Here is a 57,671-nt window from a genome sequence, read left to right as displayed (position 1 = left end):
ACAAGGCTGGTGACGGCGGCCGGCAGGGGCGCATGCATGGTCAGCGCCCGATAGGACAGCGGCACCCACAGCTGCGCCCGGTCATAGCCGGGGATCAGGTCCATCGCCCAGCCCGTCGCAATATCCATCAGCGCCGGGTGCAGGATGAACCCAAGGTCCAGATCGGCGAGGGCGGCATCGGGCAGGCGCAGCTGCGCGAGGCCCTGGCCGTCGCCCATCCAGGTCGCCTGCAGGACGCGCCACCGCGGACCAAAGGCCATCTGACCCTCCTGCGCGGATTCCAAGGCATGGCCCACGGGCGCACGGTCGACCCGCATGCCCGCCGTCAGCGCCAGAAGGTCCAGCGGCGCGCGTGCAGGTTCGGCGGCGGTGATACCGCCCTCGGCCACGGCGACGGGCCCCTGGCCGAAATCGGCCTCGACCAGGAAGCCGGTGGTCTCCTGTCCCTGGGTCAGCGTCACGCGGAAATCGCGGGTGCCACCATCCTCGACCGTCAGCGGGTCCAGGAAGGTCAGGTCGCGCAAGGCCCAGGGCGCATGCCGACCTGCCGCCCGCAGCGCCTGCGCCGCCAGTTCGATCGTCCCCGTGCCGGGAAGCAGCGCCACGCCGTCGCGGGTCCGGTGTTCGGCGATGATCCAGTCAGAGGCCGACAGCCTGCCGCCGAAGCGGTCGACCGCGCCCTGGCGCGCATGCGTGGACAGCAGGGGCTGATCGACGGGCAGCGGCGCGGGGTCGTCGCGGCGCCCCGTCAGCGCGTCGGCGGCCATGCCGATATCGGCCCAGACCCCCCAGTTCAGCGACACCACCTGCCCAAAGGCCGCGATCCCGGCTCCGGCGACGGCGTTCAGATATTCGTTGGCGGCGACATAGTCGACCTGTCCCGCCGCCGCGATCTCGGTCGAGGTCGACGAGAACAGCACGGTGCGCTGGACCGGATGCGCCGCCAGCACCATCGCCAGGTTGCGCGTGCCGTGGACCTTGGGGGCCAGCACGTCCTCGATCCCGGCGGTGGACTTGGCCAGCATCGGCGCATCGTCGACGACGCCCGCGGCATGGATCAGGTCGGTGATCGGACCCAGCCTGCCGCGCAGCGCGGCCACGGCGCGCGACAACGCCTCGGCATCGGTGACGTCCGCGGCTTCGATCGCGATGGTCGCCCCGGCCGCGCGCAGGTCGCGCAGCGCCGCCATCTGGCGGGCCTGACGGTGGTCGGGATCGGCGGCGATGCGGGCGTCCCATTCCTCCTCGGGCGGCAGGGGCCGCCGCGTCAGCAGTGCCACCGCCGCGCCCTGCGCGCTGATGTGGCGCGCCAGGGTCAGGGCGATGCCGCCCAGGCCGCCGGTGATCAGCACCGTCCGCCCCGGACCGAATGTCGGCGCGGCGTCCGGTGCAGGCAGCGTGGCGGGCACCAGATGGCGCGCCAAACGGCGACCGTCGCGCCATGCGGCGCGGGTCGGGGGCGCAGGGTCCAGCAGATCCTCGACCAGGCGTTGGGCCAACGCGGTCTGGTCGCCGCGCGTCTGCACGTCGATGCTGCGCGCCGACAGCCACGGGAATTCGCGCATGCCCACGGCCAGGGGTCCAAGGATGGTGGCCTTTTCGGGGGCCTCGATCTTTTCGGCCCCCACCCGCACGGCGTCAGAGGTGATAGCGACAAAGTCGATCTCCTGCCCGCCGCCCTCGTTCGCCAGAGCCCGGATCAGGTGCAACGCGGTGTTGAAGCCCTGTTCCAGATGGCGATGGAAGGCGCTGAAGCCTGCCCGCGCGCCTTGCCGCCCGGCATCGGGCACCAGCCAGAAGCTGACGATCCGCTGCGGCAGCCGGTTCTGCGCCACCAGCGCGGCGATCAGCAGCTCGAAATCCGATGCGCCATTCTCTGGCGCGACGATGAAGTCGGATTCCCCCGTCTGCGCGAAACAGTCACCCGGGCGCAGCCAGATCACCTCGTGCCCGGCATCGCGCAGCTGCGTGCCCACGCGGGTCGCCAATCCGGTCTCGTCTGCCAGGATAAGCCAACGTTCCGCCGCGGCCTGCGGACGGCCATCGGTGCCCAGTTCGATGTCTGGGGCCGACAGCCGCCAGGACGGGCGCCATGCCCAGCCCTGTGATTCCGGGATGGCCAGCGGTGCGTCGTCGGTGGTGGCATAGGAGGCGTCGGACGATGCCGGTTCGATGAAGTAACGCTTGCTTTGGAACACATAGCCCGGCAGCGGCACCCGGCGGCGACCCTCGCCCCAGATCGGCGACCAGTCCAGCGCCAGCCCGGTGGCCGAAAGCCGCGCGAACGCGTTCAGGAAGAAGGCGTCATCCTCGATCGCGTGGTCCGGATGGCGCAGGGTGCTGATCACCCGGTCGGGTGCTGCGCCATTGGCCTGCGCCAGGGCAGACATGGCGCGGCCGGGGCCGACCTCGACGAACAGGCGCGCGGGATCCTCGCGCAGCGTGGCGATGCAGCCCGCGAAATCGACATGGTGGCGCAGGTGATCGACCCAATAGCGCGGGTCGGTGGCCTGAGCGTCCGTCATCCAGGTGCCGGTGCGGTTCGACAGGATCGGGATGCGCGGCGCGGACAGCGGGATGCTGCGCAGGAAGGCCTCGAATTCCGGCAGGATCGGTTCCAGCATCCGCGAATGGGCGGCGATGTCGATCGCCACGCGCTGACAGTCGATGCCGCGCGCGACCAGCGTCGCCTGCAGCGCGTCGATCCGGTCGCGGGGGCCGGACACCACCGACAGGCCGGGGGCGTTGTCGCAGGCCAGATCCAGGTCGTCGCCCGCCTCGGCCATCAGCTCTACCGCGGGCAGCGGCACGCTGAGCATGCCCCCCGGCGCGATGCGGTCGAACAGCCGCCCGCGCAGTTCCACCAGCGCGATGCAATCCTCGAACCCGATCACCCCCGACAGGCAGGCGGCAGTGTTCTCGCCCATCGAATGACCGGCCAGCGCCTGCGGGACGACACCCCAGCTGATCCACAGCTGCGCCAGCGCGTATTCGACGATCATGATCAGCGGCAGCTGGACCGAGGGGCGGTTCAACGCCTCGGTCGCCGCCTGTTCTTGGCCCGGCTCGGGCAGCCACAGCGCGCGGGGGTCGCGGTCGGTCAGGCGTTCCAGCACGGCAAGGCCGCGGTCCATCCAGTCGCGGAAGACCGGCTCGGTCTCGTAGAGGCCGCGCGCCATGTGGATCGATTGCGCGCCGCCGCCGGGGAACAGGAAGGCGGGCTTGGGCGCCGCCGTCATCCGGTCGTGGTTGAAGACCCGGCGGGTGTTGCCGGTCTCCAGCAGCTCGGCCGCCTCGGTCACATCGGCGGCGACCAGCACGCGGCGCTTGTCGAACAGCTTGCGTCCCTGCTGCAGGGTGAACCCCACATCGGCCAGGTTGGCGTCGGGATGGGCGCGCAGCCACGCGGCCAGCGCGGCCGCGTTGGCGTCCAGCGCGGCGCGGGTGCGACCCGACACGATCAGCGGCTGGACTGGCCAGTCGGAGGGCTCCGAGGGCGGGGCAGGGGGCGCCTCCTCGACCACGACATGCGCGTTTGTGCCGCCCACGCCAAGCGAGTTTACCGCCGCCCGGCCCGGGCGGTCCGGGTGCGCGGGCCAAGGCTCGCGCGTGGCGACGACGTGGAAGGGGGTCGAATCAAAATCGATCACCGGGTTCGGCGCCTCGTATCCCAGGCTGGGCGGGATTTCGCGGTGATGCAGCGACAGGGCGACCTTGATCAGACCGGCAGTGCCGGCGGCGGTGTCGGTATGGCCGATATTCGTCTTGACCGACCCGATGCCGGTCCGACCGCCCCCCTGGCCCAGGGCAAAGGCCTCGGCCAGGGCCGCAACCTCGATCGGGTCGCCCAGGCTGGTGCCCGTTCCGTGGCATTCGACGTAGTCGATGGTCGAGGAGTCGACGCCCGCGATCAGATGCGCCTCGGCCATGGCGGCCGCCTGCCCCTCGACCGAGGGGGCCAGATAGCCGGCCTTGGCCGAACCGTCGTTGTTGATCGCGCTGCCCCGGATCACCGCCCAGATGTGGTCGCCGTCAGCGATCGCGTCCGACAGGCGGCGCAGCAGCACGACCGCCGCGCCGCTGCCGAAGACGGTGCCCTGGCTGCGGTGATCGAAGGCGCGGCAATGGCCGTCCGGCGACAGGATTTCGTTCGGTTTGTAGATATATCCCCGACCCTGCGGCAGCTCGATCGTGACGCCGCCGGCAAGCGCCGCGTCGCAATCGCCCGCCAGCAGCGCCTGGCATGCCGAATGGACCGCCACCAGCGAGGTGGAACAGGCCGTCTGCACGGATACGCTTGGCCCGCGCAGGTCGAAGATGTGGCTGACCCGGGTGGACAGGAAATCCTTGTCGTTGCCGGTATGGCGCAGCAGGAACATGCCCGTTTCCTCGACCAGGTCGCGGTTCGAGCAGATGTTGACGGAAAAGTAGCTGCCCATCCCGCAGCCCGCCCAGACCCCGACCATGCCCAGGCTGTCGGGCCGGTGCCCGGCATGGTCCAGCGCATGCCAGCAGGTCTCCAGGAACTTGCGGTGCTGGGGGTCCATCACCGCCGCATCCTTGGGGCTGAGGCCGAAGAACTCGGCATCGAAATGATCGAACCCGTCAAGCCGGGCGGCAAAGGGGACGTAATCGGGATGGCTGATCCGTGATTCCGTCTCTCCGGCGGCGCGCAGCTCCTCCGGCGTCAGATGGATGATCGATTCGACCCCGTCGCGCAGGTTCTGCCAGTACTGCCGGGGGTCGGACGCGCCGGGAAGATCGACACCAAAGCCCACGATGGCGATGTCACGCATGTTGATCGGCGTATCGGTCAAGCCCGTCTTCCTTGTTCTTCCGGATTACAACCCTGCGCTGAGCGCGGTCCGCAATCCACCACTGAAACCTTACAATGGGATGATTATCAAAGCTGACGGAATGTTGCATGGGAATTTACGCTAATTCCTGTGGATTCACGTCATCGTTCCCCTTAAGCGTGACGTTCAAGCTGGGAGAAGACATGGGCAACAGTCTGTCGCTGATCATGTTGGCAGCGTGGCCGGCCGTGGCGGCGATGCTGTTCTCGCGGCTGACGCCCCGACAGGCACTCATCTGGGTGCCGCTGCTGGGATACCTGCTGCTGCCGCCGGTGGTGGGGATCGACCTGCCGATTCTGCCGACCCTGGACAAGCATGCGATCCCGTCCCTGTGCGCGATGCTGGGCGCAGTGATGCTGCGCGACCGCTTTCCGATGCCCTGGATCCGGCTGGAGGGCTGGGTCGTCATCCTGACCGTCCTGGCGATGGTCACCCCGACCCTGACGGTGGCCACCAATCCCGAACCGTTGATCGAGGGGATCACCTATCGTCCCGGCCTGGGTCTGTTCGACGCGCTCAACGGCACGATCAACACCGTGCTGACATTGCTGCCCTTCCTGCTGGGGTATCTGGTCTTGTCGTCAACCGACGGCATCCGGGCTTGGATGGTGGCGCTGACGCTGGCGACCTTGGCCTATTCCCTGCCGATGCTGCTGGAGATTCGGGTCAGCCCGCAGCTGAACGTCTGGATCTACGGCTTTTTCGCGCATGATTTCAGCCAGACGATCCGCTATGGCGGCTTCCGCCCGATGGTCTTCCTGGAACACGGCCTTTGGGTCGCGATCCTGGTCGTGACCGCTGTCATCTGCGCCGCGGTGGCGCTGCGCGACGGGGATGCGCAGGCGCGGACCCGCAACATGGCCGTCCTGGTCTATCTGCTGGTCGTCTTGGTGCTGTGCAAAAGCGCGGCATCGATCATCTACGGAATGCTTCTGGTGCCGCTGGTGCTGATGACGCCGCCGCGCCTGCAGGTTAGCATCGCCGCGGCGCTGGCCGCGGTGGTGATGGCCTATCCGCTGGCGCTGTGGCTGGGTGTGATGCCCACCGACGCGATTCGCGACTTTGCCTTGTCGATGGATGCCGAACGGGGCCGGTCCCTGGAGTTCCGTTTCATGAACGAACAGGTGCTGCTGGATCGCGCCTCGCAGAAGCCGCTGGCGGGCTGGGGCGGATGGGGCCGCAACCTCGAGATCGATCCGATCTCGGGAGAGTACACCAGCGTCAGCGACGGATACTGGGTGGTGGTGATGACCATCAGCGGCATTCTGGGCTATCTGTCGATCTTCGGCCTGCTGTGCGGTTCGGTGATCCGCCTGTGGCTGGCCACGCGGTCCGGTCCGGTCGACCGCTGGACCGCCGGCCTGGCCCTGATCATGGCGGCAAGCCTGGTGGACCTGATCCCCAATGCGACCGTCACTCCCCTGACCTGGATGAGCGCGGGTGCCCTGGCCGGGCTGGCGGCCCGCGGCATGCCCGTCGGAGCCAGGCAGGCCGCACCGGCCCCCGCCGCGCGCCGGGCGATGAAGACGGTGATTGGATGACCGGGCGCGCGCACTTCCAGGCCGCCGCGATGCGGGTAGTGGAACCGCATGGCGCGTCTGCGGCATCCGGCCCCCGGCCATTCAAACCCCTGACAATCGAGGGCACGTGGACGAACTCCTGAACAGATCTTGGGACGTGATTATCGTCGGCGCCGGCCTGGGCGGTGGCCTCTGCGGTCGTGCCCTGGCCGAGGCGGGCCTTTCGGTGCTGTTCGTGGAAAAGGGGTCCACCGGCCCCCGCTTGGCCGAGAACGGCCAGGAATGCGGCTATGACGACCCGTTCGCGCGGCAGATGTTCGGCTGCTGGCCGGTGCCGGTGGAATCGACGGTGGACGGTGCCACGTCGGTTGGCTGGGGCGCGCAGGGTGTGGGCGTCGGCGGCACCTCGGTCTTCTATGCCGCCGCCATGGAACAGCCCGAACGCCACGACATGGAATCCGTCCCCGGCCTGCCGCATCCGACGGGCGGCTGGCCGGTGGGCTATGATGAATTCGCGCCTTGGTACGACCGTGCGCGCGACGTGATGGCCGTCAACGGCAGCCAGGACCCGTTGGGCGAACCGGCAGCGCCCCTGGCGGCCCCGCGCCCGCTGGCCGCGCGGGACGAAGCCTTGGGCCAGGCGCTGGAGAGGGCAGGGCTGCATCCCTATCGCGCGCACCTTGGCATCCGCCAGCTGGAGGGGTGTCGCGAGTGCATCGGCCGCAAGTGCCCCCGCGACTGCAAGATGGACGGTCGGTCGGCGGGCGTCCTGCCCGCCCTTGCCACGGGGCGCGCCGCGGTGCTGGATGGCACTGATGCCCTGTCGCTGCAAGGTGATGCCAGGACGGTCACACATCTTCGCGTGCGCCGCGACGGAGTCGAGCATCTGCTGTCAGCGCGGGCCTTCGTGCTTGCTGGAGGCAGCCTGTCGTCGCCGCGCCTGCTGTTGGCCTCCAGCACCGATTACTGGCCCGACGGCTGCGGCAATACCAGCGGCCTGGTGGGTCGGGGCCTGATGTTCCACATCAACGAACGCATAGCCATCTGGCCCCCGCGTAACGCGCCCGTCAGCGCGCCCGGACCGCTCAAGACCTTTTCGCTGCGTGACCTGTACCGGGACGGGCCCGATCGGATGGGGCTGTTCCAGTCCCTGGGACTGCCCGCCGATTACGGAAACATCCTCTACGTGCTGCGCCAGCGCTATCAGGCCTCGCCCTTCAGACACTTGCGCATCGGTCATGAGTTGCTGCGCCTGCCCGCGCTGACCGCGGCCAAGCTTCTGGGAGATGCCCGCGTCTTCGCCGGGATCATCGAGGACCTGCCGGACGAGGACAACCGCGTCCGGCACGACCCCGCGCGGCCCGACACGATCATCTACGAATACCGCATGTCCGAAGAGCTTCTGGCCCGCCGCCTGCGGTTCCGCAAACTGCTCAAGCGGCGCCTGCGCGGGCTCCGGTCCCTGTGGCTCAGCCATGCGCCCGAACTGAACATCGCGCATCCCTGCGGTACCCTTCGCTTTTCGGACGATCCACGCCAAGGCGTCCTGGACCGCGACTGCAAGGCGCATGACCTGGACAACCTGTTCGTCGCCGATGCCAGCTTCATGCCCAGTTCGACCGGGGTGAACCCGGGCATGACCATCGTGGCGAACGCCTTGCGGGTGGCCGATGCGATGGCCCGGCGGCTGAAGGCCGCGCCATGACCGGGGTCGCCGTCATCACCGGCAGCAGCACGAATCTTGGTCAGGCGATTGCGCGCCGCCTGGCGGCGCATGGGATGACGGTGCGGGGCGTCTCCCGCCACCCGCGCCCGGCCGAGGGACTGTTTCAGACGCTGCAGGGCGACGTCACCGACGCCCAGGCCATGCGCGACCTGGCGCAGAGGATCGAGGGCGAACTTGGTCCGGTCACCATTCTGATCCATGCCGCGGCGATCCATCGCCGCCAGGACTTCCTGTCCGCCCGGGCCGAGGATGTGTGCCATCAGGTGCAGGTGAACCTGTGCGGGCGCATCAACGTGACGGCCGCGTTCCTGCCCGGCATGGTCGCACAGGGGCGCGGCCGCATCATCAACGTCGCCCGTCCGGTGCCGCGTCCCCCGTTGCCCGGCAACCTGGGATTCGCCGCCGCGCAGGCCGGAGCAGACATCCTGACCCGGACCCTGTCGGTCGAGGTCGGCGGCCGTCTGCCCGGCATCGTCGTGACCGAGTGGGTGCCTGACCTTGATCCCGAACATGGCCCCGATCGGGTTGCAGGACTGGGCGCGGCGTTGGCGTTGAACGATGATCCGGCCCTGCACGGCGCGACCGTCCTTGGGGATCGCCAGATCCTGCCGGGCCGATCGCTGCGGCGCCGTGTCCTGGACCTGCTGCTGCTGAAACCCGCCGCCAGACCAATCGTCCTGGCCCCGGAACCGACCAGCCTGAAAGAGACGACATGAAGCACATCCTGTATTCCGCCCTTGCCGCCCTTGGCCTGTCCGTGCCCGCGCCTGTTACAGCCGAACCCGTGCCCGAACGTGACAGCGCCCGCGTGTTCGTCTTCGGCAACAGCCTGATCCATCACCTGACCGACACGGACGAGACGACCGTCCCCCATTGGCTGGCCGTGATGGCCCGGCACGACGGGCGCGATCTGGCGCTGGACGGACGCTTCGGCTTTCCGCGCGAATTCGCGGCGGAACTGCCACCGGTTCCGAACTGGTCGTTCGATGCGGTCACCCCCGCCTGGAATCCGGATCAGCCCTTTGCCTCGGCGCGGTTCGACACGATCATCCTGAACCCGGAGAATTTCATTCAATACGGCCGTTCGGACAAGCGCTATCCGGGCGACAACCCCGACCGCCAGTCCCCTTATGGCGCAACGGTCACCGTCCTGGACTGGGTCGTGCAGAACACCGACGCGCCGCGCATCCTGATCTACGAAGGGTGGGCCGACCTTCACCCCTTTGCCGATGATTTTCCGCCTGAACCGGCCGAGATGCAGCGGTATTACCGCCACGCGCAGAACGGCTATGCCCGCTGGTACGACGACTATGTCGCACGGCTTGCGGGGGTGCGTCCTGATGCCGACATCAGCCTGCTGCCGGTCGGTCGCGTGATGGCACGCCTGCTGTCCGAGGCGCCGCTGTCGGCCATCGCGCCCGATGCGCTGTTTTCCGACCTGTCCCCCCACGGGACCGAGACGATCTATCTGCTGGCGGCGATGATCACCTATGCCGATCTCTATGGCGCGCGGCCGCCGTCGGGACTGGCGCTGCCCGACACGATCGATCCCGACTTTGCCGCCGCGTATGAGGATACGGCCGACAGGATCTGGGACATCATGCAGACCGGGCGGCCCTGACGACCATGCGCGCAATGATCGGATCGCTATTCACGGGGCAGGGACTTGCCCAACGGGCCTTCCGCGGCTCGGCCCTGACGATGATCAGCTTCGGGGGCATCCAGGCGATCCGCCTGGCCTCGAACCTGGTATTGACCCGTCTCCTGTTCCCCGAGGTGTTCGGCCTGATGACCCTGATCATGGTCATCATCCAGGGCCTGAACAACTTCTCGGACGTGGGCATCACCCCGGCCATCCTGCAAAGCCGTAGGGGCGACGACCGGACCTTCCTGGACACGGCCTTTACCATGCAGGCCATCCGTGGGGTGATCCTGTGGCTGGGCTGCTGCATCCTGGCGGTGCCAGCGGCGTCCTTCTACGGGGTGCCCGAACTGGTCTGGTTCCTGCCCGTCGCGGGAACCACCGCGATGATCTATGGTCTGCTGCCCACGAAGATCGAGACCGCGAACCGTCATCTGCAGATGGGTCGCCTGACCATCGTGGAACTGGCGACCGCGGCGGTGACCACGATCATCACCATCGGGCTGGCCGCCATGCTGGAATCGGCCTGGGCGCTGGTGATCGGGCTGATCCTGGGGTCGGTGGTCAAGGTGCTGATGGTCAGCTACTGGATGCCGGGCCCGGCAAACCGGTTCCGGTGGGACCCGGATTGTGTTGCCGAACTGGTGCGTTTCGGCAAATGGATCATGCCGTCGACCGTGGTGGGCTTCGTGATCTCTCAGGGCGACAAGGCGGTCCTGGCGCGCCTGCTGACGCTGACGCAGCTGGGCATCTACAACATCGCGTTCTTTCTGGCCAGCTTTCCGCTGATGCTGGGAACGACGGTGATATCCCGCGTGATGATCCCGCTTTATCGTACCGCGTTCGAGGATCCCAGTGCCGGGCACATGCGTCGCGTGCGCATCGTGCGCGCCGCGCTGACGGGCAGCTTCATGCTGCTGCTGGCGCTGCTGGCGACATTCGGGGAACATCTCGTCGTGCTGCTCTATGATCCGCGCTATGCCAGTGCGGGGCCGCTGGTGACACTGATCGCGCTGGCCAGCATTCCGTCGTTGATCGGTCTCAGCTATGACCAAGCAGCCCTGGCCGGAGGGGACTCCCGCGGGTTCTTCTGGGTCACGCTGGTGCGCGCGGTGCTGTTTCTCAGCCTGTTCACCCTTGGTGGCATCCAGGCGGGCATTCCGGGCGCCTTGGCGGGGCAGGCACTGGCGGCCATCCTGGCCTATCCGATGCTGGTGCGCATCGCCCGCAAGCACGGGGCATGGGATGGTCTGCACGACCTGACCTTCGGCGCGGTTGGGCTGGTCTTGGCCGCGGTTCTGCTGATCTAGGCGGGCTTTGCCGCCACGCGGTGCAGGTGATCCATGCGGCGCCTGAACTCGCTGTGGAAGTCATGGGCCTGCGCGAACGCCAACGCATGGGTCGAGGCCTTGGCGATTGCCGCCCGGTCCAGCCCCGCGATGATGTCGACGGCCTTCCCGGGCTGTCCCATCGGCATGACCCAACCGCCGCCGGATTGGCGCGCCAGTTCAGACCACATCCGGTTGTTCGTGCCCAGAACGGGCACACCGCAGCCCATCGCCTCCAGATAGCTGCACGAGGGGTCGGACTGCCTGTGCGGGGCCAGGAACAGATCTGCGTTCCGGCGCATCCACGGCACCAGACCGGTGGCGAAATCGACCGGCTGATGCAGATGAACCGCCCCGCCCAGATCATGCCGCGCCACGTCGTCCGCGATCGCCTGCCGCATGTCGCCGGCGCCAAAGATGTCCATGCGGAAATCCACGCCATGCTCGCGCAGCGCGATGGCGGTGGGGATCAGGTCCTGCGTGCCCTTCATCGCGATCAGCCGGCCGGCATGGACGATCCGCAGCGGCCCGTTCCACTCCGCGCGGGCCTGGATTTCTGAAGCCGTGGCCATGGTCTCCCGCTCCGACCGATTGTCCAGATAGAGGCATGTGTCGTCGTTCAGCCCCCCATAGGCCGCCATCGCTGGATAACCGTTGGCCTGCACCCCGTGCGCTGACCGCAGCGCACGGCGCAGCCGCAACTCCTGCGTCAGCAGCCACTGGACCGACCGGGCCAGACGTAACGGGCGGCGCGCCAGGTCCAGCCGCGCGACGGCCAGGCGGGTCTGCAGCGGGTATTCGATCGCATAGACCAGCCGCGCCCCAACCGCGCCGCACAGGCGGGCCAGATCCAGCTGCCGATGGTCGTCGGCCGTTCCCAGCACCACCTGCGCGCCGCGCAGATCCTCGGCTGAGATGGGCGCGTCCTTGGCGATCAGGCGCAGCTCTCCGGGCAGGTCCGCGGCCGTCACCGGGCTGGCAAAGGGCAGCGTCGCCGATCCCTGCCGAAGCACGACACGGGTCGGGCCGCCCCATTCGTGCGCAAACAGGTGCAGGCCCGCCACGAACTTGTCGTCCATCCACATCTGCCCGTCACGCATCATCACGTGGACCGAGGGCACCATGACCAGCATGCCGGTCATGACTGCCGGGGTCTTTCACGCAGGGCGCGCAGGGCATGTCCCGGCAGGATCAGCGCGCCGCGGACATAGCGCGGGCCCAACCGCTTGGGGCTCAGCGCGGCGCGCCACAGCCATTCCATGCGGGCTGCCCGGAACAACCGCGGGGCGCGGCGCTGCTTGCCCGTGACGAAATCGATGCCCGCCCCCACTGAGGCAAAGCCCACCTGCGGGCAGATCCTGCGCCCGCGCGCGGCCAGGATCTCCTGTCGCGGGGCACCAAGGGCCAGCAGGCACAGCGATGCGCCGCTGGCGTTCAGGCGGTCCAGCAGGGCGTCGGCCTCGGCACCGTGGGGATCGAAAGGAAAGCCCGGGGCAGCGACCAGGCTGACGGTCAGTCCGGCATGCGCGGCGATCAGGCGGCGCGCAGCATCCTGTCCGCCCTCCTCGGTGCCGGCCAGAATGGCCACGCCGCGGTCCAGGCGGGCAGCCAGCGCGCACAATGGCTGCACCAGGTCCGATCCTGGCACCAGCGACACCCGCTGTCCGCCAAGCCGCGCCAGCCAGACGACCGGGTTGCCGTCCGCCACGATCAGGTCGTGCTGCGCATAGGCCATGCGGAAATCGGCGTCGCTGCGCAGCTTTTCCAGATGATCGACATTCATCGTCGCCAAGGCAAAACCCTGACCGGCCGCCAGCCGGGTTTCGACGATCGACAGCAGCGCCTGGCGGTCCGGCACTGTCAGGGCGACGCGGTCGTCGCCGATTGCGAATTGCATCATGGCTCCTTCACGGGGGTAGCGGTCGGCACCGGCGGCAGAAGTCTGCGCAGATGGTCGGCAAGCACCTCGACATTGCCCGGCTCAAGGATCGACAGATGCGTTCCCGGCAGGTCGTGGAGGGTCCACCCGCCCGCCGCTATCTGCGCCCAACCCAACCCCTGACGTTTGCCCTCCGGGGAATCCCAGAAGCTGGCATCGGCGCGGAAGATCGCGATGGGCCGATCATAGGGCTGGGGGTTGTAATGGATCACGGCCTGCACGTTCGCCTCGATCAGCTGGGCCATGTCGACGGTCGGACCTTCGCCGTCGGTCGGCAGCAGGTCGCGCACCTCGGGCTGTTCGTGTGGTCGGCGGTTGTCCAGCGTTTCGACGATATGGCGCAGACCGTGGCGGCGCAGCTGGCCCAGATGCGCCCGCAGCTTGGCCCAGCCTCGGACCGAGGGCCGTCCGCCAGGGCCCGCGGCGTCCAGCACCACCAGCAGCGGCACCTCGCGCCCCGCGCGGCGCAATTGCTGCGCCAGTTCCAGCGCGAAATACGACGCCATCGACACCGCGACCAGGCAGACCGGCTGCCCCGGCAGGTGCCGATCCAGCTCCTCCAGATAGGTGCGGGCGACGGCTTCGACGCGGATGTCCAGTCCGCCTTCGGGAACGCCGACCGTCAGGCCCAGCACCGGATAGTCGGGACCAAGCGCGTCCGACAGGGGCCGGAACAGTGCCTGCTTGCGGCCCAGAACATGGACGCCGATGATCGGAACGTTATGTCCCAGGGGCTGGGTCGGGATCAGATAGCGAGGCCGATCCGGGGTCGTGCGGTGAAGGCGGACCAGCCCTTCGGGCGTGGGGGCCTGCATGACATCGGCCGTGTGCAGGCGCAGTCCGGTGCGGCTTCGCACAAGGCTGATCAGGCGCAACGCCAGAAGGGAATCGCCGCCAAGGTCGTAGAAGTCGTCATCCGGTCCGACATGGGCCAATTCCAGCACATTGGCCATGCAGGCGGCCACGGCCAGGACCTGCGGTTCGGCATGGCCGGGTCCGGCCACGGGCCCGGCGGCGGCGGGACGGGGCAGCAGGTCCCGCGCGATCTTGCCGTTCGCGGTGACCGGTAGATCATCGACCGCCATCAGCCGTGGCACCATATAGGCAGGCAGCTGGTCGCGCAGATCGCGCGCGATCTGGTCGATGTCGGTGCCATCCTCGATGACGACCCAGCCCAGCAGGCGTGCCGGCGGTCCCTTGTCCAAGTCCACGAAAAGCTGCAGGACGCCGGGGCGTGCCGCCAGGGCGCTTTCAATCTGGCCCAGTTCGATCCGCTGGCCGCGCAGCTTGACCTGTCGATCCTCGCGGCCCAGGAACATCAGCTGCCCGTCCGCCGACCAGCGGCCCAGATCGCCGCTGCGATACAGCCGGCCTTCGGCGTCTGCCGTGAACGCCCGTGCGGTCGAATCAGGATCGTCCAGATAGCCGCCGCTGACGGCCTGACCGCCGATCACGATCTCTCCCTCGCCACCCACAGGCGTGGGCGTACCGTCCGGCGCGCGCAGCACGACGCGGGCATGGCCAGCGGGACGACCGATCGGAACCTCGGACCCGGCGGACAGGGACGATCCCTGCCACAGGGTACTGGTCACCGTGGCTTCGGCCGGGCCATAGGCGTTGACGAACCGAACGCCAGGGGCCAGGCGCTGCCATTCGCGGAAGGCTGCGGGCGGCACGCGTTCGCTGCCCGTCACCAGCAGGCGCAGGCTGTCCGGAATGGGCCGGGGATGATCGCGCAGGTCCGCGACCATCTGTTGCCAATAGCTGGCGGGCAGGTTCAAAACCGTCAGCCCATGCCGCCGGACCAGATCGAGCAGCCCCTGGATCGAGCCGAGCGGCGTGGCGTCGCGCAACACGACATGCGCGCCGGACAGCAGGGTCGGCCAGATCTCCTCCAGCGCGACGTCGAAACTGGGCGTCGCGAATTGCAGGACCGTGTCCCGTTCGGTCAGCGCATAGGCGTCGACCATCGCATGGGCATGCGCGCTGAGTGCGGCGCTCAGCCCCCGAACCGCCTTGGGCGTTCCGGTGGAGCCGGAGGTGAAGGTGACATAGGCCAGGCTGTCCGCATCCAGGGGTGGTCGCGGCGGGGCGTGGGCTTGGCAGGCATCGTCGGCCATCACCACGTTCGGTGCCGCGGTCGACAGCGGCATGTCCTGCTGGACCACGATGGCCTTGGCACGGGCCTGGCGGATCAGGCCGGACAGGTAGTCGTGTGACTGATCCAGATCCAGCAGCAGAAAGCCGGCGCCAGCCTTGAGCGTGGCCAGCATCGCGGCGATCTGGCGCACGGATCGGGGCAGGGCGATGGCCACGACATCCTGCGGACCGATGCCGCATACGACAAGCCGCGCCGCAAGGGCATTGGCCTGCTGGTCCAAGGTGCGGAAATCGACGGAATGACCCGTCTGCGCCTCGGTCACGGCGGTCCGGTCGCCGTGACGAGCGACCGTCGCCTCGAAGGCCGATGCCAGGTCGGGCAGCACATCCGGGACGGGCCGGTCGGGGCGCCCCAGGGTGTGCAGGTGTCGCTGCTCCTCTGCGTCCAGCATCGTCAGGTCGGACAGCGGCGTGTCGGTGTCGGCTCGACCCATCGCCTGCAGCAGGTTGGCCATCTGGTGCAGGATGCGGGCCGCCACCTCGTCCGGCAACCGGGCGGCGTCATGCTCCAGCGACAGCCACAACGCACCTTCGTCATGGACCGACAGCGACATCAGCGCCGTGCCCTCCTCGATCAGGCGGACGCCGGTCCAGCCGCAGCCGTCCGCCGCAAGCCGCGCGGCAAGCGTGCCGCGCTGGTACATCAGGACGGTATCGTAAAGCGCCGCACGGCCCTGCCGACCGGACCACTGCCGGATCAGCGTCTGGCGCGCATGGGAATGCGGCCGCAACTGCAGCGTCTGCGCCCGCAGGCGCGCCAGCAGGTCGCCGAAGGTTCCGATGTCGTCCATCCGCACCTGGAACGGCACCGTCGTGACCAGACAGCCCGCGACCCGATCATTGCGCCCACGACCCGATTCCACCAGACCGAAGGCCGCGCCGGACCGCCCGGTCCAGCGCATCAGCAGCATCGACCAAGCCGCCTGCACCACCGTCAACGTGGTCACCTGCGCCGAATGGGCCAGACGGCGGATGGCGTCGCACGCGTCCATCGACAGGGTCAGGTCGGTCTGGTGCATCGGGCCATGCGTTTTCGACGGGGCCGCCGGAAAGGCCGACGCGACGGTTTCATCGGACAACGTGGCGGCAAAGGCGGCGCGGGCCTGCGGCTCGTCCAGCTGGCGCTCCCGGATCGCCTGGATGAAGCCGATGCCGGGTGCCATCAGCGGATCGCCTGACAGGATCCGCCACAGTTCGGTCAGAATCAACGCGATGCTGGTCCCGTCGATCAGGGCGTGGTGGATGGTCCAGACCATCCGGGCCTGCCCCCCACCCAGATCGGCCATCGTGACCCGCCATCCGGGCCGTTCGGTGGGGTCCACGCCGGCCGCGCGGTCATCGGCCAGAAAACGGTCCACCATCCCGTCCGACAAATCGGCACTGTCCATATGCACCGGCGCGTGGTCCAGCACGTCCAGGCGCAGGATGCCGGTATCGTCGGTGACCAGGACGGTCCGCAGCGTCTCGTGACGGTCTGCCAACTGCTGCCACGCGGCCAGCAGGGGGCCGGGCGCCAAAATGTCGGACGGCGCGTCCAGAACGATCTGTTCGATATGGGCGCGGTTCGGATCTGCCTGATCGCTGCCCGCCAGAAAGGCCGCCTGGCTGTCGGTGGCGGCGGGCAGATCGCGGACGATCTTTCGATCATCCGTGCTGACAGACGGTCCGTGCAGCATATTCCTAATCCGTTCCGACCAAATAAGATGAAACCAGCGATACCTGTCCAATCACGCTATCGCAAAGAAAGAGTTGCCGCATAGCCGATTGATCGTGATTTTACATAGATGAACCTGCACGCGACCTTACCGGTTCCGGCTGTCCGCGAACAGTGCGGCCAGCTTGCCGGCCTCTGTTGCGATGTCATGGCGCGTCAGTGCACGGGTGCGGGCGGCGGCGCCCATCCGTTCCAGTTGGTCTCGTGGGGTCCGGGCGGCGGTGTCCAGCGCCTTGGCGAGGTCGTCTTCGGACCCGGCCGGGATGAGCCAGCCGGTCTGGCCGTCGACCATCAGTTCGGGGATGCCAGCGATCAGGGTGGCGATGCAGGGGCGGCCCGCCGCCATCGCCTCCATCAGGGCCACGGGCAGGCCTTCGGCAAAGCTGGGCATGGCCATGACATGCGCCGCAGACAGCGCGTCGCGCACGCCGGCCTCGTCCTGCCAGCCGGCCAGAGTGACGCGCGTGTCCAGCCCGTACGCCCTGATCGCCCGCTGGATCTCGGCCCGCAGCGGGCCGTCACCCACCAGCGTCAGGTGCACCGGCGCGGTGCAGCGCGCCATCGCCTCGATCAGCAGGACCTGGCCCTTCTGCTCGGCGAAGCGGCCGATGCAGACCACGCGCAGCGGATCGTGCGCGTCCGGTCCCGGCGGCAGGGGAACCGGCCCCGCGAACAGGGAGGGGTCGATGCCGCAATGCACCACCTTGATGCGGTCCCAGGTATCGAAGGGCGCCCATCGCGCCAGCTGGCTGCGTCCGAAGGCGCTGACCGCCACCGCGAAACGCGCTTCGGCCACCTTGTCACGCAGCAGCAGCGTGTGCGGGCCATCGAACTCCTCGGGGCCGTGAAAGGTCACGCTGTAGCCCGGGCCGCCCAGCATCCTTACATAGCGGACCAAATCGGCCGAGTTTGTTCCGAAATGGGCATGCAGATGCGTCAGGCCCAGCTGCCGGCTGCGATCGGCCAGGATGGCAGCCTCTGCCAGATAGATCACCTGGCGCAGGGGGCCGCGCCCGGGCCCGCCCCGCCGCCCTGCCGACAATGCCCGAAGCAGGCTGCGCGGATGGCGGATCACCGCACGGATCAGCGCCATGCCCAAGGCCAACGCACCCCGGTCCAGCACGTATTCGGTCCGGTCGGCCTCGGCCTGATCCTCGGCAGACAGCACGGGTTGATCGTCGCGCCGCATGGCGAACCGCGCGACGGTCAGACCGGCCGCCTCGAGGGCCCGAATCTCCCTGCGGATGAAGGTCTGGGACGGACGGGGATAGGTGTTGATGACATAGCCGATCCGGTCGGGGGGCAGCGTCGTGTCCATGTCGTCACCGTTCATATTATTCGCCTTAAAGTTTAATTACTTGCGTCTTACACTCGCATGAATGGTGCCCGAAAGACGCCATTCTGTCGATCTTGTTTCGCAAATGAACCGATCGGTGCTATAGTTGTCAGGATCATTTTGAAAGGGTCGGGGCATTTTGCTGGTCGGTATTATCGCAACCTCTGCAGTCATTGGCATCGTCTCAACCATCCTGTTCCTCGTGCTGGGGTTCGGGTGGCTGTCGTCGATCCTGTGGGGCTACGTCGGTTGCGGCATGCTCAGCGTGTTCGCATTGTCCCTTCTTGTCAGCCGTTCCCTTCGATACCGCAATTGTCCGGGGCGATCCAACCTGAACGATGCGGCGCCCGTCGGCGGCGCGGACTGCGATTAAACTTGTACGCAAGATAAACTGGCGCGATGAGTTGGCACGGCTATTGCTGAGGCTCCATGATGGAGGCTCAGATGACGAACGCCGTGACCTGGATGTGGATTGGCAACCACCAGCAGATCAACACCACGCCAGGAACGCCCGCGACCGGGACCGAGGCGGACGGGATGAAGGGCTACAAGGTTGTCGGCCAGAATCAGATCAAGCCGGTCGAGTTGGACGGACAGCTGCGCGCGATCAATACCGCCCAGGGCCCGGCCGAGGCTTATGCGACAAGCTACAGCCAGCATCCTGACGGTGCCAGCAAGTTCGCCTATGGTTCGCCCACCGATGGGGGGCAAATCACCAGCCAGATCACCGGCTTCCTCAAGGTTCAGTACAAGCTGACCTTTCCGGACAACACCACCAGCACCCAGGACGGCGTGCTGATCCAGATGCGCAACGGGGACATGTTCTTCCGCCCTGCCAAGGACAGCGTCGCGGCATGGTCCGACGTCAAGTCGCTGCATTCGGTCGAGATCATCGAGGCCGACCCCCTGCCCAAGGAGGTCTATGTCGCCAAGATCTCGTTCGCGCCTGACATCCACGACATGGAGATCATGTGCTTTGCCGCGGACACGCTGATCCTGACCGCGGACGGGCCGCGCCCGGTCGACAGCCTGCAGCCGGGTGACCTGATCTGGACGCGCGATCACAGATATCAGCCCCTGCGCTGGATCGGCAGGCGCCGTTTCGATGCCGTGGATCTGGCGGCGAACCCCAAGCTTCGTCCGATCCGCATTGCGGCCGGGGCGCTTGGCCTAAACCAGCCGTCGGCGCCCCTGTCCGTGTCGCGCCAGCACCGCATCATGATCCGGTCATCGGTCGCGCGGATCCTGTTCGGGACCGACGAGATCCTGGCACCGGCTTGCCAACTGATCGATGTTCCGGGCATCGCGGTGGACATGTCCGTGTCGCAGGTGACCTATTGCCATCTGATGTTCGACGCCCACCAGGTCGTCGATTCCAACGGCGCACAGACGGAATCTTTGTATCCCGGCCCCCAGGCCCTGCGCGCGATGGGGTCGGCGGCCCTGTCCGAACTGCGGCAGATCTTTCCCGAATTGTTCGCGGATCAGGCCCACCCGGCCGAGGCCCGCACATTCGTGCGCGGCCCCCGGCTGCGCCAGCTTGTTCAGCTACACACCGTCGGACAGGCCGCGCTGGTCAGCTGAACGCTGCCGGCCTCAGCCGGCCGTCGGCGCGCCGTAAAGGCTGCGCGCCTCGCGGAAGGACACCAGGCGACGACGATTTTCGTCCCACAGGTGCAGGTTCACCGACCGCAGGCTTTCGCGCAAGGTCAGCCGCTGTGCCGATGCCAGTTCGTCATGGTCGCGCAGGATTTCCGGCAGGCGATAGAACGGGATGCGGCTGTACAGGTGGTGGACATGATGCACCCCGATATTGGCGGACAGCCAGCGCAGGGGCTGGGGCAGGATGTAATGTGACGATCCGGCCAGCGCCGCATCGTGCAATTGCCATTCGTCCCCATTGGCCCAGTGCGTTTCCTCGAACTGATGCTGGACATAGAACAGCCACACGCCGACGGTCCCCGCGACGATGGTCGTGGGCAGGAAGATCAGCAGGACGGGCATCGGCCCGGCAAACCAGATCATCGTGCCCAGGATCAACGCCAGCGCCAGATTGGTGCCCAGGGCCGATGCCCAGAACCGCCATCCCGCCCGCATCAGCCCAAGCGGCAGACGGTTCTGCAGCAGGAACAGGTAGCTCGGCCCCAACACGAACAGCACCAGGGGGTGGCGATACAGCCGGTACATCAGCCGGCCGAACCGGCCGCGGCTGCGATACTCGCCCACCGTCAGGGTCATCACGTCGCCGATGCCGCGTTCGTCCAGGTTCCCGTGCTGGGCGTGGTGCAGCGAATGGGTCCGGCGCCAGACGTCATAGGGCGTCAGGGTCAGCACGCCCAGACCCCGCCCGATCCAGTCCTGGACCTTGCGATTGCGAAAGAACGACGCGTGGCCGCAATCATGCTGGATGCAGAAGATGCGGACCAGGAACAGCCCGTTCACCAGCGCGATCGGCACGGCCAGCCAATAGCTGACCGACAGCGCCGCCCAGGCCAGCGCCCAGAGCGCTAGGAACGGGACGATCGTGGCCATCAACTCCCACACGCTGCGGCGGGTCGACGGCTCGCGATACTTGGCGAGGACCTGCACCCATTCCTTGGCCTGACGCGGCGTGCTTGCGTTCGGTGTACCCATAATCAGCGACTCTGCGCCCCCTCAGTTCATTTCAGGCGGCGATAGCACAGAAAGGTCGCCGCCGCCTATGGGCCCCGTGACGTCCCATTGCCGCATCATGGCTGACAAAGGGTTGGGGACCGGATCGGACACGGTTTCGTCACCGGATCGACGGCAGTGGTGATGATGCGCGGAACCGGCGCACGCCGGCCGCGTTTTGCGGTGAACAATCCAGGCGAGGCCACCCGATGATCATCCCGTTTGCACGACTGACGCTGACTGCAGCCGTTCTGGCGCTGGCAGTCCCCATCGGCGGTCTGTCGGGGAGTGCAGCGTGGGCGCAGGCCGCACCGGCCGAGCGCGTGTCCGAGGCACCGGAATGCGCGGCCGATGCCGGTGTTGCCGAACCGGCAACCCAGCCTGACGCATCCGAGGACAGCACAGCCGCGGAAAACACCGGAACCACCGGCTGGAGCGGTGGAACGGGCGGGTCACAGTTGGGGACCAACATTCAGGGCGCCGTCGAATCGTCCCCGACCTGGCAGCCCCCGACGGCGCGAGGTTTGGATCTTGCCGGAACTGCGGAAGACCAGCCGGCCTGCTGACGCCTGCGCTGCAAGATCATTCGGACGGTGCCGCTTGTTGGTGCATCGCTGACATTTTGTGCATCTTTCACGGGTGCCGTAACCTGTGATTACAGCCTTGTGGCTCTCCTCACGGAATCATGGTCATTTTATTGAGAGTTACGCAAAAGCCGCTGCCGAACAATCGGCAGCGGCTTATTTTTGTCTGCGCTCCAGAGGCCACCCCGCTGTGGTGCACTCAGAATTCCATCATGCGTGCGGTGCCTGCCTTGGGCGATCCGGCCCTATGGCGCGGCGCGGCGACTTGGACGAACGGATCGTCGCTGGTGCGAAGTGGATCATCCCGTGTGTCCCATGTCGAGGCCGGCTGGAAGGTGAAGCTGGTCAGGGCTGATGCCAGTACGCCTGCCTGATGCTGCAGTGATGCTGCGGCGGCGTTCGTTTCCTCGGCCACGGCGGCGTTCTGCTGGGTCACTTGGTCCAGATGGTTCACGCCCGAGTTGATCTCGGACAATGCGGTGGACTGGTCGCTGGCGGCCAGGGCGATGGCTGCGACCTGATCCGACACCTCGCGGGCCTTGGACAGGATCTGCTCGAGACTGCCCCCGGTGCGGCTGACCAGTGAGGATCCTGACCGAACGTGCTGCGAGGAATCCGAGATGAGCCCCTTGATCTCACGCGCGGATTCCGACGCACGCTGCGCCAGCCCGCGCACCTCGGATGCGACCACGGCGAAACCGCGACCCGCCTCTCCGGCGCGGGCGGCCTCGACCCCGGCGTTCAGCGCCAGCAGGTTCGTCTGGAACGCGATATCGTCGATGACGGTGATGATGCGGTTGATTTGGTCCGAGGACGCCTCGATCTTTTCCATGGCCTGGATCGCCTCTCCGACGATGCTGCGGCCCTCCTCGGCGATCGAGCGGTTGGCGCGCGACACGCTCTCGGCCGTGCGCGCCAGATCGGCGGTGGAGTGCACGCTGGCGGTCAGTTCGGTCAGCGCCGCCGCCGATTCCTCCAGCGTGGCGGCCTGCGTCTCTGCGCGACCTGCCAGGTCCTGGGCGGCAGAGGTGATCTCGTCCGAGCCCGTGCGCACCTGGCGGGCGACCTCGACGATGCGGCCCATCGTGCTGCCCAGATCGGACACGACCTTGTTGAAGCTGGCGCGCAGCGCCTCGTATTCTTGGGGGAAGGGATCATGCGCGGGGCTGGCGATCTGGGCGGTCAGGTCGCCAGCCGCCAGCCGCTCCAACCCGGTGGAAATGTCGGTCACGATGCGCGCCTGCTTGCGGGACTGCGCCTGCGCCTCGGCGGCGCCGGCCTCGCGCAGGGCGGCGGCGGCGTGGCGGGCCTCCTGGGCCTGGGCCAGGCCATCGCGGAACTGTTCCAGATTGCGGGCGATCGAGCCGATCTCGTCGCGCATCGCCGTGCCGGGGATCGGCCGGTCGTAGTTCTGGCGGGCGACATCCTGCATCGCGGCGTCGACGGCCGCCAAGGGCCGCAGGGCACGACGCGTCATCACCTGGTTCAGCGCAAAGGCCAGCAGCAGCGCGGCGGCGGTCAGGGCCACGGCCGTGGTCAGGTTGCGCCACAGTACCGCCTCGATCCCGTCCATCGCCACGCCTGCATAAAGGACGCCGTTCACCTGACCCTGTTGATCGCGGACTGGGACATACAGCGTCAGATAGGGATGATCCAGGATCGTGGTCGTGCCGGAATAGGTCCGCCCCTCCAGCATGGCGGCATGAACCGGGCCCGTCGGGTCCAGCGGCGTGCCGACCGCGCGGGTGCCGTCCGGGCGCTTGACGTTGGTCGTCACGCGCATGAACTGGCCCAGTTCGGGGTCAAGCCGGAAGATGGTCGCCGTCTCTCCGGTCTGGCCGCCGACATCGTCGATCATGGTGTGATCGGCGAAATCGGGGATCTGCGGCCAGACGACGTCGCCCAGGGTGCCGTCCGGCCTGGTCGTCGCGGAAAAGCCGTCGTGGTCCACGGCAAGATCATAGGACAGGACGCGCAGCGTCACCCGTTGCGCGCTTTGGGCGTTTTCCAGAAGGCTTTGGCGTTGCGCCATACTGAGCACGGTGACCAGCACAAGCGCCAGGGCCGTCATCAGGCCAAGGCTGGTCAGGGTGATCTTTTGGCGCAGGGACAGGCGCGGGACGAAGGACATCGAAATCTCCGGGACAGGGACCAGGAGCCGACGCTAGCGCACAAATGCTAATGCCCGGTTAGCGTGCCCCCGCTTGACTTGGCCCGGCCCCCCGCCTAGGCACGCGCCCTTCGCAGTCACAGGGCAGGGCATCCGACATGGCACCGCGCGGCAACGGCCTGGGCATCGACTTCGGCACCTCGAACTCGGCGGCGGGACATGCGCCGGACGGGACGCCGCGCCTGATCCGGCTGGAACCGGGGCAGACGACCATGCCCACGACCTTTTTCCTGGACGCCGACAGCCGCACCACCCTGATGGGCCAGCCCGCGAACCGCGCCCTGCTGGACGGGCACGAGGGCCGCTTCATGCGGGCGCTGAAGCGTGTCCTGGGCACATCGCTGATGCATGAAAAGCGGATGATCCTGAACGAGAGGGTGACCTTCGTCGACCTGATCGCGCGCTTTCTGAACCGCATCAAGACGCGGGCCGAGGCCGAGACCGGGCAGACCTTCGACCGCGCGCTGTCGGGCCGGCCCGTCGTCTTTCATGGCGATGGCGACCCGCGCGAGGCGCAGGCCGAGGACGATCTGCGCCAATGCTATCTGGCCGCGGGCTTTCACGACGTGGACTTCATGCCCGAGCCCGAGGCCGCGGCCATCGCCGCCGGTGCCGCGCGGCCGGGCGCCACGGGCCTGATCGTCGACGTGGGCGGCGGCACGTCGGATTTCTCGCTGTTCCAGGGGCAGGGGGCGGGGGTGCGGATCCTGGCCAGCCACGGCGTGCGGATCGGCGGCACCGATTTCGACCGCGCGGTCAGCCTGGATCACGTGATGCCACTGCTGGGCCGGGGATCGGTCCTTCGCAAGGCGATGGGGCCGGGGACGTCGCCCGTACCAAACGCCATCTACAACGACCTTGCTACGTGGGAGAAGATACCCTTCGTGAACACCCCCCAGAACCGCCGCATGGTCGCCGAAATGGTCCGGCTGGCCGAACAGCCCGACGCCATGACCCGCCTGTCGCGCGTGCTGGAGGACGATCTGGGCCACGATCTGGCCTTTGCTGTCGAACGCGGCAAGATCGCCGCCAATGACGGTGCCGACGACGCGGCCATCCTGCTGGACGAGGTCGAACGCGGCCTGTCCGCGCCGCTGGCCGGGCAGGCGTTGGCCGACAGCCTGTCACGCCACGCCAGCCAGCTGCACGAGGGCGCCGTCGAGACGCTGCACCGCGCGCAGCTGACCCCGGCGCAGGTCGACCGGGTGATCTATGTCGGGGGGTCAAGCCTGATGACGGTCGTGGGCGACACGATGCGCGCGGCCTTTCCCGATGCAGATCATTCGGCACAGGACGTGTTCACGGCCGTGGCCGACGGGCTGGCCATCGCGGCGCGGTAGGGGCGGGGAAGGCTGGCGGAAGGGAATGGGAGTCGAACCCACCCGGGACAGGCTCGCTGCCCCAACCGGATTTGAAGTCCGGCCAAACCACCGGGTCTGATGCCCTTCCGCGGTCCTTCGTCCCTGTCACCTAGGGGCTGGTGGCGGGTCCTGCAATAGAATGTTTCGCAACATGGCGGCTTGGGACGCAAGCTGCAATGCCAGGTCGCGGTGGTCCGGGTCGTCGAACGTCACGGCATTGACGGCCTGACACAGGCTTGCCACGGCCCGGTCGCGGTCCTGCGCGGACACGCGGGCGAATTGTCGCGCCACTGTCGCGACCATCAGGTTGCCCGTCGGGCGCATCGCGTGGAACGCCGCAAGGGTCGCCAGCCGCAGGGGCCCAACCTGATCGACGTGACGCGCCAGGCGGGCATAGACGGCGATGAAATCCGGGGGCAGGGATTCGTTGATCCGCGGGGCGTCCTGCAGGGGCGCGTCGGGGGACAGGCCAAGCAGCCCTGCGAACACGCCGATGAAATCCGCGTCCAGCCGGGTCAGCACCCGCGCCGAGGCCCCGGTCCTGTCCGCGATCAGATCGGCCATATGGCCAAGGTCCATCATCGCGCGGATGGCGGGCATGCGGCAGAAGACCGCAAAATCGGGCAGGCTCAGCGGCCTGCCCGGTGGCACCGGGTTGATCAGCGCCTGTTTCCACAACGACCGCAGCCACCCGTCCAGATCGCGCCCGACCAGGAACAGGGTCGTGTCGAAACCCGTCAGCACCTCTCGGACCTGCTGCCAGGCGCAGTCGGGGATCAGCGCCCGATTGGTCATCACCCCCTCGCAGGACAGGATCAGCGTGTGGGCGCGCCCATCACGCAGGGGGCCGGTCTCGGCCGCAAGCCGCGACAGGTCGCCGCGCTTCAACCCTTGGACCAGCCATTGATGCTTGGGGTCGCGGGGCGTGTCGACCGAGGCATAGACGATACCCTGCGCCGCCAGCACCCCGCTGTTCAGATGGCACCACGCCTGCAGGGTGGAGGTCCCGGTCTTGGGCGGACCGGGATGCAGGATCACGCGCGGACGGCTGTCGTTCATGCGCGCCATGTCGGCCCGATCCGCCGGCGATGTCAACGCAGGGTGCGCCCTCAGCCCGCCAACAGTGCGGCGTTCCCCCCCGCGGCGGTGGTGTCGACGCACAGGTGGCGTTCATGCGTGACGTGGGCGCGGTCCGGCACCGCCGTGATCAGCGGCACCAGCGGACCTGGCCGCGCGGCCAGGGCCCGGGCCATCGCCCGCCCCGTCGCCACGTCACCCCACCACAGCACCGCAGCCACATCGGACAGATCGCGCAGCACCTGCGGATTGACATCGCCCTCTGCGACAACCGCCTGACCGCCGGCATCGGTCACGGCACGTGCCTGCGCCGCCGCGGCAGGGGCGCCGGGGCCCAGGCACAGGACGGGTCCGCGGGGCAGGCTGGTCAGGCGGTTCAGCTCTCCGGTCGGGCCGGGCATCAGCCGATCGGTGGGCGCGGCGCCGGGGGCGGGACGGGTCAGCGCCGCAGCCAGGCGGTCGGTGCTGTCGGCCCCGGTCCAGTCCGTCGCCGCGGCGGCGGGGGCTGCGGGCGCGAACAGCCGCGTCAGGTACTGCGGGCCGCCGGCCTTGGGTCCGGTGCCCGACAGGCCCTCTCCGCCAAAGGGCTGGCTGCCGACGGTGGCGCCGACCTGGTTGCGGTTGACGTACAGGTTGCCCGCATGGACCGCCTGCGTAACCTCCTGCACCCGGCTGTCGATGCGCGAATGCAGCCCGAAGGTCAGCCCGTATCCCGTCGCGTTGATCGCCGCCACGACCCGGTCCAGGTCACGCGCCTTGAAGGTCGCGACATGCAGGACGGGGCCGAAGATCTCGCGCTCCAGCACCTGGATGCCGTCGATGCGGATCAGCGTGGGCGGTACGAAATGCCCCGTGGCGGGCGCCGCGATCTGGTGCAGGATCTGGTCGCGGTTCTGGTCCAGATAAGCCAGGATCCCGGCCTGCGCCTCGGCGTCGATGACCGGGCCGACATCGGTGGACAGATCCCACGGGTCGCCCACGCGCAGCTGGTCCATCGCCCCCTGGATCATCGCGATCAGGTGCGGGGCCACGTCCTCCTGCACGTAGAGGCAGCGCAGCGCCGAACAGCGCTGGCCCGCCGACCGGAAGCTGGAGGCGATGATGTCGCGCACCGCCTGTTCGGGCAGGGCCGTGCTGTCCACGATCATCGCGTTCAGACCGCCCGTCTCCGCGATCAGCGGCGTGCCGGGGGCCATGTGGTCCGCCATGCTGGCGGCGATCAGCCGCGCCGTGTCGGTGCCGCCGGTAAAGACGACGCCGTTGATGTGCGGATCGCGTGTCAGCGCCGCACCGACCGTCGCGCCGTCGCCCGGCAGCAGCTGCAGTGCGTCGGCCGGAACGCCCGCGCGGTGCATCAGGCGCACGGCAAGGGCGGCGATCAGCGGGGTCTGTTCGGCCGGCTTGGCCAGCACCGCGTTCCCCGCCATCAGCGCCGCCGCGACCTGTCCGGTGAAGATCGCCAGCGGAAAGTTCCAGGGGCTGATCGCAGCGATGATCCCGCGCGGGGCATCCGTGCGGCCCTCGCCCTGCTGGGCGTAATAGCGCAGGAAATCCACCGCCTCGCGCAGTTCGGCCACGGCGTCGTTCAGGGTCTTGCCCGCCTCGCGGGACAGGATGCCGAAGATCGGGCCGAAATCAGCCTCGAACAGGTCCGCGGCGCGGCGCAGGGTCGCGGCCCGTTCCGAGGCAGGGGCCGCCCAGGGGCGGGCCGCATCGATGGCGCGGGTCACGGTGGCCTCGTCCGCCTCGGTGACGGTTGCAAGGATGTCGCCGGTGGCGGGGTTCAGCACCGGGCTGGCCTGTCCGGTCGCCGCCTGTGCGGTCAAGGGGCCGGCATCGGCAATGGACCCGTCACGGGCGGCAAAGATCCGGTCCAGCTGGTCGCGGGCGGCCAGGTCAAAGCCCTGCGCGTTCACGCGGCCCGCGCCATAGATCGCATGGGGCGCCAGCAGGGTCGCGGGGGCCTGGGCCGTCGCCAGCGCGTCAAACGGATCGCGGGCGATCTGTTCGGGCGTCACGTCCAGATCGACGATCTGGTTCACGAAGCTGCTGTTCGCGCCGTTCTCCAGCAGGCGGCGCACCAGATAGGCCAGCAGGTCCTGATGCGCGCCGACCGGGGCATAGATGCGGCAGGCGGTGCGATGATCGCGCAGGACGATGTCGTGCAGCCGCTCTCCCATCCCATGCAGGCGCTGGAATTCGAAGGGCGCATCGCCCGCCAGTTCCAGGATGGCCGCGACGCTGTGCGCGTTGTGCGTGGCGAATTGCGGATAGATGCGGTCTGTCATGCCCAACAGCCTCTTCGCCAGCGCAACATAGCTGACATCCGTCGCGGTCTTGGAGGTGAACAGCGGGAAATCAGGATGCCCCTCGACCTGGGCGCGCTTCATCTCGGTGTCCCAATAGGCGCCCTTGACCAGGCGCAGCATGACGTGGCGGTCGTGGCGGACCGCCAGCGCGTGCAGCGCATCGATCATCGGCCCCGCCCGCTTGCCATAGGCCTGCACGACCACGCCGAACCCGTCCCATCCGGCCAGATCGGGGTCCGGCAGGACGGCCTCGATCACCTGCAGCGACAGGGCCAGGCGGTCCTGCTCCTCGGCGTCGATGTTCAGGCCCATGTTCGCCGCGCGCGCCCGGCGGGCCAGATCGCGGACCACGGGGACCAGTTCGGCCATCACCTGATCCTCCTGCGCGACCTCATAGCGGGGGTGCAGCGCCGACAGCTTGATCGAGATGCCGGGGTTCCGGGCGACGGAACCATGCGTGCAAGCGCCGGCGATGGCCGCGATGGCCTTGCGGTATTCGTCGGCATAGCGGTCGGCGTCGCGGGCGGTCATCGCCGCCTCGCCCAGCATGTCATAGCTGTAGGTGTATCCCTTGGCCTCCTGACCCTTCGCCCGCTCCAGCGCGGCGTCGATGGTCTGGCCCAGGACGAACTGGCGCCCCATCTCGCGCATCGCGCGGGTGACGGCGGTCCGGATCACCGGCTCTCCAAGGCGGCGGACCGCGCCGCGCAGGGTGCCGGCCAGACCGGGCTTGCTGTCGTCCAGCACCCGCCCCGTCAGCATAAGAGCCCAGGTCGAGGCGTTGACCAGGCTGGAGGAGCTGTCGCCCAGGTGGCGGCCCCAATCGGAGGGGGCGATCTTGTCCTCGATCAGCGCATCGATGGTGGCACGGTCGGGCACGCGCAGCATCGCCTCGGCCAGGCACATCAGGGCCACGCCCTCGCGGGTGGACAGGCCGTATTCGGCCAGCATCAGTTCCATCATCGTGGGCTTGGATTCGGCGCGGATGCGGCGGATCAGGTTGGCCGCGCGGTCGCTGATCCGCGCACGGGTATCAGGCGACAACGCCGCATCGCGGACCAGCCGGTCCAGCAGGGGCGCTTCGGGTTGGAACTTGGCGGAAAAGGAAAGGTCGGTCATGGCGGCACCCCTGTCTGATATCGGCAGAATATCGCGTGCCGTCTGGACGATGGGACCAATGATGGGCAGGATCGCAGCCATATCGTCCAATCATGGGGCATAAAACGTGACCGACATCCTGGACCCGATCAATCGCCGCATTCTGGCGGAACTGGTGGCCAACGCCCGCATCCCGGTGACCGAACTGGCGCGCAAGGTCGGCCTGTCCAAGACCCCCGTGGCCCTGCGCATCCGCCAGCTGGAGGAGGCGGGGCTGATCACCGGATACCGGGCCATCCTGTCGCCCGTGCGCCTTGGCCTGACCCATGTCACCTATGTCGAGATGCGCCTGTCGGACACCCGCCACAAGGCGCTGGAATCGTTCAACGCCGCCATCCGCCTGATTCCCGAGGTCGAGGAATGCTACATGATCGCGGGGGGGTTCGACTATCTGCTCAAGGTGCGGTCGCGCGACATGGCCGATTACCGTCGCATCATGGCGGAAAAGCTCTCCGCCCTGCCGCATGTCGCCTCTACCTCCAGCTATGTCGCGATGGAGGCGGTGATCGAACAGGGCATCGCCCCGATCTAGCCGAACAGGTCCAGCCGGTGCGGGTTCAGGCGGCGCAGATCCCCCCGGCGCAGCGTGACGCCGTGCCGGTCGAAGAAATCCAGAATCTCGATGGCGACCTTGCGGCCGTTCTGAACGCGGTCACGGAACAGGGGGGCGGTGAACCAGCCGTCCGGCGTCGCGGCCGCCACATCGCGCAGGATGGTTACCATGTCGGCCGTCACGGCGCGCGCAAAGAAATGGTCATGTGCGATCTGGTCGGTGCGGCCCAGCTTCTGCGTCATGCGCAGCACGCGGCGCACCTCCTTTTCGTCCACCCCGAATTCGGTCGCGAAATCGCGCACCCGCGGCGGGCGATAGCGCAGATCGCCCGTCAGGGACGGAAGGATGCGGGCCCACAGCGCCTCGTCCTCGGCCGACAGGCGCACCTCGTGGCCGGGCAGGCGCAGAAAGGCGCCGTCGGGGACGATCCGGCCGGCATCCGCTTCGCCCCGCAGCAGCGCCAGATAGGACTCCTTGGGCAGCCGCGGCGTCAGCGCCAGGCGCAGCCGTTCGCGGCCCATGCCCGGCAGGTCGGGGTTCTCGGCGTGAAAGGCGGACAGCGCGTCGATGATGCCCCGCTGCAGCGCGTCCAGATGCGCGGGCGACAGGGCCAGCCCCGCGACCAGCCGTGCCCCGGACAGTGCCGCGGCCGCATCGGCGGGCGACAGGGCGCGGTCGCGCACGAAGACCGCCGAATCGACCGGGCCCACCGCCAGCATCGCCTGCAGCGGATCAGGGGCCTGGGCGGCGTCGATCAGCGCCAGCCGTTCGGGGGTGCGCCGTTTGCGGGCGGGAGGGCGCAGGTCCAGGAAATGCCCGCCGCCGATGGTGCGGCTGGCCGACACGTCGCGCAGGATGAACCGGTCGCCGATGGTCGCGGCGATGGGACGGTCCAGCACGATCTGGACCGGACCGCTGTGACCGGGGGCGATGGGGTCGCCCAAAGGCACGATCCGCGCGCCCAGTTCGGCCGCGTGGCTGTGCAGGCGGGCGGGAAACCACGTGCCGATGGGCTTCGGCTCCGTGTCCAGCACGCTCAGGACGGCGTCGATCCGTTCGGTCGGCGCGTGCAGCGCGGGGGCCAGCACGATGTCGCCCCGATGGATCGCGTCCTTGGCGACTGCCTCTCCCGCCAGGTTCAGGGCGCAGCGTTGCCCGGCAAGGCCGCGGGTCGCCTGCTGGTTCTGCGCATGGATGCCGCGGACCCGCGCCGCGATCCCCGACGGGCTGATCGTCACCAGATCGCCGACCGCGACCTGCCCGGACAGCACCGTGCCGGTCACCACCGTCCCCGCGCCCTGCAGGGTGAAGCTGCGATCGACCGCCAGGCGAAAGCCCGCATCGGCGGTGCGATGGGCCACCTGCGCCTCGGCGGCCATCAGGGCGGCGCGCAGGCTGTCCACGCCCTCGCCGGTCAGTGACGACACCGGGATGATCGGCGCATCCGCCAGCCCGCTGTCGGCCAGGGCGTCGCGGATCTGGGCCGTGACTTCGGCGCGGCGGTCGGCATCGGCCAGATCGGCCTTGGTCAGCGCGACCAGCCCCCGCGACAGGCCCAGCAGGTCCAGGATCGCCAGATGCTCTCGCGTCTGCGGCATGATGCCGTCATCGGCGGCCACGACCAGCAGGGCCAGGTCGATCCCGCCCGCGCCGGCCAGCATGGTGTGGATCAGCCGTTCATGCCCCGGCACGTCGACGAAGCCGGTGACGGTGCCGCCGCCAAGATCGGCATAGGCAAATCCCAGGTCGATGGTGATGCCTCGGGCCTTTTCCTCTGCCAGGCGGTCGGCATCGGTGCCGGTCAGCGCCTTGACCAGCGCGGTCTTGCCGTGGTCGATATGCCCCGCGGTTCCGACGATCACGTCAGCGCCTCCAGCAGGTCACAGTCGTCGTCCAGACAGCGCAGGTCCAGGATCAGCGCGCCGTCGCGGATATGGCCGATGACCGGACGCGGTCGATCGCGCAGCCATGCCGCCAGGCGGTCCGGCGCGTCGCCGCCCGCCCCGCTGATCCGCAGCCCGGCCGACGGAATCGTATCCGTCGGCAGCGAGCCCGATCCGATCTGGCTGGCGCAGTCCGTCGGAACGACCCGATGATCAGGCAGCAGCGCTGCGACTTGCGGCGCCAAGCGCGCGGCCTGCGCCGCGATGTCGGCCTGCGAACGGGACAGCATGCGCAGCACGGGCAGCCGCTGGTCCAGCCGGTCGGGGTCGAGATAGAGGCGCAGCGTCGCCTGCAGCGCGGCGATGCGGATCTTGTCCAGCCGCACGGCGCGCTTCATGGGGTTCTTGTTGATCCGTGCGATCAGGTCGCGCCGGCCCACGATGAACCCCGCCTGCGGCCCGCCCAGCAGCTTGTCGCCTGAAAAGGTGATCAGGTCCGCGCCTTCGGCTACGGCTTCGGCGACGGTGGGTTCGCGGCGCAGGCCCCAACGGGACAGATCGACCAGCGACCCCGCGCCAAGGTCGTTCAGCATCACCACCCCGGCATCGCGCGCGATGGCGGCCAGGTCCGGGGCCGGAACCTCGGCGGTGAACCCCTCGATGCGATAGTTCGATGTGTGGACCTTGAGGATCAGCCCGGTCCGGTCCGTGATCGCGTCGCGATAGTCGCGGGGGTGAGTGCGGTTGGTCGTCCCGACCTCGACCAGCCGGGTGCCGGCGCGGGCCATGATGTCGGGCATGCGGAATGCGCCGCCGATCTCGATCAGCTCGCCGCGCGAGACGATGCTGTCACGGTCCTGGCCGAAGGTGTTCAGCGCGATCAGGACGGCGGCCGCATTGTTGTTGACGATGGTGGCATCCTCGGCCCCGGTCAGCTCGCACAGAAGACCGCGCAGATGGTCGTCACGCTGGCCGCGCCCGCCGGTCGTCAGGTCGAATTCCAGTGCCAGCGGCGCGGCCATCGCGGCGGATGCGGCGGCGATCGCCTCGTCCGCCAGGATCGCGCGGCCCAGGTTGGTGTGCAGAACGGTGCCGGTCAGGTTCAGGATCGGGCGCAGCTGCGTGACCGCCGCCGCCGCCAGATCGGCGGCCAGCAGGTGCGGCAGGCGTGCGGCCTCGGCCGCGCCGTCGGCCCCGTCGCGGATGGCCGCGCGGGCCGCGTCAAGGCGCAGACGCGCGGTCCGGGTCACCGCCTGACGGCCATGAGCGTCGATCAGCGACGGCACCGCCAACAGCACCTGATCGACCGATGGCAGCGCCCGGAACCCCGACATCAATAGCCCGCAAGGAACGGGTTGAACCCGCCGCGATGCTTGTCGGTGTCCTTCATCAGCAGGTCCAGCCCCAGGCTGCCGACGTCGTCGGCGATCGCCTCAAGGCTGGGGTTCTTGTTCTGGTACAGGATCTTGACCCAACTGTCGCAATCGCCACAGACCTCGGCCCGGACGGTCGCCTGGTCGGTCTCGACGCTGCGATAGCTGATCTGGCCGGTCTGGCCGCAGCACAGGCAGGTCAGGCGGACCTCGTTCCATTGGGTCTGGCAGCAGGCGCAGGCGGCATAGCGCACACCGTCCAGATCGCCGACCCCGATCACGCTGGAGGTCGCTGGCTTGCCGCCGCAGACCGGGCAGACACCCGTGCGGATCTTGACCAGTTGATCGGCGGGCAGCCCCGCGGCAAGGCGCGACAGATGCAGCTGCACGGCCAGCGATGCGAACAGGTGCGGCGCGATGCTGTCATCAGGAATGCTGTCCGACAGGATGTTCTCCAGCAGCCAGTGACGATCGGCCAGGGGCGCGGCGGTCACGGCGGACAGCGCGAGGCGCGCGGGTTCCGGCATGTCCAGCGCCGCCGCATGGGTCAGCACCGCGTCCAGGACGGCATGCAGGTCGGGGTCGGATGCCAGCCGCTGCCGGTCGATCGGCGGCATGCGGTTTTCGCGGGCCAGGCGGATGCGGTCGGCGGGCACGGGGGCGGGGCGGGGCAGTTCGTCCGCCAGCCGGGCCTGGAGATCCGCAAGCTGACCCAGGAAGGCCAGCCACGGCCCAAGGTTGTCGCTGTGCTGCGCCAGGAAGGCCAGGCGCTTGGCACGGGTCGCGAACAGGCGCATGGGCTTGGGCAAAAACACTAGCGGCGCCGTGGGGACGCCGCCGATGGCCGATGGATCGGGTTGGATGGTGGTGTTCATGTCAGTCTCCGGGCCGAACCGGCCACAGGGGATGCCGGTGATGGTGGCCGGCAGATTACTCTGCCGGGCCCTTGTTGTCGCGGCTGGCGATCTCTCGCAGCCATTTGCGGTGGTGGCGCCAGGCCCATCCGCCGGTGACCGTGCCCCGGGTCATCGCGCGCAGCGTGCCCCGCGTCCAGATCGCGGCATAGACGTGCATGATGAACACCAGGATGATCGCGACCGCGGACAGCGCATGCACCAGAACCGCGATGCGGCGCAGCGGCACACTGACCAGATGGCCGGCCACCTGCTGCCAGATCATCACGCCGGTGACGATCAGCACGATGATCAGGGCGGACATGCCCCAGAAGACGAACTTCTGGCCCGCGTTGTACTTGCCCAGTTCGGGCAAGTTCTCCTCGCGGCCCTTCACCACGTCGCCGATCTGGGCGACCCAGGTCGTGTCCTCGGGCTTGGGCATGTTCAGGCGCCACAGCTGGATGAACATCAGCGCGAAGCTGAGGAACAGCACCACGCCGATGATCGGGTGGATCCAGCGCGTGGTCTGCCCGCCGCCGAACAGCCCCGTCAGGAAGTACAGCGACGGGTCGAACAGCGCCAGGCCGGATAGCGCCAGCGCGATCAGGCTGAACGCGGTCACCCAGTGGTTCGCGCGCGTGAACCCGCGATAGCGGCTGACCTCGACCGGCTGGATGCTTTCCAGCCGGTCACCCCGTTCCGAGTAGTACGGACGATGCGCCATCAGACGTGCCCCCCGCCGGTCGGACCGCCGTCGGGATCTTCGCCCTTTACCAGCTTGTCGGCGGCCTCGATGTCATGCTCCTCGACCTCGTTGCCGCGGGCGAACAGACCGTGCAGCGTGGCGCCCACCGCGGCCAGACCGATGGCCGCCAGGCCCGCGGTCTTGGTCACGCCCTTCCAGCCCTCGACCACCGGAGAGATCCGGGGGTTTTCGGGCAGGTCGTTGTAGATCCCGGGCTTGTCCGCGTGATGCAGCACATACATCACGTGGGTGCCGCCCACGCCGGCCGGATCGTACAGGCCCGCGTTTTCATAGCCGCGCGATTTCAGGTCCTCAATCCGGGTCTCGGCATGCGCCTGCATGTCGGCCTTGGTGCCGAAGACGATGGCCTGAGTGGGGCAGGCCTTGGCACAGGCGGGACCTTGGCCCACGGCCACGCGGTCCGAACACAAGGTGCACTTGTAGCTCTTGTGGTCGGTCTGGCTGATGCGCGGGATGTCGAAGGGACAGCCGGTGACGCAATAACCGCAGCCGATGCAATTGTCGTGGATGAAATCCACGATACCGTTGGAGTACTGCACGATGGCGCCCGGCGCCGGGCAGGCCTTGAGGCAGCCCGGATCCTCGCAATGCATGCAGCCGTCCTTGCGGATCAGCCATTCCAGGTCGTTGGTCGCCGGGTTCTCCCATTCCGCGAAACGCATCAGGGTGAACATGTCGGGGGTCAGGTCATGGGGGTTCTCATAGACCCCCACGTTCTCTCCCACCGCCGGGGTCGTGTCGTTCCATTCTACGCAGGCGGACTGGCAGGCCTTGCAGCCGATGCACTTGGACACATCGATCAGCTTGGCCAGCTTTTCCAGCTGGCGGTCCGGTTGCGGCACGTTCCGCGTGGCCGAGATGCGCACGACGTCGCGCGCATCGAAATAGGCCTCGGTCGGTTGCACGGGCGGGTTGGACGCCGCCGTGGTCGGGCTGTTTGCCATGTCGTTCATGCCACCGGCTCCTCGGTTGCGGGTTCGATGTTGACCAGGAACGCCTTGAATTCGGGCGTGTCCGTGTTCGCATCCCCGATGAACGGCGTCAGGCTGTTCGGCCCCCAGCCCTTCTTGGCGGCCCCCATGAAGCCCCAGTGCAGCGGAATGCCCACCACATGGACGGGCTTTCCGTCACAGATCAGCGGCTGCAGGCGACGGGTGACCACCGCCTTGGCCCAGACCTGTCCGCGCTTGCCGAAGACGCGCACGCGGCTGCCGTTGGTGATGCCGCGCTCCTCGGCCAGCTGGACGCTGATCTCCACGAAGAACTCGGGCTGCAACGCGGCGTTCACCCGGTTGTGCTTGGTCCAGTAGTGGAAATGCTCGGTCAGGCGATAGGAGGTCGCGACGAACGGAAACTCGTCGCTGGTCCCAAGCCGGGCCACGTCGCTTTCGAAGACGCGCGCCACCGGGTTCCCGCGCATCCGCGCGTTGAACACGTTGGCCATCGGGCTTTCGAACGGCTCCATATGCGTCGGGAAGGGCCCGTCGCGCATCATGCCCCGGCTGAACAGGCGCGAGACGCCCTCCTGGTTCATGATGAAGGGTCCGACCGTCGACGGGTCCGCCGTCGGCGCGATGTCGGGCACGTCGTAGCCGCCCCATTTCGCCCCGTCCCACTGGATCAGCGGGCGCGTGGCGTCCCAAGGCTGGCCCGCCATGTCGGCCGAGGCGCGGTTGTACAGCACGCGACGGTTGGCCGGCCAGGCAAAGGCCCAGTTCAGGAACATGCCGGTCTCGTCGGGATCGGAATTGTCCCGCCGCGCCATCATGTTGCCATCCTCGGTCCAGCTGCCGGCATAGATCCAGCAGCCCGCCATGGTCGTCCCGTCATCGCGCAGCTGTCCGAAGCCGGACACCTGCTGACCGGCCTGCAGGATCTGCGCGCCCGTGGCCGGGTCCGTCACCGGAGCCAGCGCGCGGCCGTTCATCTCGCGGGCCAGCTCCTCGGGCGTGGGCTCTCCCGGATCGGCATAGTCCCAGGACAGGTTCACGATCGGATCGGGGAAGGCGCCGCCTTCGGCCCGATACAGGTCGCGCACCCGCGTCCAGATCTGCGCCATGATCCAGGTGTCGTGCTTGGCCTCGCCCGGCGGCGTCGCGCCCGGCCAGTGCCATTGCAGCCAGCGGCCCGAATTGACCAGCGCGCCTTCGTCCTCGGCAAAGCAGGTCGTGGGCAGTTCCAGAACTTCAGTCTGGATGCTGGCCGTGTCGACCTCGTTATGCGCGCCGTGGTTCTCCCAGAAATGCGAGGTCTCGGTGGACAGGGGGTCCATCACGACCAGCATCTTCAGCTTGGACAGGCCCGCCGTCACCTTGCCGCGGTCCGGGATGGACAGCATCGGGTTGAAGCCCTGGCAGAAGTACAGGTTCACCCGGTCGTTGTTCATCAGTTCGAACATGCGCAGGATGTCATAAGCCGGAACGTCCAGCTTGGGCAGGTATTCGTATGCCCAGTCATTCTCGGCCGTGGCGGCATCGCCCCACATCGCCTTGAGGAAGCTGACCATGAACTTGGGATAGTTCTGCCAATAGCTGGTCTGACCCCGCTGCAGCGGCGTGAACTCGCGCGTGGACAGATAGGTCTGCCAGTCGACCTCCTTCTCGGTCGGGATGTTCAGATATCCCGGGATCAGGTTCGACATCAGGCCGATATCCGTCAGGCCCTGAATGTTGGAGTGACCGCGCAGCGCGTTCATCCCGCCACCGCGGACGCCGATATTGCCCAGGATCAGCTGCAGCATCGCCATGCCGCGGATGTTCTGGGCACCCTTGGAATGCTGGGTCCAGCCAAGCGCGTACATGGACGTCATCGTCCGGTCCACGGCCGAGCATTCGCCGATCATCCCGCAGATATCCAGGAACTTGTCACGCGGCGTGCCGGTGATGTTCTCCACGAATTCCGGCGTGTAGACGTCGACATGCTGCTTGAGCATGTTCCAGACGCAGCGCGGGTCCTGCAGCGTGGGATCGGTCAGCGCAAAGCCGTCCTCGCCCATCTGATAGTCCCAGCTTTCCTTGTTGAAGTCGCGCTTTTCCTCGTCATAGCCGGTAAACAGGCCGTCGGACCAGCCGAAGTCCTCGCGCACCAGGAAGGACGCGTTGGTATAGTTGCGGACATAGTCCCACTGGACCTTGTCGTTCTCGATGCACCAGCGGATCACCCCCATCAGGAAGGCGATGTCTGTGCCCGGACGGATCGGCGCATAGTAGTCCGCGACCGATGCGGTGCGGGTGTAACGCGGGTCGACCACGATCAGCTTGGCGCCGCGATGCGCCTTGGCCTCGGTCACCCACTTGAAGCCGCAGGGATGCGCCTCGGCAGCATTGCCGCCCATGACGATCGCAAGGTCGGTGTTCTTGATGTCAGTCCATGGATTGGTCATCGCTCCACGGCCGAATGTCGGGCCCAAACTGGACACCGTAGGGCCGTGTCAGACGCGTGCCTGGTTGTCGAATCCCACAATCCCCATGGACCGGACCGTCTTGTAGGTCAGCCATGCGGTTTCGTTGGTCGTGGCCGAAGCCGCCAGGAATCCCGTCGTCGTCCAACGGTTGACGGGGGTGCCGTCATCGTTGGTGGCGATGAAGTTCGCGTCCCGATCATCCTTGAGGGCGCGGGCGATCTTGTCCAGCGCCTCCTCCCAGGTGATCTCCTCGAAGCGGTCCGATCCCGGACGGCGCAGGCGGGGCTGCGTCAGGCGCGTGGGCGCATGGACGAAGTCCTTCAGCGCGGCGCCCTTGGGGCACAGCGTTCCGCGGTTCGTCGGGTGATCGGCATCGCCCTCGATATGCATCAGCTCGGCGGTTTCGCCGGCCTTCACGTCCCCGCGCGAATACATGATGATCCCGCAGGCGACCGAGCAATAGGGACAGGTGTTGCGTGTTTCCGTGGTCGTGGCCAGCTTGAACGCGCGCACATGCGCCGCCTCCGCTGCCTCGGCCCCGCCGAAGCCCATGGCTCCAAGCGACGTTGCCGCAACCCCCGCACCCGCTAGCCGTAAAAAGCCGCGACGCGAAAGGTCGATATTCATGGGACCCTCCCTCTGCCTGTCAAATTCGATAGGTACATCCCAATTCTCTGCCGCGGCCCCGGCCAAGTCAAGATACGAAGCCTTGCGCGCGACCGAACGGACGGTCTAGAACAGGGCATCAAGCCGATGCGCCGGGGGCGTTCGGGCCGCGTGGCTCCGCCGGAAACGGGGGCTTGGCACATCGGCGCGAGACCCCGCGTTCAGCGGGGTCCGCCGATCCCAGCCCTCACACCCTGACCGGAGCCATCCCATGCCCCTGATGTCACGCCTGTTCGCCACCCTGCTGGCCACCGCCCTGCCGCTTTCCGCCGCGGCCCAGGAAACGCTGTATTTCTCGGCCATTCCCGACGAGGACGAAACCCGCCTGGTCGAACGCTTCACCGCCGTCGCCGACTATCTGTCGGAGGAGCTGGGCGTGCCGGTCGAGTTCGTTCCGGTGAAATCCTATCCCGCCGCGGTCACCGCCTTCCGCAACGACCAGGTCCAGCTAGCCTGGTTCGGGGGGCTGTCGGGCGTGCAGGCGCGGCTGCTGGTCGACGGGGCCCGCGCCATCGCGCAGGGCGACGAGGATACCAGTTTCGTCAGCTACTTCATCGCCCATACCGACACCGGCCTGACCGAGTCCGAGGATTTCCCCGAAGCCGCGCGGGGCATGTCCTTCACCTTCGGCGCCAAGACCTCGACCTCCGGGCGCTTGATGCCGGAATACGCGATCCGCGAGAATACCGGCGAGGCGCCGGAGGAGTTCTTTGACCGCGTGGGCTTCTCGGGCGATCACAGCCAGACCCTGCGGCTGGTCGCATCCGGCGCCTGGCAGGTCGGCGCGCTGAATTATGCCGTTTACGATCAGGCGGTTGCCGATAACGCGCCCGAGGTCGAGACGGCCAAGGTCATCTGGAAGACGCCGCCCTATCCCGACTACAACTGGACCATCCGCGGCGACGTGGACGCCCGGTGGGGCGAGGGCTTCGCCGACAAGGTCCAAGCCGCGCTGGTCGGCATGGACGACCCGGACCTGCTGGCGGCGTTCCCGCGCAACGCTTTCATCCCCGCCGCGAACGAGGACTATGCCCCCATCGAACAGGTCGCCCGCGATCTGGACCTGCTGGAGTAATCCTTGCAACTGCTGGACGGGGTCGATCTGGGCTATGGCGGCACGCCCGTCCTGGCCGGGGTGCGACTGCATGTCGCGCCGGGCGAACGGGTCGCCCTGTTGGGACGCAGCGGTTCGGGCAAGTCGACGCTCCTCTCCGCCCTGCACGGGGCGGCGGCGGGGCGGGGAATGCGAATCGCGCTGGTTCCGCAGGACGCGGCGCTGGTCCCCCAGCTGTCGGCGCTGCGCAACGTGCTGATGGGGCGGCTGGACGATCACGGCGCCTGGCGCAACCTGCGCACGCTGGTCCGTCCAGCCGCCCCCGACCGCGCCGCCGCCCTGGCCGATCTGGACCGCGTGGGCCTGACACCCCAGGCCGATGCCCGCGTGGAATCCCTGTCCGGCGGGCAGAAGCAGCGCGTGGCCCTGGCCCGTGCCCTGCATCGCGGCGGCGACCTGATCCTGGGGGACGAGCCGCTGTCGGCCGTCGATCCGCGCCACGCGCAAGAGTTGGCCGCGCTGCTGCGCGCGGCCTTCCCGACGGCGATCCTGGCACTGCATGACGTGGCCGTCGCGCGGGCCTTTGCCACGCGGGTCATCGGGCTGAAGCAGGGCGTCTTTCTGTTCGACCTGCCGGTGGACCAACTGGATGCCTCGCGGATCGAGGCCCTTTATGGCTAGCCTGTCGCGCCTTGGCGTGGTGGCGGGGTTCCTGGCCGTGGCCGCCCTGTGCCTGCCGCTGGCCGACCTGACGGTGGCGGGCCACGACCCCTGGACCGCGCTGGCCCGGATGGGCCGCGGCTTTCTGGCGCCCGATTTCGGCGCCATCGAACAGATCGCCCGCGCCGTCGCGCTGACCGTGGCCTTTGCGGTCGCGGGCGTGACCCTGGGGGGCGTGGCGGGGCTGATCCTGGCGCCCTTCTATCGGCTGCGCGCGGTGCGGGGCCTGGCCATCGCCCTGCGCTCGGTCCACGAGCTGTTCTGGGCGCTGCTGCTGCTGCAGGTCTTCGGGATCAGCGTCTGGTCGGGGGTTCTGGCCATCGCGCTGCCCTATGCCGGGATCTTCGCCAAGGTCCTGTCCGAGATCCTGGACGAATCCGACCGCCGCCCCGACCGCTGGCTGGGTCCGTCGGTCGATCCGCTGACGCGGTTCCTCTGGGCGCGCGCGCCACTGGCCTGGCCGCAGATGGCGACCTATGCGCTCTACCGGCTGGAATGCGGGCTGCGGTCCTCGGCGGTGCTGGGCTTCATCGGGCTGCCGACGCTCGGCTTCCAGCTGGACACGTTCTTTCGACAGGGGGAATACGGCGCAGCGGGAGCGGTCATGGTGATCTACATCACGCTGATCGCGACGGTCCGGCTGTGGATGCGGCCCCGGCTGCTGCTGGGCTGGCTGATCTTCGCCGCGGTGATGCTCTGCACCGTGCGCACGCCGCCGATGGGGCAGGGCGCGCTGTGGCGGTTCCTCGGCCAGGACATCATCCCCGCCCCCCTGCGCCAAGGCGACCCCGCCGCCCTGCTGCCCTGGCTGTGGGAGCTGACGAGCACCGCGATCCTGCCCGGCCTGGCCGCGACGCTGATCGTCGCGCAGCTGGCGCTGGTGCTGGCGGGGGCGGTGGCCTTCGTCGCGCAGGCCGCCATCGTGCCGCGCGTGACGGGGCGCATCGGCGCCGGCGTGGGGCATCTGGTGCTGGTGATCCTGCGGTCCTTTCCCGAATACATGCTGGCCTATCTGTTCCTGCAGGTCTGGGGGCCGTCCATGCTGCCCGCGATCCTGGCGCTTGGGCTGCATAACGGGGCGATCATCGGGCATCTTCTGGGCCGTCAGGCGAGCGGGCTGACCCTGCGCGCGGACGCGCCCCGCGGCCTGACGCTGTGGGGTTGGGAGATCGTGCCACGCCTGTTCGGACCCTTCGTGGCGCTGTGCCTCTACCGGTGGGAGATCATCATCCGGGAATCGGCGATCATGGGCATCCTGGGCATCGCGACCCTGGGGTTCTACCTGGACGACGCCATCGGGGAACTGCGCATCGACCGCGCAGTCGTCATTCTGGCCGCGACCGGGCTGGTCACGGTCGGCATCGACGCGCTGTCGCGCGCCATTCGCGCCCGCCTTGGCGCGGGCGATCTGCATGTCGGGGACGCGCGGCCGGGGGCGGTGCCCGGCCAGGCGACCAACTGCTAGGCGGCCATCTGCGGCTGGCGCACCGCGCAGGCAAAGGCCAGGAACTTGCCGTCGTCGTTGGACACCAGATCGCCCATCGGACGGGGCGTCCAGCCAAGCCGCGACGCCATGCGCAGGAACGCGGGCGGCCCCAGGAACAGGCAGTCGGTGGCACCGACGTCGTGCAGGTATTCGTTCGACGCCTCCAGGATCGCCTCGGCCAGGCCCGGTACGGGCAGGGCGGCGAAGCGCGTCAGTTCCCACGCCTGCGGGTCGACGGGGGGTTCGTCATGGCACAGGTTGGTGGGCATGCCCGGCAGCAAGCCGCGATGCGCGTCGCGGATCATGTAGGAATAGACCACCTTGCCGCCGCCGAAGGAACAGTCGGTCCGTTTCAGCCGCGCCCCGCCGATCGCGCGCCCGTCGCGATGGGCGATCACGTAGACGGTATCGAAGGTGTCGTACTGCTCGAACTCGATACCCTCGGCGTGGTGCAGGGGCCATGCCATGCGATCCACGAAGATCTGCTTGCGCAGCTGGAAGAAGCTGGCCACCAGGTCGAACTGGGCCATGTCGCGCGGCAGGCGGATCGTGGCGATCTGCACGTTTGTCATCGTCTGTGTCATGTCACGCATCCCTATTGCCGATACCCGTCGGGCAGCTTGGCCAGTCCCAGGAACTGGCGACCGCCGGTCACCTTGTTGGGCAGCCACAGGCCCCAGCTGGTGACCTCGACCGCCAGCACGCCTTCATCGGCATAGGCATCGAAATAGGTCAGCATCGTCTCGACCATGTCGCGGCTGAATTCCGCGGTTGCCAATCTCGGCTCTCTGATTCCCTTAACCACCTTTGTCCTCCATAGCTGACAGGTGTTAACGGCTTGCTACCCATGGCCGGGCTTGTCGCGCGAAAAGCGGACAAGCTGCCTTTTCAGTATGTCCGAAAAGGCATATCCTGCAGGTCGTGAAGCAGGAGAGGCGTGATGCTGAACGATCTGATCCCCAATTTCGACGACGAGATCGCCGAAATGCACGCTCTTGCGCCCTCGGGTTGGATCATGGGGTTCAACCTGACCTACAAGGGCCCCGAACACCTGCACAACGCCTATCCGGATGCCTGGCGATCCATCTACGAGGACCGGAACTACTTCTTCGGCGATCCTATCGCGATGTGGACGATGACCCATGACGGCGCCGCCCGCTGGTCCGAGGTGCGCATTCCCGACCTGCGCGGGGTCATGCAGGCGGCACGGCGGTTCCGCCTGAACTATGGCGTGGCGATATCACGCAAGGTGGCAGGCAAGCGGTCATTCCTGACGCTGTCCCACCCCGACCGCGAATTTTCCGATGACGAGATCGCGCGCTGCCGCGCCAAGTTCAACCTGTGGACCGACCTGGTCCTGAACCGGGCCGCCCTGACGCCCGCCGAACTGGACGTGCTGCGCTGCTTCCGCGACGGTCTTGGCCAGATCGAGACCGCGACCCAGCTGTCCATCGCCGAATCCACCGTCAAGCAGCGGGCGATCAAGGCCTGCGGCAAGCTGGGTGCGAAAAGCCGTACCCAGGCCGTGGCCATCGCGGTCGCCCGCAACTATCTGTGACCGCTACTGGATCGCGCGGATCGCCGGATAGGCGGCGCGATAGGCCCGATGCGCCGCGGCGAATGCGTCGCGCAGACCGGCATCCGGCGCGATCTCGGCGGTGACGCGGGGCGCGGTCATCACCTGCTCGACCGTTCCGGCCCCGGCGGCCACCATGCCAAGCCGTGCGGCGCCCAGGGCCGCGCCAAAGTCGCCGTCCTCGGGCAGGGTCAGGGTCACGTCCAGCGCGGTCGCGATCACCTCCAGCCAATAGCGTGACCGCGCCCCGCCGCCGATGGCCATCAGCCGCGTCGGACGCGCGCCTGTCGATTGCAGCGCCACCAGGCTGTCGGCCAGCCCGAAGGCCACCCCCTCCAGCACGGCGCGGGTCAGGTCGTTGCGGTCGGTCGCCGCCGCCAGCCCGGTCAGGCTGCCGCGGATCGCGGGGTCGTTATGCGGCGTGCGTTCCCCGGACAGATAGGGCAGGAAGCGCACCGGCCCCGGCGCGCGCAGCGGTCCAAGGTCGGCGGTCAGCTGGGCGGGCGTGGCCCCCGTGACGCGGCCCAGCCAGTTCAGGCTGTCGGTCGCGGCCAGCATCACGCCCATCTGGTACCAGCGCCCCGGCACCGCGTGGCAGAAGCTGTGCAGCGCCGTGTCAGGCGCGGGGGCATAGCCGTCGCGCGCCGCCAGCAGCACCCCCGATGTGCCAAGCGACACGAAGCCCGCACCTTCGGCCATGGCGCCGATCCCGCAGGCGGCGGCGGCATTGTCCCCCGCACCCCCGGCGACCGTCACCGACCCGGACAGGCCCCATTCGGCGGCCAGATCGGCACGCAGCCGACCGGCGGGGGCCGACCCTTCGACCAGGCGGGGCATCTGCGCGCGGGTCATTCCGGTCAAGGCCAGCAGGTTGTCCGACCAGTCGCGCGCCCCGGTGTCCAGCCACGACGTCCCCGATGCGTCGGACAGATCGCCCACCGCCTCTCCGGTCAGCCACAGGTTCAGATAGGCGGCCGGCAGCAGCACCCGCGCGGCTTGGGCGAACAGGTCCGGCTCATGCGCGGCCATCCAGGCCAGCTTTGGCGCGGTGAAGCCGGGAAAGACGATGTTGCCGGTCAGCGTGCGAAACCGCGGATCGGCGTCCAGCGCGTCGGCCTCGACATGGCTGCGCGTATCGTTCCACAGGATCGCGGGGCGCAGCACGCGGTCCTGCGCATCCAGCACGCAGGCGCCGTGCATGTGCCCCGCGACGCCGATGCCGCGAAGGGACGCGAATTGGGGATGCGCCGCACGCAGATCGGCCACCGCCCCCTGCAGCGCCGTGATCCAGTCGGCAGGGTCCTGTTCGGACCAGCCGCGACGGGGATGGGCCACGTCGTAATGGCGCTCGGTCGAGCCGATCGGCTGTCCCGCATCATCCACCAGCAGCGCGCGCAGTCCCGACGTGCCCAGATCGATCCCCAGAAAGCTCATCCCGCATCCTCCGTGTTGTCCCGCCAGACCTTCAACACGAAAACCGAAATGTCCAGCCGCCGCCTTGCACCCGCGCCCGCTTCGGACAAGGGTCGGGGGGAAACGAACGGAGCGTGCCATGACCCCCCGCATCATCGACCGCGACAGCGCCCGCGGGCTGGACTGGCCCGGCGCCATCGACGCGCTGCGCCAAGGGCATCTGGCAGCCGCCGCCGAGGTCCGCGACCTGTTCCTGGGGCCCGGGTCGGGCAGCCTGCTGACGCGGGCGGCCTGGCTGCCCGGCCGGGGCTTCGGCGTCAAGGCGGTGACGGTGTTTGGCGACAACCCGGCCCGCGGCCTGCCGTCGGTGCAGGGGGCGATGCTGGTCTTTGACTCCGAAACCGGCGTGCTGACCGCCGTGATCGATGCGCCGCTGGTCACCCAATACAAGACCTGCGCCGATTCCGTGCTGGGCGCGCAGATCCTGGCCCGGCCGGACAGCCGCCGGTTGCTGGTCGTCGGGGCGGGGGTGCTGGCCGGGGGGCTGGTCGCGGCCTATCGCGCGGGCATGCCGCATCTGGATCAGGTGCAGGTCTGGGCGCGCCGTCCCGAACAGGCGCGGGCGCTGGCCGAACGCCTGGCGGCAGAGGGTCACGCGGTCACGCCGGTCACCGACCTGGCCGCGGCGGTGGCCCAGGCCGACATCGTGTCCACCGCGACCATGGCGCGCGAACCGGTCCTGCGCGGGGAATGGGTGCGCCCCGGCACCCATGTCGACCTGATCGGCGCCTTTCGAGCCGAGATGCGCGAGGCCGACGACGCGCTGATGACCCGCGCCCGTATCTTTGTCGACAGCCGTGCCACCACCATCGCCCATATCGGCGAGCTGGCGATCCCGATCGCCGCGGGCGTTCTGACGCCCGACGACGTCCTGGGCGATCTGTACGACCTGGTGCCCGGCCGGTGCGGACGCACGGGCGCGGACCAGGTCACGGTCTTCAAGAACGGCGGCGGCGCGCATCTTGACACGATGATCGCCGCCTGGATCGCCGCCGCGGCCTAGGGCAGGGCGGGCATCACGCGCCCGGTGCAGGGCCCGAACCCCACGCGATAGCCCGCCCCCTGCGCATGGGCGAACAGACCCACCTCGTCCCCGTCCTGCAGGAAGGTGCGGGGCTGGCCGTTCACGGTCACGGGCTGCTGCCCGTTCCGCGTCATCTCCAGCAGGGCGCCGGTCTGATCGGGGGTGGGACCAGAGATCGTGCCCGATCCCAGCAGGTCGCCCACGTTCATCGGGCAACCCGAACTGGCGTGATGGGCCAGCGCCTGCGCCTGCGACCAGTGCATCACGGCATAATTCACGCGTGCCATGACCTGCCCGTTCAGCGTCCAGCCCATCGCCAGGTCATGAAAGCCCGGGCGGCTGTCGCGCAGATGGGGCATGGGGTCCACCGTCCGGGCGGCACCGACGCGGCGGAACGGCTCCAACGCGGCGCGGGTCACGATCCACGGGCTGATCGTGGTGGCGAAGGCCTTGCCCTGGAACGGCCCGAGGGGCTGATATTCCCACGCCTGGATATCGCGCGCCGACCAGTCGTTCAGCAGGACATGGCCAAAGATCATGTCCTCGGCCTGATCGACGGTGATGCGGGTGCCAAGGGCGGTGGCCGCCCCCACGATGGCGCCCAGTTCCAATTCCAGGTCCAGTCGGCGGCTGGCGGTCCATTCCGGACCGGCAGGGCCGGCGACTTGGCCCATCGGGCGATGCACCGGTGTTCCCGACACCACAACCGACGAGGCCCGGCCGTTATAGCCGATGGGCATGTGGTCCCATTGCGGCGGCAGGGCGTTGTCCGGCCCCCGGAACAGGCATCCCACGTTGAACGCGTGATGGCGCGAGGCATAGAAATCGGTGAACCCCTCGACCCGGATCGGCAGGTGCAGCCGCGCGCCCGCCATCGCCACCAGCGGCAGGTCACGGGGTCCGTCGGGGGACAGCAGCGCCGTCAGCCGTGCCCGAGCCGCCGCCCACGCGTCCGGACCGCGGGCGATGAAGTCGTTCATCCGCGGCGCGGCAAAGGTGCCGCCCGCATCCAGCAGACCCTGCGCCTCGCACGCGGCCAGATCCAGGATGCGGTCGCCGATGGCCACCCCGCAGCGCGGGCCGCGGTCGTCCGAAAACACGCCATAGGGCAGGTTGTTCAGCGGGAAATCGCAATCAGGCCGGTTGGCGGACAACACCTGCGACGGCATCAGGCCGGGTTCGGCACCGGTCATTTCACCCCCGGCGTGCCGTCGAACTTCTTCTCCAGCCGGTTCCAGACATCGATGTATTCCGGCTGCATCGGCGCCTCGTGGGCGGCGTATTTGGTCAGATGCTGGGGAAAGCGCGTCTCGAACATGAAGGACATCGTCTCGGCCAGCTTGTGCGGCACCAGATCGCCGGTCGTCGCCTTGTCAAAGGCCTCGCGGTCGGGGCCGTGGGGCAGCATGCAGTTGTGCAGGCTGATCCCGCCGGGGGCGAACCCCTGAGGCTTGGCATCATAGATGCCGTGGATGTTGCCCATCAGTTCGGACATGATGTTCTTGTGGTACCAGGGCGGGCGGAACGAATGTTCGGCCACCATCCAGCGGTCGCGGAACAGCACGAAGTCAATGTTTGCCGTCCCCTCCTGTCCGGACGGTGCGGTCAGCACGGTGAAGATCGACGGGTCCGGATGATCGAACAGGATCGCGCCGACCGGCGAATAGGTCCGCAGATCATACTTGTAGGCGCAATAGTTGCCGTGCCACGCGACCACGTCCAGCGGGCTGTGGTCGATCCAGGTCTCATGAAACTGGCCGCACCACTTGATGACCACGCGGGACCGGGCGTCGCGATCCTCGAAGGCCGCGACGGGGGTCTTGAAGTCGCGCGGATTGGCCAGACAGTTCGCGCCGATGGGGCCGCGGTCGGGCAGGTCGAACTTCTGGCCGTAATTCTCGCAGACGAAGCCCCGGGCGGGGCCTTCCAGCACTTCGACCCGATAGACCAGGCCGCGGGGAAGGATCGCGATCTCCTGCGGCTGGACGTCGATGATGCCCAGTTCGGTACAGAACCGCAGCCGGCCCTGCTGCGGCACCACCAGCAGTTCGCTGTCGGCAGAGAAGAAGTATTCGTCCCGCATCGACGCGGTGACCAGATAGACATGGGTCGCCATGCCGACCTGGATGTTCACGTCGCCTGCGGTCGTCATGGTGCGCATGCCGGTCAGCCAGGTCAGGTCGCCCTGGGGGACCGGGATCGGATCCCACCGGTACTGGCCCAGGCTGGTCACCCCCGGCAGGACATGCGGCGCGGTCTTCCAATAGGGAAGATCGATCGCCGCGAACCGCCCCGTGTGATGCACGGACGGGCGGATGCGATAGCACCAGGTCCGCTCGTTCTGGCCGCGCGGCGCGGTGAAGGCGGTTCCCGACAGCTGTTCCGCATAAAGGCCATAATTGCAGCGCTGCGGACTGTTCTGGCCCTGGGGCAAGGCATCGGGCAGGGCCTCGGTCTCGAAGTCGTTGCCAAAGCCGGGCAGGTATCCCGGATGGGCACCCGGACCCGCAGGGGCACGGGTCATTCCCGAGGTCTGATCGCTGTCGGTCATCGCGGCACCCAATTTCATTGCATCTGCAACGAATATATCCGGCGGTGCCGCGATCCGTCAAGCGACGCGGCCTTGCACCCGCCGCGAGGTCCGTGAATGCTGATGCCTTGGGAACCGGAGGCCGACATGTCCGACATGCGCATCGCCAAGCTGGGTCCGGGCGACCTGTCCGCCTTCAAGGCGATCCGGCTGGAGTCGTTGCGCCTGGCGCCCACCGCCTTTGGCAATACCGAGGCCGACTGGTCAGGGCTGACCGATGACGAATGGATCAGCCGGATGACGCATCCCGTCTTTGCCGCCTTCCGGGGACAGGACCCGGTCGGGATCATGGGCCTGCTACCGCAGCGGGGCGAACGGCGATCGCATCGGGCGACGCTGATCATGGTCTATCTGCGCCAGGACCTGCGGGGAACGGGGGCAGCGGATGCGCTGCTGCGCGCCGTCATGGATTTCGCGACCGCCACCGGGCGGCGGCAGATCGAGCTGGCGGTGAACCACCACAACACGGCCGCCATCCGATTCTATCTGCGCCATGGCTTTGTCCAGACCGGCCGGATCCCTGCCGCGCTGATCGATGCGGGACAGGAGGTGGACGAACTGCTGATGGTCAAGCGTCTGTCCTGACCGGACGGGCCGCATCCAAGAAGGAAATAACCATGATTATGTAGCAAATAAACTGGTCATTGCTCATGGTTCGTTGAACATCCGAAAGTCTTCAGACCCATTCTACGGGCCGCGATTATCCTTATGCGTGGGTCCAAGCAGAATACGAGCAGCCTGTTCCACCTTCGCATCGATCATCCGCTCTATGTGCTCCTGTCGAGTTGCCTCCGAATGACGTCGCCACTCGCCGTGCATCGATAGTCCCCCTGCTCGATCCGTCGGTTGCCGTGCGGAAGTGGACTGGATGACATCTTTTCATTTATTGCTACGTAGGAAGATGTCCGTGCCACGCCAATTGAGGACATCACAAACCTCAAAGTCGTTTGCATTGACGCATGCCGTAGTGGCTTAAAGAACATAAATAGAACATTCTTGTCGTCGTCACTCAATGCGACGAAGCCTCCACCACCGATCATTGTCACGATGCAAAGCGAGCGCGAGGAGTACATCCGTCGATCTTTCGCACGGAAAAATAAGATAATTCTTTGACAGATAAGAATTAAAAGCCACCCAAACCATTTACGCGGTCTTCTCGCACGCCCTGCCAGAACAAGTGATTGTTTGGTGACCGCCCGTTTCTTTTACTTGCAGATGTCGCAGAACCGTCAGTTCAGGTTTAGGGAACCCGTTACGATTTAATGATGCTTTTGAAAGGAGACTGGCCATGTGTGCGACTGCCCAAGTCCCCATTCCATTCCCGCTCGACTTCGACATCGAAGATGACCCTTGTCTGGTCTGCCAAGGGACGCTGAGCGCAGACTGGATCTGCACGAGATGCCACGCCGACCATTTCGAGGGTGTAATGCCGCTGATCGGCTACGGATCGCCCCGGAAGGCCATGATCGGCTCGGCGAACCATGCAAATGCCGCTGGCATTTCCGCGGTGGGCTGAGCGAAGCGACGGACCGGAGTTCGCCGCCTCCTTCCATATCCATCCTGACCCACAGTGCTTTTGGTCCATCATCGAGATGCTGACCCAATTGCTTGGCAGGTGCCCTGCATGCGGGAAAAACACTGCACGCAAAATGCCGTCCAAGGACAGGAACGAAATTCTTACGGATGCCTTGATGTCGAGCATCACGAGGTCATTCAGAATGAACGATACTCCTCCCTATACCCTTGGTCGCTGACGACGATCCTCTAATCCGCATGGCCCCCTGCAACATTCTCTCGGATGCCGGCACCGATGCCATGAGGCAGCCACGGGCGGAATGACCCCCGGGCCCGGCGATCTGCCGCCCGGCGCAGAGTTCATCAGCAAGCGTTCAGCGCCGACGTCGTGCATGATTATCTCAGGAATATCCTGCCGAACGGCAAGCAGTCCGAGCAGCTTCCGACGGCTGTCCATTCCAGATAAGCCGTATTGAAATCTTTGCTCAGAACATCGTGTCTGAGAGCCATCAGGCGGGCAGCGGTGCATCCAGTGCGTATCTGACCCCGGTCGGCTTAAAGCTGAGGGTCGCCGTGCCGCCGAGATCGGCGGGTGTCAGGCTCTCGACGATCGAGCTGCCGAAGCCCCGCCGCTTGGGCTCGCTGACGGGCGGACCGCCCTGCTTGATCCATTCGAACAGGAACCGGTCGGCGTCGTCACTCGAGATCTGCCATCGGATCGTCACCGACCCGGCATCGGCACTGAGCGCCCCGATGCGGCCCATGGCCTTGTCGCGGGCATCATCCAGATCCGTCACGCCGCGCAGCGAGTGCTTGAAGACCGCCTGCGCCGTGGCGAGGGAGTTCTTCACGCGATGCGCCATCTCGCGCGACACCATCCGCCGATGCTCCTCGGCCTCCTTGCGTTCGGTGATGTTCTGCGAGATGCCGACCATGGTGATCTGCGGATCATCCGGCGCGGTGGTGATATGCCCCTTGATCTCAACCCACCGGATGCTTCCGTCCGGCGCCGTGACGCGATATTCTACCTAGAGTCCGGACCTGTCGCGGATTGCCGTCCCACTTTGGAAGGCCGTCAGGGACAATCACAGATCCAAGCTCATCCATCCCGAACTATTCCAGAGAATTGCGGCTGTAGTTTAGCAGACACTGCCGGGACAGGGTGGCCCGGTTGTTCGTCACGTCGAACGTCGCCATACCAGCCGCCCCGAGCACGAAACGCAGGCGCGCCTCGGTCATGACCATGTCCTGCATCCGCTTGACGATCTCTACCTCCAGTTCGCCATGCTCGAAAGCCAGTTCCGCCAAGCGGTTCGGCTCCGGCGAGATGTCGAACTGAGACGCGAAGAAGTGCGTCAGCTGTCCCGGCGCATCGAACACCGGGGAGACGAGCGACCGGTTCCAGAACGAGGTGCCGTCCTTGCAGTAGTTCAGCAGGTCGATCTCGATGCTCTGCCTGTCCTCGATCGCCTTTCGAACCTTCGCCACGTCGTCCAGATTGGTGCCGGGCCCTTGCAGGAACCGGCAGTTCGTCCCGAGGATCTCCTCGCGGGCATATCCGGTCAGCTGCGTGAACGCCTGATTGCCATAGATGATCGGATTGTCCGCCCGTCCGGGGTCCGTCACCAGCATCGGCATGCGGGTCGCGGCAAAGGCCGCGGCGAACGGATTGTCCGTCGGGGGCAGTGGGAACCGCGAAGACCCGTCGCGGCGGAGTGCATCAGTCAAGTCAATCAGCTTCAAAGAAAATGTCTTCTGCCTCTTTAGCGATCATGTGGAGAAGTTTGCACCTGTCCTTGCGTTTGTTAAGCTATATTAGCAGCATAAAGAGTCACACGGGCCTGCCCTGCTCAGCAAGCGTCCTGACCCGGCGGCGACAGGCCGCGTGATATTGATCAAAACCTTCCAAAGCCGGAAACATCCTCCCCAATGCGGGTTGGGCGATGGAGGAGTGGCAAGGACGGTGACTATGGGATCCAAGAAACCACGCGCCCTTGCGCATGTCCTACCATTCACGGAAGCCTATCATGCGCCGCTGGAGACAGAGCCCCTGCGGAAGGACCAGGAGGATGCCCTCCATCAGGAACTCGTGGCCGCGGTGCGACGCGCGCTGGACGAAGGGTGGTGTCCCTGCCCATCGGACCCTCCCCAGTCCAAGCCCGGTGAAGCCGACGCACCGCAGTCCGTTGATCATGTCGGGGACCACGCTGCCCTGACCGAGATCCCTCCGCACTTGATCGTTTTGGCTCTTCGTGTGGACAGGGCGCTCAAGGCTGCCGCAGAAAGACGAACCTCTGCAGGATCGAGATAATCACTGCCCTCAATAGCTCCATCTGTCCTGATTGCACCAGGAGGCACCTTGCTTGTGCGAGATCACAGAGGTGCCTTTGGGACCGTATGCTTGCCGTCCCACTCCGCCAGGCGCGTACCAAGGTGGATGACGTATCTGGCGACAGCACTGTGGACATCATCAGAGGAAAGGTGAGCGTCAGATGCTGCATAGATGGCCATGCCGTTCCGGTACTCGGCCGCTGACGTAATCTCGGCGGCTCCACCATATAGGTCGAAATATCCCAGTATCGCATCGAGCTGCGTCTCGGGCACCTCGCTGCCAGGAACTGGTCGCGCAGTTCGCGATCGATTATTGCCGGTACGGGAGGGAGCGCGCTGCACCTCCCTGCTCCAAAACATGTTGCTTTCTCATCTGCGGTATCCCCTGTGACTGCGATGGCAGATAGTCATGCGCGCCGCCGTAGGACCAATATATCTACGGCTATGTGATCGGGCTTGATGCCTGGTAGCAGCGGACGTGGTCCCGGCCAAGTCAGACCCGTCGCACGCTTTGTCAGAAGAAAAATTCATGTCAGCAGAAAAACGGGCGCCGGTGAGGCGCCCGCTGACTGTTCATATTGGCTCGTGATGCCGCAGTATGGGTCTGCGATATGCCGAGACCTTACAGAATGCCTCGGTCTCGCGTCGGATCGGCGATCAGGGACGACGCTGCTGCCGCTCCGGTCTGCCCGGACGACGCGACGCGCAGGTTGTTCTGCACGTGCTTCACCCCTGAGGCACGCTCCGCGACATCCTCGGCATGACGCTTGGCGAGCCGCTCCGGAACGGTACCGGTCAGCGTGACCTCGCCGTCCTGAACCATCACCTCGATGTCCGAGGCGTCCAGTTGGCCGTCATCCATCAGACGCTCGCTGACGTCCTCCTTGATGCGCTCGTCCGACCGGATGTAACCCTTCGGGCCGGTGCCGCGATGCTTGTCCATATCGCGACGGCGGCTGGCCTCCTGGCCGCCAAACCACGAGGCCACCTCGTCGCCTGCGCGATCCAGGAACCCGCGTTCGTCGTTGCGGTCGGCATAGCCGCGCCCGTAGGAGCGGTTGTCACGCCCGTAGCCGCTGTTCGAGCCGTAGGGATCAAAGGCACGATCGGCACGAAGATCGGGGCCCATGCTGCCGCGACGACCCGGCCATCATTCGAGCGGCCATAGCCGCCGCCCTGGCCATAGCCACGGTCGTAGGATGCGGAGCGATCATAGACATCGTAGCGATCACGGTATTGGTCGCGATTGTCGCGCATCTCATCCATGTCGCGGCGACGTTCGGCCTGATCATCGCCGACCCAGGACTTGACCTCGTCCGCGGCCTTGTCGGTCCAGTCGCGATCGTTCCTGTTCATGTCGCGGTTGCCGTAGCCCTGGCCGGCACGTCCCATGCGATCACGGTCGTTATATTCGTTTGCCATAGCGTGTTCCTCCTCAAAACACGGGTGCCACGCGGCATCTCAAATGCGGGAGAAACGGCCGCTTCCGAAGGGGCGTTCCGGCAAATAAATGTTATCGGCAAGGCTTGGATCACCCGCTGTCTGTGACACCTCCTTCCTGAGACTTCGCCTTAGTTGACCGCCGTAGAAATCATGGATTAACGTTTACACGTCTAAAACAGGTTAGGCTCGGGACGGTTGGCCCGACCCCCGCCCTGCGGGCCCTTCCGTTGCATGCAACGGCCCATGACTGTGAAGGCGTCTGCAGGGTGCAGAAGCCAATGCAAGGGGCATGACATGGAACCGCGAATTTCCGTCATCACACTGGGCGTGAGCAATCTTGAACATTCACTATCGTTTTATCGCGATGGGCTTGGGCTGCCGACCAAAGGCATCATCGGCCAGGCCGCATCCTCGCTTGTCGTCCGGCCCTCATATGAGATTGCAGAAGTAGAGCAGCGCTACCCGGGGGTCACACCATCAGAGCCTCCAGCGCATCCGGCCTTCCCAGTGCCATCGGCGCGCGCCATCGGGCAAGGTCACCATCCGGTCCCTCGAATCTGGTGAACGGAACCCATCCCTCCGCCGTATGAATGCGGACGTCGCCTCCGGCTGCCAGTACGAGGGCAGCACCTCCAGCCACATCCCAGAGGTTTTGAGCGCCAAGCTGCGTGCCGGCGAGGAGGCCAGCGGCGACAAACGCGCATTCGATCGCAGCCGACCCTGTCAGCCGTGTATCGAAGGGTTCCGCCGTCCCGCCTTGCGGCGTGCCAACAAGGCTTCGACGGACCTGCGCTTGATCTGGCCGCACGAATTCAGCACCATCGAAATTTAGGGAGCCGCCGACATGAGCGGAGTAGACACCGGGGCGCAGCACATGGGTGGCTGAACACCACAGCGCGCCGGCAACCGGACGGCTACGGTAGAGCACGCCAATGGAGGCTGCGAACATCGGCAGTCCGGATCGCGCATCCACCCGGGCTCCCCCTTGTAGCTGACCTGCATCGCCTTCCCCAAGGCGAACTGGATATCGGCCCCGGCGAGGGCGGCCAATTTCGCAGCAAGGCTTTCGATGCGTTGCAGTTCGTCGATCGGTGGGTTCTCCATGGTCATTGTTGAGCGCTCCGTTTGGCTTCAAGATCAAGATCTGCGGGATCCACCTTACGGACCTCTACATGGTCCCGAAACACGTCGACATCCATGGCAGCACCGGTGCCGCGCCCGCGACGGGTCACGTTGAGGGCACCTGCTGCGGTGGCCAGCCGCAGCGCGTCGCTGACGCTGAGACCCTGCGTGCGTGCGACGGCCAGTCCACCCGTCATGGAATCCCCGGCGCCTGTGTGATCCCGTGGCGTCACGTTCGGTAGGGTCGCCAGCTAGAACTTTCCATCAAATCTGGCGAGAGTTCCGCAAGCGGCACAGGAGACGACGATATCGCGCGCCCGATCGACAAGCCGGTCCATCCCGGCTGCGATGGCCGACCAAGAACCATCGGTCGCATATCCGTCCGCCACCATCTCCTCATGACTGATCTTCAGGACCCTATTCCCTGGTCGATCGCCTTGAGAGGCGCACCTGCCACATCAGCGATGATCTCCACACCGTTCGCTGCGCGATCGCGCACTACAGTTCCATAGAGTGCAGGGTCAAAGACTTCGCCGTCCGGCAGGCCGGTCAGGGCGACAGTGCCGCAGCGCATCCCCTCCGTCAGGAGCGCGTCCAGAAGATTATCCACCTCATGCCTGTCTAGCCTTGCCAGCTGCATCTCAGCGATTTGCGCCCGTTCGCCGCCACGTCGATCATGGATGTAGGCACCGTTCGACCCGGCAACGTCCACCGATCGCGCGGCGATACCATCGTCATGCAACATGACCGCAGCTGCTCGCCCGATCTTTCCGCCGAATGGTCCGACGAGGGTGACGCGGGCACCAAAAGACGCCGCCATTCGCGCGACCCAAACGCCCTGTCCTCCTGCCCGGACAACGATATCGTCGGAGCCGTCTTCCGGGGAGGCCTCGATCGCAACCGCGATCAACGGCCACGGCGCAAACACGCACAGATTGCTGCTCGAAGCGTGTTCCAATGTCCTATCATCATCTGACAATCTCGTGTTTTTCATTAGCCTGCCCAATAGTTGACTTTATCGCTTCCGAGAAACGAAAGGACAGCCCGTTAGGATCCTCATGTTAGTTATTTTCAAAAATTGTTACATGAAAGATTAACTTTTTTCGAGGGAAACGGTGATTGTAGATGAAGTTCGTTAACGTGCATCCTCATAGGCGACAATACTTTCCGGCAATACCTATTCAGAATTTCATCAGTTTATAGATTGGCTTTTAGTCGCACGGGACTAATATGCCTCCACCCGAACTGAGTAAGGCTTTCCCATTCGGTCAGGCGGTCCCAGTCTTGCCCGAGATGGGACCGCTGTCAGGAAACCTCATCTTGTTAACGGTACAAATGCAAGTGCGAGCATTATCCGAAGGATAATCGCTTGTCGGCCAAGTTCGCCGCGAACGATCAGCAACCAAAATTTCTGAAGAAGTGTATGCCATATATAATCTGCCATACGAACCAGTACGTGTCTGGTACATGCGCATACAGACTGTGCGTTCGTTGATGACATAACCGCACCAGCCCAGCACACCCACTCGTCTTCGGCGGCATCCAAAAGTCGGAGCGCCTCCTTTTCAAGCTCGCACAAATGCGAGGATCCGCGCAGTCTTAACGGCCCAACGCAAAAATTTGCCAGTGGGTCAAGCTTGGTGAAATTTCTGGTAATAAATCGTTAACCAACACCACATAACGTTCCCGAACAAAGAGCAACGGTAATGGGACGGGATCTGGAATGGCGACAATCAGAGGGTCGAGTGCTGACGATACGATGCGGGGCACGACACAATCAGACATAGTCTGGGGTCTTGAAGGGTTGGACACCTTCCACTGGCAGGCCGGAATGGGCAACGACACGTATCACGGCGGTACCGGAGTGGAGCGGTACGATGCCAATCCCTATACGCCAGGCAACCCCGGTGGTGACAAGCTGATCCTGGAGGGCTCAGTCGGAGCACGCATCGATATGCGTTCGACAGATAGTGGCAGCGTTCAGATCGGCAGCGAGCGTCTGGACTTCACTGGCATCGAGCGCATCTACGGCACCTCGGGTAACGATGTTGTCTATGCAACAAACGCCACGGTGAACACCTCCGGTAGCGGAATATCCGCCCACGGTCTGTCGATCTTCACCGGTGCTGGAAATGACCGTATCTCAGGATCGCAGTTTGACGACGTTATTGATGGGGGTTCAGGCAATGATACCATCAGCGGCGATGGCGGAAACGATTTTATCCACTCTAATACCGGCAATGATCTGATTTATGGCGGCGCCGG

The 57,671-nt window shown here is 66.9% G+C and carries 45 protein-coding genes, 1 tRNA gene and 1 pseudogene (1 of these 47 running past the window's edge); 17 read left to right on the top strand and 30 right to left on the bottom strand.

Features of this window, described 5'->3' with window-relative positions:
- On the bottom strand, positions 1–4,796 hold the 5' portion of the coding sequence (locus FHD67_RS05240) for a type I polyketide synthase (protein ID WP_139598128.1). It extends 1,510 nt beyond the left edge of the window; only the first 4,796 of its 6,306 coding nucleotides appear in the window; its start codon is at positions 4,794–4,796; its stop codon lies beyond the left edge, outside the window.
- Positions 4,797–4,999: 203 nt separating this feature from the next.
- Between FHD67_RS05240 and FHD67_RS05235 the strand changes: the two genes are divergently transcribed.
- From FHD67_RS05235 to FHD67_RS05215, 5 genes are all read left to right on the top strand, one after another.
- The gene (locus tag FHD67_RS05235) at positions 5,000–6,397 is read left to right on the top strand and encodes a hypothetical protein (RefSeq protein WP_139598064.1); all 1,398 of its coding nucleotides are present in this window, start codon (positions 5,000–5,002) and stop codon (positions 6,395–6,397) included.
- A 136-nt stretch (positions 6,398–6,533) separates the two neighbouring features.
- A complete protein-coding gene (locus FHD67_RS05230) occupies positions 6,534–8,081 on the top strand; it encodes a GMC oxidoreductase (RefSeq protein WP_232303277.1) in 1,548 nt (515 codons plus the stop codon).
- Entirely contained in the window at positions 8,078–8,818 is a 741-nt protein-coding gene (locus tag FHD67_RS05225) for an SDR family oxidoreductase (RefSeq protein WP_045999759.1), read from the top strand. Before FHD67_RS05230 ends, FHD67_RS05225 begins: the two co-directional genes overlap by 4 nt.
- Complete coding sequence (locus tag FHD67_RS05220; protein WP_139598063.1) at positions 8,815–9,723, top strand: T9SS C-terminal target domain-containing protein; 909 nt, start codon at positions 8,815–8,817, stop codon at positions 9,721–9,723. Before FHD67_RS05225 ends, FHD67_RS05220 begins: the two co-directional genes overlap by 4 nt.
- A 5-nt stretch (positions 9,724–9,728) precedes the next feature.
- Positions 9,729–11,054 carry an oligosaccharide flippase family protein gene (locus tag FHD67_RS05215; RefSeq protein WP_139598062.1) on the top strand — a complete coding sequence of 442 codons (1,326 nt, stop codon included), beginning with the start codon at positions 9,729–9,731 and terminating at the stop codon, positions 11,052–11,054.
- On the opposite strand, the gene FHD67_RS05210 is transcribed toward FHD67_RS05215, so the two are convergent.
- From FHD67_RS05210 to FHD67_RS05195, 4 genes are all read right to left on the bottom strand, one after another.
- Positions 11,051–12,214, bottom strand: a complete 1,164-nt coding sequence (locus FHD67_RS05210; protein ID WP_139598061.1) for a glycosyltransferase — start codon at positions 12,212–12,214, stop codon at positions 11,051–11,053. The genes FHD67_RS05215 and FHD67_RS05210 overlap by 4 nt on opposite strands.
- Complete coding sequence (locus tag FHD67_RS05205; protein WP_342775266.1) at positions 12,211–12,972, bottom strand: WecB/TagA/CpsF family glycosyltransferase; 762 nt, start codon at positions 12,970–12,972, stop codon at positions 12,211–12,213. Before FHD67_RS05205 ends, FHD67_RS05210 begins: the two co-directional genes overlap by 4 nt.
- Positions 12,969–16,847, bottom strand: coding sequence for a non-ribosomal peptide synthetase (locus tag FHD67_RS05200; protein ID WP_139598060.1), 3,879 nt, complete (start codon positions 16,845–16,847; stop codon positions 12,969–12,971). Before FHD67_RS05200 ends, FHD67_RS05205 begins: the two co-directional genes overlap by 4 nt.
- A gap of 126 nt (positions 16,848–16,973) precedes the next feature.
- Entirely contained in the window at positions 16,974–18,218 is a 1,245-nt protein-coding gene (locus FHD67_RS05195; RefSeq protein ID WP_246071235.1) for a glycosyltransferase family 4 protein, read from the bottom strand.
- Positions 18,219–18,360: 142 nt separating this feature from the next.
- Between FHD67_RS05195 and FHD67_RS05190 the strand changes: the two genes are divergently transcribed.
- Positions 18,361–18,594 carry a hypothetical protein gene (locus FHD67_RS05190; protein WP_045982075.1) on the top strand — a complete coding sequence of 78 codons (234 nt, stop codon included), beginning with the start codon at positions 18,361–18,363 and terminating at the stop codon, positions 18,592–18,594.
- Positions 18,595–18,665: 71 nt separating this feature from the next.
- Complete coding sequence (locus FHD67_RS05185; RefSeq protein ID WP_176695060.1) at positions 18,666–19,805, top strand: Hint domain-containing protein; 1,140 nt, start codon at positions 18,666–18,668, stop codon at positions 19,803–19,805.
- A 12-nt stretch (positions 19,806–19,817) separates the two neighbouring features.
- Here FHD67_RS05185 and FHD67_RS05180 read toward each other — a convergent pair whose 3' ends face one another.
- Positions 19,818–20,855, bottom strand: coding sequence for a fatty acid desaturase (locus tag FHD67_RS05180; protein ID WP_045999764.1), 1,038 nt, complete (start codon positions 20,853–20,855; stop codon positions 19,818–19,820).
- Between the two features lie 227 nt (positions 20,856–21,082).
- Here FHD67_RS05180 and FHD67_RS05175 point away from each other — a divergent pair, with 227 nt between their 5' ends.
- Entirely contained in the window at positions 21,083–21,439 is a 357-nt protein-coding gene (locus FHD67_RS05175) for a hypothetical protein (protein ID WP_045982077.1), read from the top strand.
- A 217-nt stretch (positions 21,440–21,656) separates the two neighbouring features.
- Here FHD67_RS05175 and FHD67_RS05170 read toward each other — a convergent pair whose 3' ends face one another.
- Positions 21,657–23,588 (bottom strand): methyl-accepting chemotaxis protein, encoded by a 1,932-nt coding sequence (locus tag FHD67_RS05170; protein ID WP_052715155.1) that lies wholly within the window; start codon positions 23,586–23,588, stop codon positions 21,657–21,659.
- 137 nt (positions 23,589–23,725) lie between these two features.
- Here FHD67_RS05170 and FHD67_RS05165 point away from each other — a divergent pair, with 137 nt between their 5' ends.
- Complete coding sequence (locus FHD67_RS05165; protein ID WP_139598058.1) at positions 23,726–24,967, top strand: Hsp70 family protein; 1,242 nt, start codon at positions 23,726–23,728, stop codon at positions 24,965–24,967.
- Positions 24,968–24,980: 13 nt separating this feature from the next.
- Here FHD67_RS05165 and FHD67_RS05160 read toward each other — a convergent pair.
- The 3 genes from FHD67_RS05160 to putA all read right to left on the bottom strand — a co-directional run bounded on the left by FHD67_RS05160 (position 24,981) and on the right by putA (position 29,493).
- A tRNA-Sec gene (locus tag FHD67_RS05160) sits at positions 24,981–25,076 on the bottom strand.
- Between the two features lie 17 nt (positions 25,077–25,093).
- Entirely contained in the window at positions 25,094–26,056 is a 963-nt protein-coding gene (locus FHD67_RS05155) for a hypothetical protein (RefSeq protein ID WP_176695059.1), read from the bottom strand.
- 41 nt (positions 26,057–26,097) lie between these two features.
- Positions 26,098–29,493, bottom strand: a complete 3,396-nt coding sequence (gene putA, locus FHD67_RS05150; protein ID WP_139598056.1) for a bifunctional proline dehydrogenase/L-glutamate gamma-semialdehyde dehydrogenase PutA — start codon at positions 29,491–29,493, stop codon at positions 26,098–26,100.
- Between the two features lie 106 nt (positions 29,494–29,599).
- Between putA and FHD67_RS05145 the strand changes: the two genes are divergently transcribed.
- A complete protein-coding gene (locus FHD67_RS05145; RefSeq protein WP_045983443.1) occupies positions 29,600–30,064 on the top strand; it encodes an Lrp/AsnC family transcriptional regulator in 465 nt (154 codons plus the stop codon).
- On the opposite strand, the gene selB is transcribed toward FHD67_RS05145, so the two are convergent.
- The 7 genes from selB to FHD67_RS21275 are packed head-to-tail and all read right to left on the bottom strand — an operon-like array spanning position 30,061 to position 39,033.
- Positions 30,061–31,947 (bottom strand): selenocysteine-specific translation elongation factor, encoded by a 1,887-nt coding sequence (selB, locus tag FHD67_RS05140; RefSeq protein WP_139598055.1) that lies wholly within the window; start codon positions 31,945–31,947, stop codon positions 30,061–30,063. The genes FHD67_RS05145 and selB overlap by 4 nt on opposite strands.
- Complete coding sequence (selA, locus tag FHD67_RS05135) at positions 31,944–33,302, bottom strand: L-seryl-tRNA(Sec) selenium transferase (protein WP_139598054.1); 1,359 nt, start codon at positions 33,300–33,302, stop codon at positions 31,944–31,946. Before selA ends, selB begins: the two co-directional genes overlap by 4 nt.
- The gene (gene fdhE / locus FHD67_RS05130) at positions 33,302–34,216 is read right to left on the bottom strand and encodes a formate dehydrogenase accessory protein FdhE (protein ID WP_139598053.1); all 915 of its coding nucleotides are present in this window, start codon (positions 34,214–34,216) and stop codon (positions 33,302–33,304) included. The genes selA and fdhE overlap by 1 nt, the downstream gene beginning before the upstream one ends.
- Positions 34,217–34,271: 55 nt before the next feature.
- Positions 34,272–34,961 carry a formate dehydrogenase subunit gamma gene (locus FHD67_RS05125; protein ID WP_045983439.1) on the bottom strand — a complete coding sequence of 230 codons (690 nt, stop codon included), beginning with the start codon at positions 34,959–34,961 and terminating at the stop codon, positions 34,272–34,274.
- Positions 34,961–35,956 (bottom strand): formate dehydrogenase subunit beta, encoded by a 996-nt coding sequence (gene fdxH / locus FHD67_RS05120; protein WP_218062273.1) that lies wholly within the window; start codon positions 35,954–35,956, stop codon positions 34,961–34,963. The genes FHD67_RS05125 and fdxH overlap by 1 nt, the downstream gene beginning before the upstream one ends.
- Positions 35,953–38,421 (bottom strand): formate dehydrogenase-N subunit alpha, encoded by a 2,469-nt coding sequence (gene fdnG, locus FHD67_RS05115; RefSeq protein WP_218062272.1) that lies wholly within the window; start codon positions 38,419–38,421, stop codon positions 35,953–35,955. The genes fdxH and fdnG overlap by 4 nt, the downstream gene beginning before the upstream one ends.
- Before the next feature lie 12 nt (positions 38,422–38,433).
- A complete protein-coding gene (locus FHD67_RS21275) occupies positions 38,434–39,033 on the bottom strand; it encodes a twin-arginine translocation signal domain-containing protein (RefSeq protein WP_045999772.1) in 600 nt (199 codons plus the stop codon).
- Between the two features lie 259 nt (positions 39,034–39,292).
- Between FHD67_RS21275 and FHD67_RS05110 the strand changes: the two genes are divergently transcribed.
- From FHD67_RS05110 to FHD67_RS05100, 3 genes are read left to right on the top strand one after another with little or no spacing between them, the layout of a single operon-like run.
- A complete protein-coding gene (locus FHD67_RS05110) occupies positions 39,293–40,147 on the top strand; it encodes a putative selenate ABC transporter substrate-binding protein (protein WP_176695066.1) in 855 nt (284 codons plus the stop codon).
- A 3-nt stretch (positions 40,148–40,150) separates the two neighbouring features.
- Positions 40,151–40,807: an ATP-binding cassette domain-containing protein gene (locus FHD67_RS05105; RefSeq protein WP_139598050.1), complete on the top strand. Its 657-nt coding sequence runs from the start codon at positions 40,151–40,153 to the stop codon at positions 40,805–40,807.
- Positions 40,800–42,311, top strand: a complete 1,512-nt coding sequence (locus FHD67_RS05100; RefSeq protein ID WP_139598049.1) for a PhnE/PtxC family ABC transporter permease — start codon at positions 40,800–40,802, stop codon at positions 42,309–42,311. The genes FHD67_RS05105 and FHD67_RS05100 overlap by 8 nt, the downstream gene beginning before the upstream one ends.
- Here the strand turns inward: FHD67_RS05100 and FHD67_RS05095 are convergent.
- Positions 42,308–42,916 (bottom strand): acyl-homoserine-lactone synthase, encoded by a 609-nt coding sequence (locus FHD67_RS05095; RefSeq protein ID WP_176695057.1) that lies wholly within the window; start codon positions 42,914–42,916, stop codon positions 42,308–42,310. The genes FHD67_RS05100 and FHD67_RS05095 overlap by 4 nt on opposite strands.
- Positions 42,917–42,927: 11 nt before the next feature.
- Positions 42,928–43,110 (bottom strand): hypothetical protein, encoded by a 183-nt coding sequence (locus FHD67_RS05090; protein WP_045983434.1) that lies wholly within the window; start codon positions 43,108–43,110, stop codon positions 42,928–42,930.
- 162 nt (positions 43,111–43,272) lie between these two features.
- On the opposite strand from FHD67_RS05090, the gene FHD67_RS05085 reads away from it, so the two are divergent.
- Positions 43,273–43,890: a helix-turn-helix transcriptional regulator gene (locus FHD67_RS05085; RefSeq protein WP_052714903.1), complete on the top strand. Its 618-nt coding sequence runs from the start codon at positions 43,273–43,275 to the stop codon at positions 43,888–43,890.
- Between the two features lie 3 nt (positions 43,891–43,893).
- Here FHD67_RS05085 and xylB read toward each other — a convergent pair whose 3' ends face one another.
- A complete protein-coding gene (xylB, locus tag FHD67_RS05080; protein WP_139598047.1) occupies positions 43,894–45,342 on the bottom strand; it encodes a xylulokinase in 1,449 nt (482 codons plus the stop codon).
- 118 nt (positions 45,343–45,460) lie between these two features.
- Between xylB and FHD67_RS05075 the strand changes: the two genes are divergently transcribed.
- Complete coding sequence (locus FHD67_RS05075) at positions 45,461–46,384, top strand: ornithine cyclodeaminase family protein (protein ID WP_139598046.1); 924 nt, start codon at positions 45,461–45,463, stop codon at positions 46,382–46,384.
- Here the strand turns inward: FHD67_RS05075 and fahA are convergent.
- Together fahA and hmgA are read right to left on the bottom strand one after the other, a co-directional pair.
- Positions 46,381–47,598, bottom strand: coding sequence for a fumarylacetoacetase (gene fahA / locus FHD67_RS05070; protein ID WP_139598045.1), 1,218 nt, complete (start codon positions 47,596–47,598; stop codon positions 46,381–46,383). The two genes, FHD67_RS05075 and fahA, sit on opposite strands and share 4 nt — an antisense overlap.
- Positions 47,595–48,956: a homogentisate 1,2-dioxygenase gene (gene hmgA, locus FHD67_RS05065; protein WP_139598044.1), complete on the bottom strand. Its 1,362-nt coding sequence runs from the start codon at positions 48,954–48,956 to the stop codon at positions 47,595–47,597. Before hmgA ends, fahA begins: the two co-directional genes overlap by 4 nt.
- A 96-nt stretch (positions 48,957–49,052) precedes the next feature.
- On the opposite strand from hmgA, the gene FHD67_RS05060 reads away from it, so the two are divergent.
- Complete coding sequence (locus FHD67_RS05060; RefSeq protein ID WP_246071233.1) at positions 49,053–49,580, top strand: GNAT family N-acetyltransferase; 528 nt, start codon at positions 49,053–49,055, stop codon at positions 49,578–49,580.
- Between the two features lie 667 nt (positions 49,581–50,247).
- On the opposite strand, the gene FHD67_RS05055 is transcribed toward FHD67_RS05060, so the two are convergent.
- The 8 genes and pseudogenes from FHD67_RS05055 to FHD67_RS05020 all read right to left on the bottom strand — a co-directional run bounded on the left by FHD67_RS05055 (position 50,248) and on the right by FHD67_RS05020 (position 56,400).
- Positions 50,248–50,697: a hypothetical protein gene (locus FHD67_RS05055; RefSeq protein WP_139598043.1), complete on the bottom strand. Its 450-nt coding sequence runs from the start codon at positions 50,695–50,697 to the stop codon at positions 50,248–50,250.
- Positions 50,698–51,019: 322 nt separating this feature from the next.
- Positions 51,020–51,445 (bottom strand): HWE histidine kinase domain-containing protein, encoded by a 426-nt coding sequence (locus tag FHD67_RS20875; protein WP_232303280.1) that lies wholly within the window; start codon positions 51,443–51,445, stop codon positions 51,020–51,022.
- A 178-nt stretch (positions 51,446–51,623) separates the two neighbouring features.
- Positions 51,624–52,253, bottom strand: coding sequence for a PAS domain-containing protein (locus FHD67_RS20865; protein ID WP_232303281.1), 630 nt, complete (start codon positions 52,251–52,253; stop codon positions 51,624–51,626).
- Between the two features lie 1,210 nt (positions 52,254–53,463).
- Positions 53,464–53,970, bottom strand: a complete 507-nt coding sequence (locus FHD67_RS05045) for a BON domain-containing protein (protein ID WP_052715158.1) — start codon at positions 53,968–53,970, stop codon at positions 53,464–53,466.
- A gap of 170 nt (positions 53,971–54,140) precedes the next feature.
- Positions 54,141–54,197: pseudogene (locus tag FHD67_RS21165) on the bottom strand (hypothetical protein); the annotation flags it as partial.
- A 556-nt stretch (positions 54,198–54,753) separates the two neighbouring features.
- Positions 54,754–55,233 carry an inositol monophosphatase family protein gene (locus FHD67_RS05030; protein WP_084693717.1) on the bottom strand — a complete coding sequence of 160 codons (480 nt, stop codon included), beginning with the start codon at positions 55,231–55,233 and terminating at the stop codon, positions 54,754–54,756.
- Between the two features lie 157 nt (positions 55,234–55,390).
- Positions 55,391–55,639 (bottom strand): PfkB family carbohydrate kinase, encoded by a 249-nt coding sequence (locus FHD67_RS05025; protein WP_176695056.1) that lies wholly within the window; start codon positions 55,637–55,639, stop codon positions 55,391–55,393.
- A 176-nt stretch (positions 55,640–55,815) separates the two neighbouring features.
- On the bottom strand, positions 55,816–56,400 hold the full coding sequence (locus FHD67_RS05020) for a 1-phosphofructokinase family hexose kinase (protein ID WP_139598041.1): 585 nt from the start codon (positions 56,398–56,400) through the stop codon (positions 55,816–55,818).
- Positions 56,401–57,129: 729 nt separating this feature from the next.
- Here FHD67_RS05020 and FHD67_RS05015 point away from each other — a divergent pair.
- A partial coding sequence (locus FHD67_RS05015) for a calcium-binding protein (RefSeq protein WP_425467242.1) occupies positions 57,130–57,671 on the top strand: 542 nt, incomplete at its 3' end.

Source organism: Paracoccus haeundaensis, assembly GCF_006239215.1.
Lineage (GTDB): Bacteria > Pseudomonadota > Alphaproteobacteria > Rhodobacterales > Rhodobacteraceae > Paracoccus > Paracoccus marcusii.
This window is presented reverse-complemented; position numbering and strand designations above follow the sequence as displayed.

Bases quoted from the DNA above. Each gene is read 5' to 3' on its own strand.
- FHD67_RS05210 (WP_139598061.1), bottom strand. From the start codon at position 12,214: ATGACCGGCATGCTGGTCATGGTGCCCTCGGTCCACGTGATGATGCGT.
- FHD67_RS05100 (WP_139598049.1), top strand. From the start codon at position 40,800: ATGGCTAGCCTGTCGCGCCTTGGCGTGGTGGCGGGGTTCCTGGCCGTG.
- FHD67_RS05185 (WP_176695060.1), top strand. From the start codon at position 18,666: ATGACGAACGCCGTGACCTGGATGTGGATTGGCAACCACCAGCAGATC.
- putA (WP_139598056.1), bottom strand. From the start codon at position 29,493: ATGACCGACCTTTCCTTTTCCGCCAAGTTCCAACCCGAAGCGCCCCTG.
- FHD67_RS05075 (WP_139598046.1), top strand. From the start codon at position 45,461: ATGACCCCCCGCATCATCGACCGCGACAGCGCCCGCGGGCTGGACTGG.
- hmgA (WP_139598044.1), bottom strand. From the start codon at position 48,956: ATGACCGACAGCGATCAGACCTCGGGAATGACCCGTGCCCCTGCGGGT.
- FHD67_RS05030 (WP_084693717.1), bottom strand. From the start codon at position 55,233: ATGTTCGCAGCCTCCATTGGCGTGCTCTACCGTAGCCGTCCGGTTGCC.
- FHD67_RS05205 (WP_342775266.1), bottom strand. From the start codon at position 12,972: ATGATGCAATTCGCAATCGGCGACGACCGCGTCGCCCTGACAGTGCCG.
- FHD67_RS05020 (WP_139598041.1), bottom strand. From the start codon at position 56,400: ATGAAAAACACGAGATTGTCAGATGATGATAGGACATTGGAACACGCT.
- FHD67_RS05175 (WP_045982077.1), top strand. From the start codon at position 21,083: ATGATCATCCCGTTTGCACGACTGACGCTGACTGCAGCCGTTCTGGCG.
- FHD67_RS05195 (WP_246071235.1), bottom strand. From the start codon at position 18,218: ATGAACGGTGACGACATGGACACGACGCTGCCCCCCGACCGGATCGGC.
- FHD67_RS05225 (WP_045999759.1), top strand. From the start codon at position 8,078: ATGACCGGGGTCGCCGTCATCACCGGCAGCAGCACGAATCTTGGTCAG.
- FHD67_RS05110 (WP_176695066.1), top strand. From the start codon at position 39,293: ATGTCACGCCTGTTCGCCACCCTGCTGGCCACCGCCCTGCCGCTTTCC.
- FHD67_RS05235 (WP_139598064.1), top strand. From the start codon at position 5,000: ATGGGCAACAGTCTGTCGCTGATCATGTTGGCAGCGTGGCCGGCCGTG.
- FHD67_RS05200 (WP_139598060.1), bottom strand. From the start codon at position 16,847: ATGCTGCACGGACCGTCTGTCAGCACGGATGATCGAAAGATCGTCCGC.
- FHD67_RS21275 (WP_045999772.1), bottom strand. From the start codon at position 39,033: ATGAATATCGACCTTTCGCGTCGCGGCTTTTTACGGCTAGCGGGTGCG.
- FHD67_RS05125 (WP_045983439.1), bottom strand. From the start codon at position 34,961: ATGGCGCATCGTCCGTACTACTCGGAACGGGGTGACCGGCTGGAAAGC.
- FHD67_RS05165 (WP_139598058.1), top strand. From the start codon at position 23,726: ATGGCACCGCGCGGCAACGGCCTGGGCATCGACTTCGGCACCTCGAAC.
- xylB (WP_139598047.1), bottom strand. From the start codon at position 45,342: ATGAGCTTTCTGGGGATCGATCTGGGCACGTCGGGACTGCGCGCGCTG.
- FHD67_RS05060 (WP_246071233.1), top strand. From the start codon at position 49,053: ATGCTGATGCCTTGGGAACCGGAGGCCGACATGTCCGACATGCGCATC.
- fahA (WP_139598045.1), bottom strand. From the start codon at position 47,598: ATGACCGGTGCCGAACCCGGCCTGATGCCGTCGCAGGTGTTGTCCGCC.
- FHD67_RS05055 (WP_139598043.1), bottom strand. From the start codon at position 50,697: ATGCTCGACATCAAGGCATCCGTAAGAATTTCGTTCCTGTCCTTGGAC.
- fdxH (WP_218062273.1), bottom strand. From the start codon at position 35,956: ATGAACGACATGGCAAACAGCCCGACCACGGCGGCGTCCAACCCGCCC.
- FHD67_RS05170 (WP_052715155.1), bottom strand. From the start codon at position 23,588: ATGTCCTTCGTCCCGCGCCTGTCCCTGCGCCAAAAGATCACCCTGACC.
- FHD67_RS05085 (WP_052714903.1), top strand. From the start codon at position 43,273: ATGCTGAACGATCTGATCCCCAATTTCGACGACGAGATCGCCGAAATG.
- FHD67_RS05220 (WP_139598063.1), top strand. From the start codon at position 8,815: ATGAAGCACATCCTGTATTCCGCCCTTGCCGCCCTTGGCCTGTCCGTG.
- FHD67_RS05180 (WP_045999764.1), bottom strand. From the start codon at position 20,855: ATGGGTACACCGAACGCAAGCACGCCGCGTCAGGCCAAGGAATGGGTG.
- FHD67_RS05155 (WP_176695059.1), bottom strand. From the start codon at position 26,056: ATGGCGCGCATGAACGACAGCCGTCCGCGCGTGATCCTGCATCCCGGT.
- selA (WP_139598054.1), bottom strand. From the start codon at position 33,302: ATGTCGGGGTTCCGGGCGCTGCCATCGGTCGATCAGGTGCTGTTGGCG.
- FHD67_RS20875 (WP_232303280.1), bottom strand. From the start codon at position 51,445: ATGGTCGGCATCTCGCAGAACATCACCGAACGCAAGGAGGCCGAGGAG.
- FHD67_RS05045 (WP_052715158.1), bottom strand. From the start codon at position 53,970: ATGGGCCCCGATCTTCGTGCCGATCGTGCCTTTGATCCCTACGGCTCG.
- fdhE (WP_139598053.1), bottom strand. From the start codon at position 34,216: ATGAACACCACCATCCAACCCGATCCATCGGCCATCGGCGGCGTCCCC.
- FHD67_RS05215 (WP_139598062.1), top strand. From the start codon at position 9,729: ATGCGCGCAATGATCGGATCGCTATTCACGGGGCAGGGACTTGCCCAA.
- FHD67_RS05095 (WP_176695057.1), bottom strand. From the start codon at position 42,916: ATGACACAGACGATGACAAACGTGCAGATCGCCACGATCCGCCTGCCG.